Raw genomic sequence first — 56,338 nt, forward strand, 5'->3', positions numbered from 1 at the left:
GTGAAGTGCGATTCGTTGAGAATCAGGAAATGCATTAGTATTAATGGCTTCAAGTAACTCTAAACGAGCTGATGATAGCTCTACATCAACAGATTGCAGTGCCATAAAATTTTCGCCCACCCTGGTAAATCGATGATAAAAAACAATAAATCATTATAGGCAGATTTAACATTTCTTAATAGCTAAAGGCATAAGTATGTCGAATGAATGATTGATTGATTGATGCAAAAGGTCATGTTAACGCGAGGCTACGGATGATTCGATTTTCCCATTGCCACCCTATAAATATTACACTGTGTCAGCATACTGTAGAGCGTTACGTTTAAACATCGGAAAGTCGATGAGGCTAAGCCTACTCATGCTTGCTGGGTGTTAAGCGCCAGTGCAAACCCGAACTTCATTGCTAACCAGATGGGCCATACGGCAGCCCAAATGGTATACAGCGTTTACGGGAAATGGATGAGTGACAATAATCATGATCAGTTGAGCATTTTGAACGCTAATTTAGAGGAAATGCCCCATATATGCCCCATATATGCCCCAATCGGCATCCTACTGCCCTAAAATTTCTTTATTTTCAAAGCCTCAACGTGCCCAGCTCGGTTTATTCAGGATGTGATCCTGCCAGTCCACCACTTCGCTTTCGCGTACGGCAATATGGCGCACCGTAATACGTTCACCGTGCATCGCCGCCTTGGAGCCGCTAACCAGCGGATGCCAAGGAAATAAAGGCTTACCTTCACCAATCAGGCGATATGCACACGTCGGTGGCAACCAGTCGAAAGTCGTGAGATTTTCACGCGTCAACTTGATGCAATCCTCTTCCAGCTCAAAGCGACGCTCGTAATTGCGGCACTGGCACGATTTAATGTTCAGCTGGTTACAGGCTACGTTGGTGAAATAAATCTCGTCGGTGTCTTCGTCGATCAGCTTATTCAGACAGCATTGCCCACAACCGTCGCACAGCGATTCCCACTCTTGTTCTGACATTTCCGCCAGCGTTTTTTGTTGCCAAAAAGGGGTTTGTGACATGTTCGCGTCCGGTATAGGTAAATGAATAGATAACCTGCGTACAGGTTTTGAGGGTGCACTATATAGATATCCCAGCCAGATAGGAAGGCTGAAAACACTATATAATCATAGCGATAACAAAGTATCGCTTAAAAAAAACGCTATTTAAAACAACGGTATTCAACATTGCACGACACCACTGTCGGGCAATTACTCTATGTTTTCGGTGGTTTAGAACACCGAACTTATCGCTCAATTATACGTACAAATCGCAGACCCATCACCTTTCGTTTTTTCTCATGGTCGAATAAGCCCGTTCTCAGTCTCAAGATAAGATTCATCTCATAAAGCACGTTACGCCGCCCTAAGCAGCATAATCCTGCTATGGTTAATGTTCGCCTTTATACGAAATAGGGAGCCAAATATGTTTGGAAAAGCAGAAGATAAAGTGAATGAAGCTGCCGGCGCCGTGCAGGAAGCCTTTGGTAAAGCCACAGACTCGCCAGAACATCAGGTTAAAGGCGCGGCCCGTAAATACGCCTCTCAGGCCAGCTACGCAGCACGCGATGCGGCCGATACGGTGCGGACCCAGGTTGAATCCAATCCACTGGCAGGTGTGGCCATCGCCGCTGCTGTTGGCATTGTTTTCGGTTTCTTGCTGGGCCGTAAATAAACCATTTACTCAGCTATAACCGAAAAAACAAAAGGCCCCTCGGGGCCTTTTTACGTTGTTTCAATGTGGTTTTAAATCACACGTGTCGTTAGTGATTTACCGTTGAGCGTGATTTTCAACATGTCACCCGAACTCATTGGGCCAACGCCTTGCGGTGTACCGGTGAGAATAATGTCGCCAGCACGCAACGTGAAAAAACGGCTCATGTAACTGATCAGCGGCAAGATCGGCGTGATCATGTCACGGGTATTGCCCTGCTGACGCACTTGATCATTAACCGTCAGGGACAGTTCTGCGTTTTGCGGATCACCAAACTCTGCCACAGGAATGAAACCGGATATCGGACAGGATCCATCAAACCCCTTGGCTTTTTCCCAAGGTTGCCCCGCTTTCTTAAAGCCAGCTTGCAACTCACGTAACGTCAGATCAAGCGCAACACCGTATCCGGCGATAGCACGAGCCACACGATCTTCATTCGCTTGTTTTAACGGCGTGCCAATCAGCACTGCCAGCTCCACTTCATGGTGCACCGAACCGAACTCTTTGGGGATCGCCACCGGCTGACGGATATCACAGAGCGCCGTTTCGGGCTTAATAAAAACTACCGGTTCCGCAGAGGTTGCACTGCCCATTTCCTTGATGTGGTCAGCGTAATTACTGCCGACACAAACCACTTTATTCACTGGAAAATCAAGTAATGAACCCTGCCAGTCTCTATGTTGATACATACCGCCTCTCCCTACAATCATGTAGGGGCTTAGCATGCTAAGCCCGTTATTCCACGCGCTGGTGGAGGCACCGTGGTCTTTATCTATTGCCCGATGCCGTCAGCCATCATACCCACACCGATCGCAAAATAGTAAGAGCGATTCCAGTGCATAATTGTGCGGAAGTTATCATAAACCAGGAATGCACGCCCTTGCATGTCATCCGGAGTGATTACCCAACCGCGTAAGGTAGAATGCGGCAGAGCCGAACCGTCAGGGCGACGCACACCACGCTTTTGCCATTCATTCACGCTATGCGCCTGACTATCTTTCAATCCCACATTATCGGTGTTGAAACCGGCAGGCAGTTTAACCTCTCGCCCCCAACCGACACCCGGCTTCCAGCCTTCACTCGACAGATAATGGGCCGTAGAAGCAAACACATCATCAACGTTGTTCCAAATATCAATACGGCCGTCCCCATCGCCATCCAACGCATAGTGAAGGAACGACGTCGGCATAAACTGACACTGGCCCATCGCACCAGCCCAAGAGCCTTTCAGCTGTTCACGGCTAACATGCCCCTGTTCGAGGATTTGCAACGCCGCCATTAACTGTTGACTGAAGAACGCCTCACGACGCCCTTCAAACGCCAACGTGGCAAGCGCGGATATCACATCTTCACGCCCTTGAATCTTGCCAAAGGCACTTTCCATTCCCCACAGCGCCACCACATAACGTCCTGGCACACCATAACGTGCAGTGATGTGCGACAGCTGCGTCTGGTACTGTCGGTATAAGGTTCGCCCTTGCGCAATCTTGGCTGGCGGCAATACTCGCTTAAGATAATCATCCAGCGTAATTTTCTTTTCTGGCTGACTGCGATCTGCCTTTATGACCCGATCAACAAAATGCACATTGGCAAAAGCACTTTCAACGACGGTCGGGCTGATGCCTTTCGCCAATGCCTGGCGTTTTAGCTGCTCAACATAAGCGGGAAACTGCGCAGGATCACGGCCGGTTTCGGCAAGCGTGCTCTGGGCCGGCGGGTTGGTTACCCCCGGTAAAGTGGCCTGCTGAGGAGTAACAACCTGCGCCCCGACCTGCTGGCCAACACATCCCAGCGTAAGCAGAGTCAACACCGTCGTTATCGCCGACAATCTCATTACACAGCTCCTTTGTCAGTTTAGGGTTACTGATCCAGCGTAGCCCCTGTGCGCCAACGACGGTTATTTTTTATCGTTAGACAAATGCTGGTTTAATAAATTTTCCAATGGCGGTGGAACCTGCAGATAAAACCCTTCTTCTTTCAGGGCTTCCTTCACTTTTTCAATATCCGCCGAGGCTAACTTTTCCCGACCTTCAAGCGAAAGCATCATAGCCAATTGTGGTGTACCGAAACTTTTCATCAGATCTTCGGGCACGCGAGAGAAATCGTCTTTTTTTTCGACATAAAGATAAGTTTGATCGCGTTTCGAGCTTCTATAGATCACACAAAGCATGTTTTTAACTCTATTTAATTGGGGCAGCGTCTTGCCTGGATATAACTCTGACTATAACATGCTTATAGTACTTCGGAATATCGCACCCCGATTGGTATTCCGGGGATTTAAAGTTGCTGAGACTGAGTCAGGATAGATGTCACAATCGCCAATTGAGCTAAAAGGCAGCAGTTTTACCCTATCGGTTGTTCATTTGTATAATTCGGAACCCGAGGTAATACGTCAGGCATTAGTGGAAAAAGTGGAGCAAGCGCCCGCTTTTTTGAAAAATGCCCCTGTTGTTATCAACGTTGCGACGCTTAACGGCGACGCAAACTGGAAAGAACTTCAACAGGCTGTCACGGCAGCAGGACTGCGCGTTGTAGGTATCAGCGGTTGCAGAGATGAGCGGCAAAAACGTGCAATAGCCCGTGCCGGGCTGCCGTTATTGAACGAAGGCAAAGGCCAAAAGATGGCTGCCCAGGAACCGGCTCCCGCGCCTGTCCCAGTGGTGGATCCCAACGCCCCCGCCAAGACGCGCATCATCAGTGCTCCTGTCCGTTCCGGCCAACAGATTTATGCCCGCAATAGCGATCTGATTGTGACCAGCAGCGTCAGCGCCGGCGCCGAATTAATTGCCGATGGCAATATTCACGTCTATGGCATGATGCGAGGTCGTGCGCTGGCCGGGGCATCCGGTGATACACAGTGCCAGATTTTTTGCACGCACCTGGGTGCTGAGCTAGTCTCTATCGCAGGGCAGTACTGGTTGAGCGACCAAATCCCGTCCGATTATGTCGGGCAGGCCGTACGACTCAGCCTGTTGGATAACGCTTTAACCATACAACCTTTAAATTAAGCCCTTTTGACAAGGAATCCATTTCATGGCACGCATTATTGTTGTTACATCGGGTAAAGGGGGCGTTGGCAAGACCACTTCAAGCGCGGCCATCGCTACCGGCTTAGCCCAAAAAGGGAAGAAAACCGTGGTAATCGATTTCGATATCGGTTTGCGGAATCTTGACCTGATCATGGGCTGTGAACGCCGGGTTGTTTACGATTTCGTTAACGTCATTCAGGGTGATGCCACACTGAATCAAGCGTTAATCAAAGACAAACGCACGGAAAACCTCTTTATCCTGCCAGCATCGCAAACACGTGATAAAGACGCGTTGACCCGCGATGGCGTTGAGAAGATCCTCAACGATTTGGGCGAGATGGATTTTGATTTTGTGGTCTGTGACTCTCCAGCAGGGATCGAAACTGGTGCACTGATGGCCTTGTACTTTGCTGACGAAGCCATCATTACAACCAACCCGGAAGTCTCCTCGGTACGTGACTCTGACCGTATCCTCGGTATCCTGTCTTCCAAATCCCGTCGTGCAGAACGTGGCGAGTCAGCCATTAAAGAACACTTGCTGTTGACCCGTTATAACCCAGGCCGCGTTAGCCGTGGCGACATGCTGAGCATGGAAGACGTGCTGGAAATCCTGCGCATTCCACTGGTCGGCGTTATCCCGGAAGATCAGTCCGTACTGCGGGCATCTAACCAGGGTGAGCCGGTAATTCTTGATGCTGAATCAGATGCCGGTAAAGCCTATGACGATACCGTTAGCCGCTTGTTAGGGGAAGAACGCCCCTTCCGCTTCATTGAAGAAGAGAAGAAGGGTTTCCTGAAACGCCTTTTTGGGGGATAAACCATGGCATTACTAGACTTCTTTCTGTCCCGCAAAAAGCAGACAGCCAATATAGCCAAGGAACGGCTGCAGATTATCGTCGCAGAACGTCGTCGCGGGGACAGTGAGCCCCCGTATCTGCCTGATTTAAAACGCGATATTCTGGCGGTAATTTGCAAATACATCCAAATCGACCCTGAGATGCTGCACGTGCAGTTTGAGCAGAAAGGGGATGATATTTCGGTACTTGAACTCAACGTGACATTACCGGAATCGGAAGAAGTAACTAAATGAGTGTGACGCATTAATTACCCCCTGTATATTTTCTTGCAGGGGGTAACTGTATGCATACCCAGTTATTGAGATAAAAAAGACCCAATTATCATTTTTACCCTTTGGGATTAATCTCAATTAATCTTGCGTCACTGTTGTTTAGAGTAAATGCTGGTAGTAAGAGTCAGTACTTCAATTATTCCTAATAAATAATCAGAGCAGTGTTTCCTTACCCTGCCCTGACTTTTTAAATCCGATTAATAATCCTTCAGAATGTCCTGAAGCGGCGTCGATAATAAATCACCTCGCCAACCGCTGACTAATTCTGGCAAGTTGTCGCCACCTTTCAATTTCCAATGCCAATTCAGCAACTGATTAATCTGCCGACGTGATGCCAGCAATTCGCTGCTCAGCCCACTTTGCTCACTAACAATGACGATCGCCGCTTTGATTTCCTTGAACACCTTCTTATAACCAGGTTGATCGACCAGGTTCGACAATGGTTCAGGCAGGACGGATTCATCCAGCTCGGCGGCTTCAGCAACCAATGCCAATAATGTTTTACCGTGATAGCGAATTTCCGGGCCGCTTAAGCCCAGTGAGTCCAGTTCCCCTAAAGAAGTGGGCATATGACGCGCCACTTGCCAGAGATTCTCTTCACGTACCACGAAATTCACTGCCAGATCGCGTTCACGGGCCTGACGCAGGCGCCATTCCGCCAGTTTCTGCAAACACCCCAACTGACGCGGACGTAATTGCCAGGCATTGGTGATTTCACGGTAGGCCAATTCCGGCGCCAACGTCTCGCTACGGCGTTGACACAACAACAGGCATTCATTGCTTGCAGCTGCCGTCCAACCAGCCTCCTCCGTCTCCTGCACGAGCTGTTTAGCCATTGGCAACAGATAGAACACATCAGCCGCAGCGTAGACACATTGTTTTTCTGTCAGTGGGCGAGCGAGCCAGTCGGTACGGGCTTCGCTTTTATCCAGATCCACCTGCATATATTCCGACACTAACGTCGCAAAACCGCACGATAATGGTCGACCAGTAAAGGCTGCCAGGATCTGGGTATCCACCATCGGCGTCGGCAGCGTTTTGAACGCATTGAGGAACACTTCTAAATCCTCACTGCCGGCATGCAGGAACTTCACTATCTGGGTGTCACTGAGCAACTCGATAAACGGCTGCCATTGCTTGATTGGCAAAGGGTCAATCAGGGAAAGTTGTTCACCGTCGTATAACTGAATCAGACCTAACTGAGGATAGTAGGTGCGCGTTCTGACAAATTCGGTGTCCAGCGCAATCTGGGCATGCTTTTTCGCCTGCTCGCAGACCTGCTGCAATCCGGCATCGGTAGTGATCAACTGATAGTTCAAAACGTCATTCTCTTGGTCGCTTTCATGATTCAAACACAACAACGCCGGCATTCACCGGCGTTGTTGATCTGTAAGGCGTGGATGATGACCTAGGCGGCATTGGCCGCCACAGGTTTTTTCTGCTCATCACGCAGTTCTCGCCGCAAAATTTTACCGACGTTAGACTTCGGCAACTCGTCGCGGAACTCAACAATTTTAGGCACTTTATACCCGGTAAGCTGCCGACGGCAATGGGTCAACAGCTCTTCTTTGGTCAGAGATGCGTCTTTCTTCACCACGCAGATCTTAACCGTTTCACCGGATACGTCATTCGGCACGCCAATCGCCGCGCATTCCAACACTTTTGGATGCTGACTGACCACTTCTTCGATCTCGTTCGGGTAAACGTTAAACCCAGACACCAGAATCATGTCTTTCTTACGATCGACGACGCGCACAAAGCCCATGTCATCCACTGTAACGATATCACCGGTCGCGAGCCAGCCATCTTTTAATACTTCATCCGTCGCATCCGGCCGTTGCCAGTAGCCTAACATAACTTGCGGCCCTTTGACCCACAGTTCACCCGGCTCACCTACCGCAACATCATTGCCATTATCATCCACCAACCGAATATCAGTAGAAGGCACCGGCAAGCCGATGCTGCCGCTATAGTGTTTTAAGTCGTGTGGGTTACAGGTAACCAACGGTGCGCATTCTGTCAGACCATAGCCTTCCAGCAAGTGCTTACCAGTAGTTTCTTCCCATTTGTCCGCCACGGCTTTTTGCACCGACATGCCTCCGCCTACTGAAAAGCGCAGCGTCGAGAAATCCAATTGATGGAAATCGCTATTATTGAGCAGCGCATTGAACAAGGTATTGACCCCGCTTAGCGCGGTAAACGGATAGCGCCCCAGCTCCTTCACTAACCCTGGAATATCGCGCGGGTTAGTGATCAGAAGATTGCGGCCGCCTAGCTCGATAAACAGCAGGCAATTCACGGTTAATGCAAAGATGTGGTAAAGCGGTAATGCGGTGACAATCAGCTCCTGACCGTCACGGAACAGTGGCTCGTAGGCGGCTTTAGCCTGTGCTACGTTCGCCTGCATATTACGGTGTGTCAACATCGCGCCTTTCGCCACGCCGGTCGTACCACCGGTATACTGCAAAAACGCCAAATCAGAGTTGATGATATCAGGCTTAACATACTGCTGGCGGCGCCCGCGTTGCAGTGCGCTGCGGAAAGAAATCGCAGCAGGCAGATGATATTTGGGGACCAGTCGCTTAATGTATTTCACCACGAAGTTAACCAAGGTGCCTTTCGCCGTAGAGAGCTGGTCGCCCATGCGCGTCAGGATCACATGTTTTACTTGGGTGTTGAACACCACTTTTTCCAGCGTATGAGCAAAGTTGGAAACGATGACGATGGCACTGGCCCCGCTGTCATTCAGCTGGTGCTCCAGCTCGCGCGGCGTATACAGCGGGTTAACGTTTACCACCACCATACCGGCACGCAAAATACCAAACAGCGCGATCGGATACTGCAAAAGATTAGGCATCATCAAAGCGACACGATCGCCTTTCTGCAGGCCCAGCTCGTTTTGCAAGTACGCTGCGAAGGCTCGACTGCGCTCTTCCAGCTTACGATAGGTCATCACTTCGCCCATGTTGATGAAAGCCGGTTGATCCGCATAACGCTTAACCGCATTCTCAAACATTTCGACCAAAGATGAATAACGATCGGCATCGATCTCTGCCGGAACATCTGCCGGGTAACGTTTTAACCAGACCTTATCCAAGGTATTACTCCTGAAATCATTACTCATTATCATCATCGCAGCCCCTAACTCGCAGCTAAACCATAACAATATTTTAACTCAGCAGACCAGTTTGAGTTTTAAACATTATTCAGGTTGCGATGTACGTCACTAATTGGCGGTAATTCCCTGCGCCAAAAGAAAAAGGCGGCCGGAGCCGCCCTCTAAAAACTGTTAACATCAAGCGAACACTATTCGGTAACGATAGTTTGTACCTGCGCCGGGCCAGGATTATACCAGCCGTAACCCACGCCCCAACCAGGGCCCCAGGTTCCGCTACGCCAACCCCACGGCCCCATCGGCGCCGGTGGCATCATGACCTGTTGGGTGAGATGCCAACGTTTGTAACCGGTGGCATTCATGGTGACAAATTTGTACGGCGTCATACCAATCTTACCGTCTCTTAGACCCGTGATCGGGCCAACAACGGTAACCAGCTGGCCTCTGAAGTCAACCGGCTCCAGGAAACCGTTAACCGATGCCAGCAGCCGCCCCTGCGACGGTTCGCCCAGAATCGGTCGTGCGCCTGAATCGAGCGGCACCGTAGCGATTTCTAATACGGTCCGTCCCTGTTCGTTCGCAACATTCACCACGGTACCGCCAAAACGAGCTTCAGCACCTACAAACAGGTTCGGCGCATTCTGTACCGAAGATAGCTGCTGCACCGGCGTTTCCGTGCTGCCCTTGATCGCATCAGGTACAGTGACACAACCCGACAAAGCGAGCGCACCGCAGGCAATGGCCAGCAGCGACATTTTTTTACTTACAGTGTGAGTTAACATCGTCGCAATCTCCTGAAATAGCTGTAACTTTGACATCAATACACAAAGCAAGTTGCAGACCATTCATTTCCTGGCATCAACCAATGCGCAATCGGCTTCGGTTATTCACGACCAGGCAGTTTTTTCCAGGTGACTTCATTGCGCAGGTAAGTCGGCTCGGCATTTTCTACCTGTACCGCCAGCCCTTTTTGCCAAGCTTGCAGTGCTAACGGCAGCATATCTTCCGCTTGCGGTAACAGTATTTGCCCATCCCGCAGGGTTAAGGAAGAACCCGTAACCAGGTCAGGATAGGTTTGCCAGCCAGTGCCAACATGTGCCCATTCACCTTGCAGACCTTGCGCTCGTTCCAGCGCCTGCGATGGAGAAAGCACAGCTTCACCTTCGCTTTCCAGCCAGTTACCGTCTTGCTGACGTTCGAACTGCCCCCAATAAACCTCACCCATGCGTGCATCTATCGCTGCCAGAACGCGGTTTGCGCCAGTGACGCGCCAAGCCCCTTCTGCCATAGTTTGCAAAGTAGAAATACCGAGCAATGGCAACCCAGCCCCTAATGCCAGTCCCTGCGCAATACCAATGCCAATACGCACGCCGGTAAAGCTGCCTGGCCCACGGCCAAAGGCCAAAGCATCAAGCTGATTAAGGGTTACACCGGATTCCGCCAGCACTTGCTGCACCATCGGTAAAATGCGTTGCGTATGCTCACGTGGGCACAGCTCAAACAGGGCGTGGATTTCGCCTTGATTCCAGAGCGCAACGGAACAGGCTTCCGTCGCTGTATCGATCGCTAAAATTCGCGTGGACATGCCAACCTCAGGCGGGAAAAAAACAGGGTTTTTCATACAGGGCGCGCATTGTAGCACAGCCCTGTGGTCACGCCTATCCGCTAGCGCTCTGCCTGCAGGAAGGCAATCGCCTGGGCAATATCACGGGTACGTGGCGTCGGCGGTAAACTGTTGAGGAATACTTCGCCATACGGTCGCATCACCAAGCGGTTATCACAGATCACCAATACGCCGCGATCGTCGGTATCGCGGATCAAGCGGCCAACGCCCTGTTTGAGGGTGATAACCGCATCCGGCAGTTGCACGTCGTTAAACGGATCGCCACCACGTAACCGACAGTCTTCAATCCGAGCTTTCAACAAGGGATCGTCAGGCGAGGTAAACGGCAATTTGTCGATGATCACACACGACAAAGCGTCGCCACGCACGTCCACCCCTTCCCAGAAGCTACTGGTCGCCACCAGCAGCGCATTACCAGCCTCCACAAACTGCGCCAGCAGTTGTCCTTTACTGGTCTCCCCCTGCAGCAGAACCGGCAACGTCATGGTCGCGCGGAACTCTTCCGCCAGTTCACGCATCATCTGGTGCGAGGTACAAAGGAAGAAACAGCGGCCGTTATTGGCCTCAATCAACGGACGCAGCATGCGTGCCAGTTGCCTTGCGCCTCCAGGCTGATTCGGGGATGGCAGGAAGCGCGGTACACACAATAAGGCTTGTTTTGCATAGTCGAACGGACTGGCCAGCAACAACGTTTTGGCTTTGTTCAGACCCAAACGATCGGTGAAATGCCCCATTTGTTCATTCACCGACAACGTTGCCGAGGTAAAAATCCAACTGCCTGGTTTTTCATCCAACAGCTCACGGAAGCGATCAGCCACCGTCAGCGGCGTTAACGCCAGCACGAAATGGCGTGAGTTGCACTCATACCAGTAGCTGAAACCCGGCTCATTGACCTCTTTCAAGCGTTTGAGACGTGCACGGTACAGCGTGGCACGCTCGAAGGCAGCGTCCAGCAGAGCCGAACGACCAAGAGACAGTTTGACCACGTCGTAGCACAGCTCCAACGCGTCATCGAGCAACAGTAAGGCACGTTGCACGTTTGGCTGGCTCAATACCTCACGCAGGTTGCCGCGAAAGCCTGGTTCACCCAGCATCAAACGGAAGTCCTGCGTACTTTGGCTGAGCCGGTCGGCACTTTTTTGTAGCTGTGCGGCATCGCGAACTTCGGTACGGTAAGCAATGGAAATGTCTTTGGCCAGATCCAGCAGCTGGCGGCTAGTGAGCTGTTTGCCGAAGTACTGACTGGCGATATCCGGGATCTGATGCGCTTCATCGAAAATCATCACGTCAGCTTCTGGGATCAACTCAGCAAAGCCACCCTCTTTCACCACCATATCAGCCAGGAACAGATGGTGGTTCACAACCACCACATCAGCATCCATCGCACGGCGACGCGCCTTAACCACAAAGCAATCTTTATACAGCGGACAGTCACTGCCCAGACAGTTATCGTTGGTGCTGGTCACCAAAGGCCAGACGAAGCTGTCTTCAGCGACATCACTACAGCTACTGATATCGCCCTCTTTGGTCATTGACGACCATTTACGCAGATGGACCAAATCGATCAACGCCTGTCCAGCCAGCTCTCCGCCCGCCATCGACTGTTGCTCGAGACGTTCCAGACACAGATAGTTTGACCGCCCCTTCAGCAACGCCATCTTGCCTTTGTACTTCAGCGCCTTAGCGACGGTAGGCAAATCGCGTGCATAAAGCTGATCCTGCAGCGCTTTTGAACCGGTGGAGATAATCACTTTACGATCGGCCCGCAGTGCCGGTACCAGGTAGGCATAGGTTTTACCGGTGCCGGTGCCAGCTTCGACCACCAGCTCCTGCTTGAAGTTAATGGCTTCGGTGACCGCTTCCGCCATCTGCCGCTGTGCTTCACGCGGTTTGAAACCTTTGATTGCCTGCGCCAGGGCGCCGTCTGTTGCGAAATCGTCTGTCACGCTATCTCTCTGCCGATGTAATTCAGCATTGATTATGCCAATCCTGCTGCACGGCTACCACCGACTTTTACCCGATGGCTTTCACGTCATCGTTAGCGGCAGGCTCGCTTGTCCCCAAACGTTGACTTAAGTCACTCACTGGGAAGACTACAACGCGGGTTTAACGTTGCGCATTTCTGTCGATGGCTGTGATACCCTTAAGGTGATGATGATATGGAGATAACTGAATGAATATCGAACGAATTGATCCGGACCAGCGCTGGTCGGAAGCGGTAGTTCATAACGACACCGTCTATTACACCAGCGTGCCGGAAAATCTGGATGCTGACGCTACAGCACAAACCGCCAACGCCCTGGCAGCGATCGACGTGATCCTGGCCCGTATTGGCTCAGACAAGAGCCGGGTGCTGGATGCCACCATTTTTCTGGCGGACGGTGCCGACTTTGCTGCAATGAATGCCGCCTGGGATGCCTGGGTAGTGGCAGGCAGTGCCCCCGTGCGCTGTACTGTGCAAGCCAAGCTGATGAACCCGAAGTACAAGGTTGAAATCAAAATCATTGCCGCACTGTAAAAACAAAAAACCGCAGACGATAACGCCTGCGGTTTTTTTACTTGTTGTCAGTTGATTAAGCCAGCTTGATGATTACCATCCCCGCCAACAGTAACACCAGACCGATCCAACCTTTGGCATTCAGTCGTTGACCGAACAAGATCCAACCGGCAGCAATAGTCGCGGCAATACCAAAACCGCCCCACAGGGCGTAGGCAACCGACAGGTCAATTCCCTTTACCGCCTGTGCTAACGCACTGAATGCCCCCAGTACTGACAGCAAAGACAGGAGACCCATCCAGACTTTACGGAAGCCGTCAGACATCTTCAGGAAGATGTTAGCGACAATTTCCAACACGATCGCCAAGCCTAAAAAACCGATGTGGTACAACTCAAGCTGTTGCATGGTTGTCACCTCGCGGACTGACCTGTTTTCGTGGCTTGCGGGTACCAGACTTCACCAACAGGATACCGGCAATTAACGTCACCAAACCCAACACTTTCAGTGCCGAGATAGGTTCATCAAACCACAACACGCTGAACAGCGTAATGAACAGGATACCGATACCTTCCCACAATGCATAAGCGACACCCAAGGCAACACGCTTTATCGCTAATGACAGCATCACATACGATGCGGTGATCATGACATACATCACTATATGACCGGTCATGCCGCCGCTGATGCTGGCGTATTTCATTGACAAGGTACCGATAATTTCGGCCACGATGGCCAAACCTAAAAAGATCCAATAAATCATAATTTCTCTCCCAAACGGCGAATAACGCACGCTAAGGCGTATTTATCCCGATTTATCTCGTCTGACAGGCGCAACAAGGCGCTGACGACGCAGAGATCCCTGGGGATAAACTGACCCAAACGTATTAAAAATGTTTGCCCGGTTAAGCGGAATGACGAAGGACTGAGCCTGTCACCAGCACCGGTTAAGGGAGAAAGACGCTATAGCTCGCTGCACCAGTGATGCTCACTGGCAAGGATGGCAGATAGGAAAAGCTGGCAAGTAGAGGTTCTGAGGGTAATTCCATTAGTTGTCATCATAAGTATTCTCTATTCTCAGCCGCACATTATCTTGTTACACGGAGTGCGATTTGCCCAATATCCTCATCAAGTAAAATTTTCAACTGTGATAGTTGTACCACAGCAAAAATTATAAAGCAAACCCCTGTTTTCGCAAAAAATATATAAAAAAAGTTTAAAAATAATAAAGTTAAGTAATTTAAAAATAAAAAAAGGTTCAACATCATGTTGAACCTTCGATTGGAACGAGTCGGCCAAATAATCGTCAAACCCAGGCTCGGCGCGGGTTACGCTGTAGCACCACTGACAGCGGTACGCGCCAGTTCGGTGATGCGTGCGTAGTCACCATTTTCTAACGCATCGGCTGGTACTAACCAAGAGCCGCCGATACAAAGTACACTTTTCAGCGCCAGATAATCACGGTAGTTATTCGGGGTTATACCGCCAGTCGGGCAGAAACGCACCTGTGGGAATGGTCCGCCGATCGCCTGTAACGCCTTCACGCCACCATTAGCTTCCGCCGGGAAGAACTTGAACTCGCGCAGGCCATGATCCATACCCAGCATCAGCTCTGAAACGGTGCTAATGCCTGGAATTAACGGAATGGAACCTGCGGTTGCTGCCTTCAGCAGTGCCTCTGTCAGGCCTGGGCTGATGGCGAATTGCGCCCCCGCTTCGGTCACTGCCTGTAATTGCTGTGGGTTAATCACCGTACCGGCTCCAATAATCGCTTCCGGCACCTCCGACGCGATAGCACGAATCGCGTCCATGGCGCAGGCAGTCCTTAATGTGACCTCCAGTACGCGCACGCCACCAGCTACCAACGCCTTGGCCAACGGCACCGCATGTTCCAGTTTATTGATCACAATCACCGGAACTACCGGGCCTGCGGTCAGGATCTGTTCTGCGCTGGTTTTCCAGTTTTTCATTGTTACTTCTCCATTACTTACGGGTTATCAATGGCACGCCCCTGCCACAGGGCCCCGCGAATCAACGCAGGCGTCCGGCCGTACCCCAAGTGATGTTGCGCCCCGGTATTGCGGGCAAAAAAATGCCGGCAGATAAACTGCCGGCAGAGTTATTACTCGAACTCGTTCCAGGAACGGCCGTCGCGAGTGATCATCGCGACTGACGCCACCGGCCCCCAGGTACCGGATTGATACGGTTTCGGCGCTTCGTTATCGGCTTTCCACGCGTCCATGATGGAGTCGACCCACTTCCATGCCTCTTCCACTTCGTCGCGACGCACAAAGAGCGCTTGAATACCGCGCATGGTTTCCAGCAGCAGGCGCTCGTAAGCATCCGCAACGTGCTCCTGGTTGAAGGTTTCGGAGAAGCTCAGATCCAGCTTGGTGGTTTGCAGACGGTGCTTGTGATCGAGACCAGGCACCTTGTTCAATACCTGAATCTCGATGCCTTCATCCGGCTGTAAACGAATGGTCAATTTGTTCTGCGGCAACTGCTGGTAAGAATCGCTGAACAGATTCAATGGCGGGTTCTTGAAGTAGACGACCACTTCGGAACATTTGGTCGGCAGACGTTTACCTGTACGCAGGTAGAACGGCACACCCGCCCATTGCCAGTTATCAATATCCACACGAATGGAGACGAACGTTTCCGTATTACTGCTTTTGTTCGCCCCTTCCTCTTCCAGATAGCCCGGCACTTTTTTGCCCTGCACGAAACCGGCTGTGTACTGACCACGTACGGTGGTTTCACGAACATTGGTCTGATCAATACGACGCAGTGAACGCAGCACTTTAACCTTCTCGTCACGAATACGGTCGGTGGTCAGATCCGCAGGGGGTGACATGGCGATCATGGTCAGAATTTGCAGCAGGTGGTTCTGGATCATGTCACGCATTTGGCCGGCTTGGTCAAAGTAACCCCAACGCCCTTCAATGCCCACTTCTTCCGCCACGGTGATCTGCACGGAGTCGATAGTACGGTTGTCCCAGTTGGACGCGAACAGTGAGTTTGCAAAACGCAATGCCAACAGGTTCAGCACGGTCTCTTTACCGAGGTAGTGGTCAATTCGGTAAACCTGAGACTCATTGAAATATTCCGCGACCTGATCGTTGATCACGCGTGAAGACGCGAGATCGGTACCAAGTGGCTTTTCCATGACGACACGTGCTGGCTCGTGGTTCAGCTTGGCTTCGCCCAAGCCTTTGCAGATCGCTCCGAAAGTGCTTGGCGGCATCGCAAAGTAGTTAATGGTGGTGCGATGCTTCTGGTCCAGCATTTTGCCCAGTTTGGCAAAGTTCTTGCTGTCGTTCACATCCAGGTTGCAGAAATCCAGACGCGCGCTCAGCGTGGCCCAGAGTTCGTCATCCAATTTTTCTTTCATAAAGGTGCCAAGCGCTTCCTTGACCACTTTGATATAGGCTTCTTTATCCCACTCGGCACGGCCGACGCCGATAATACGGGTATCCGGGTGGATATGACCGGCTTTCTCTAACTGGTACAGGGAAGGCAACAGCTTACGACGCGCCAAATCGCCTTTCGCGCCGAAAATAACCAGGTCACACGCCTGGGCTGTAGAGGTTACCGCCATGTTCATCTCCTCGTTGCAGGATATTTGTAATTTTCTTACATTACTAATGTACTCTCTTTAACTACGGCCAGTAAACCCGGATCAAAAGTAGAAAAAAAGCCCTGGAAATTGCAGTGTTAAGCGTTATCTGGCGTAAATGCCGCTGACCGAACGAAAAACTGTAATTTTCTGTCTTTTTTGACACTCTTTTACCATTATGAAAGTTAGACACAGGTCATGTTCTGATGAAAAAAGACTGCATACCCTCTGTCTACACTGCCAACGGTCTCCAGCACGTAGTATATTTTCACTAAACCGGCATTGATTTCTCCTTTGATTGAAATCGACATACCCTATGAGTGACTCTCGTTATATGAATACGCTGGAAAAAATCCAGAGCCATCTGGAGCTACTGAGCAAATCTGAACGGAAAGTTGCAGAGGTGATCCTGGCCTCTCCGCAGACCGCCATTCACTCCAGCATCGCGACGCTGGCCAGGATGGCGGACGTCAGCGAGCCTACCGTCAACCGTTTTTGCCGCCGTCTTGATACCAAGGGCTTCCCTGATTTTAAGCTGCATTTGGCACAAAGTCTGGCCAATGGCACACCTTACGTAAACCGTAACGTGGAGGAAGATGACAGCGTCGCTTCCTATACCGGTAAAATTTTCGAATCCGTCATGGCGAGTCTGGATACAGTAAAGGCAAATTTAGATATTGCAGCAATCAATCGTGCTGTTGATCTGCTTACCCAGGCAAAAAAGATCTCTTTCTTCGGTTTAGGTGCCTCGGCAGCCGTCGCCCATGACGCCATGAATAAGTTTTTCCGCTTCAATATCCCGGTAGTCTACTTCGATGATATCGTCATGCAACGTATGGGGTGCATGAACTCCAGCGAAGGTGATGTGGTGGTATTAATCTCCCACACCGGCCGCACCAAAAATCTGGTGGAAATGGCGCAGCTTGCGCGAGAAAACGACGCCACGGTGATCGCCATTACCTCACGCGACACCCCTTTGGCACACGAAGCAACGTTGGCGTTACTGCTTGATGTCCCCGAAGACACTGACGTTTATATGCCCATGGTGTCTCGAATTGCGCAATTAACGCTCATCGACGTTCTCGCTACCGGATTTACCTTGCGTAGAGGGGCCAAATTCAGAGATAACTTGAAGCGGGTCAAGGAAGCGTTGAAAGAATCGCGCTTTGATAAGGGTGTAGTTATTCCCAACAATTTCGACTCGTAACCGATGTGAAAAAAACTGTCGGTCAGGATAATCTGAACGGCAGCATTAGAGGCAGTACCCTGTTAAAACGCTCATGCGGGTAACCCGAGTGAAACATCAGTGTAGTAAAATTACATTTCACTCCTGGTTTCGTTATCCGACGTTATCGCAACACCAATAATTTGCTTCACCAGTCAACGGAGTAATACATGTCCAGACGGCTCAGAAGAACCAAAATTGTTACCACACTGGGTCCGGCTACTGACCGCGACAATAATCTGGAAAAGATCATTGCCGCTGGCGCTAACGTAGTTCGGCTAAACTTTTCCCATGGCAGTGCTGAAGATCACCAAGCTCGCGCTGACAAAGTGCGCGAAATTGCTGCCAAGTTGGGACGTCACGTCGCTATTCTGGGTGACCTGCAAGGGCCGAAAATTCGTGTTTCCACCTTTAAGGAAGGCAAAATCTTCCTTAACATCGGTGACAAATTCCTGCTCGATGCCAACATGTCCAAAGGCGAAGGCGATAAAGAAAAAGTCGGTATCGACTATAAAGGCCTGCCTGCCGATGTTGTGCCGGGCGATGTGCTGCTGCTGGACGATGGCCGCGTACAGTTGAAAGTGCTCGAAGTTCAGGGCATGAAAGTCTTCACCGAAGTGACCGTTGGCGGCCCACTGTCCAACAACAAAGGTATCAACAAACTCGGTGGTGGCCTGTCCGCTGAAGCCCTGACCGAGAAAGACAAAGCCGATATCGTCACTGCAGCAAAAATCGGCGTTGACTACCTGGCTGTTTCCTTCCCTCGTACCGGCGAAGACCTGAACTACGCACGCCGCTTGGCACGCGATGCTGGCTGCAATGCCAAGATCGTATCCAAGGTTGAGCGCGCCGAAGCCGTGTGCAGCGACGAAGCTATGGATGACATCATCCTGGCTTCTGATGTAGTCATGGTGGCACGTGGCGATCTGGGCGTCGAAATCGGCGATCCTGAGCTGGTCGGCATCCAGAAAAAACTGATCCGCCGTGCCCGTACACTGAACCGTGCCGTGATCACCGCAACCCAGATGATGGAATCGATGATCACCAACCCGATGCCTACCCGCGCCGAAGTCATGGACGTGGCGAACGCCGTGCTGGATGGTACCGACGCCGTTATGCTGTCTGCTGAAACCGCAGCCGGTCAATACCCGGCGGAAACCGTGGCTGCGATGGCCCGTGTTTGCCTGGGCGCGGAGAAGATCCCTAGCATCAATGTCTCCAAACACCGCCTGGACGTGCAATTTGACAACATTGAAGAGGCTATCGCCATGTCTTCAATGTACGCGGCAAACCATCTGAAAGGGGTTACCGCACTGATCGCCATGACCGAGTCCGGGCGCACTGCTCTGATGATGTCACGCATCAGTTCCGGCCTGCCTATCTTCGCCATGTCACGTCATGAGCACACACTGAACCTGACTGCATTGTACCGCGGTGTTACACCAGTGTACTTCGATAGCCACGAAGACGGCGTCATCGCTGCCAACGACGCGGTTAATCGCCTGCGTGATAAAGGCTTCCTGGTCTCTGGCGATTTAGTGATCGTTACCCAGGGCGACGTAATGGAAACCGTTGGTACGACCAATACCAGCCGTATTTTGCGCGTCGAATAATCACTACTGATGCCGGCCGTTAACTCGGCCGGCATTTTTCCCCGCACTGCCCTTTCCCCTGTTAAACTCCCCTCCAGTCGCCGCTCGGCAAACGGAGAGCCATTGATGCTTCATCAACACCCACAGCAAAACCACACCACACACGCTCTGGATCTGGACAGCCAGGGGCTGGAAAGTTTGGATGATGCCTGCCTGCAAGGCAATTCACTGCTGAAAATCAGTTTATATAACAACCGGCTTCGTGAACTCCCGGCGCAAATGTTCAAACACACAAATTTGCAGGTGTTGAATATTTCCTGTAATCAACTTGGTGAACTGCCGAACGGCATTGGCCAACTGCAACGTCTTGCCATGCTGGATTGCGGCCACAACAAAGCCACTCACGTACCTGCAGCAATTGGTGAGTTGCATGATCTGACCTACTTATATCTGAGTGATAATGCCTTTTGCGATCTGCCCATCGAATTGGGTCGGTTACGCAAATTGCGCTATCTGAATGTGACAGATAACCAGCTAACTCAATTGCCAGCGGCTATCGTTCAACTCGACGCATTGCAAGAGCTCCGGTTGTACAACAACCAAATTGCTGCATTGCCTGGGGCTATCAGTCAGTTAACTTCACTGCGGGAACTACATCTGATGAATAATCGCCTGACGACGCTGCCAGATGAGATATCTCACTTGTCCGAGCTGGCAGTTCTGGATGTTGAAAATAATGCCATCAGTCTGCTACCCGATGCATTCTGCCATCTGCCCCACCTGACCGACCTCAACCTACGCGCCAATCAGTTACAGCAGTTGCCCGCCGATTTTGGCTTGCTAACCGCGCTGACCACGCTTGATCTGCGGGCCAACCGCCTGAGTACTCTGCCGGCTAGCATGGCGGCATTGACCCGTTTACGGCGGTTGGATCTCCGCTGGAACAACTTTGCCCATATGCCTGCCGTGTTGGAGCCACTGATTGCTCAAGGCTGCATGGTGCATATTTAGACCCAGCAACAAAAAGGGCCAGACACCTGAAGATGGCTGGCCCTTGGCTGTCAGCAAAAACTTCACTTAACGATATAAATCGTCACGTGAATAGGGTTCAATTTCCCCTTCTTTGCGCGTTTTCAATAGTTTGAGGATCCAGGTGTACTGTTCTGGGTTCGGCCCCACCAGATTCTCAACCTCTTCATTCATTCGTCGTGCAATATAGTGATCATCAGCCGTGGCCAAATCATCCATCGGCGGGCGAATATGAATATCCAGCATGCTGGTTTTGCCATCATAGACCGGGAACAGTGGCACAATGGCTGCACGACAAACCTTCATCAAACGCCCAACCGCGGGCAGCGTCGCCTTATAGGTCGCGAAGAAGTCGACGAACTCACTGTGTTCTGCACCGTGATCTTGGTCAGGCAGATAATACCCCCAGTAACCCTGACGCACTGAGCTGATAAACGGCTTGATACCGTCATTCCGTGCATGCATTCTGCCGCCAAACTTACGACGCACCGTATTCCACAGATAATCGACTAATGGATTGCTTTGATTGTGGAACATCGCCGCCATCGGCTGACCACGAGCCGCCATCAGCATTGCCGGTACATCTACTGCCCAGCCATGCGGTACCAGGAAAATCACGTTACGACCTTCTTCACGGATTTTATCCAGCACTTCTTCCCCATGCCAGCGAACGCGCTTCAGCACTTTTTCCGGTTTAGTGCAGGCCAGTTCCGCCATCAGGATCATCGATTGGGGGGCCGTGGCGAACATCTCATCAATGATGTGCTCACGATCGCTTTCCGACACCTCTGGTAAACAGTACAACAAATTGATACGGGCACGACGCCGGGCACCTTTAGCGACTTTGCCTGCCAGTTTGCCAACCGCACCAAGCACCGGATCGCGCAGGCGCGCAGGCACCAGTGAAATACCGGCCATCAGCCCTGTACCTAACCAGACGCCCCAGTAGCGCGGGTGGTAAAAAGCTTTCTGAAATTGCGGGATGAACTCAGGATTTGATTTTTTTTCGTTTTGCATGCACAAGCTCTTAACTTAGCGGTTCGGCTAATCATAATTGCAATGATTGATTTTGCAATTAACAACGGCGAAGCGCCAATATAAAACAACATCGGCCCGTAATCAGGCCGATGGAATCACTGGCGCGTTAACGCGCCCTGACAAATGGATTAATCTAACTGCAGTTGAGGAACTACTTCTTTCACCTGTGCCAGATAATCGCTGCGATCTTTACCGGTCAAACCTTCAGATCTTGGTAGTTTCGCCGTCAACGGGTTTACCGCCTGTTGGTTTGTCCACATTTCAAAATGCAGATGTGGCCCCGTAGAACGACCGGTATTGCCGGATAAAGCGATGCGGTCACCACGTTTTACTTTCTGCCCTGGCTTAACCAACAGCTTTTTCAGGTGCATATAGCGCGTGGTGTACTGACGACCATGGCGGATCGCCACATAGTTACCCGCTGCTCCGCTACGTTTGGCGATCAACACTTCACCGTCACCTACGGCCAACACAGGGGTACCGACTGGCATCGCAAAGTCGACACCTTTATGCGGTGCAATACGCCCTGTCACAGGGTTAACCCGGCGTGGATTGAAGTTGGAGGAAATACGGAACTGTTTCATGGTTGGAAAACGCATAAAGCCACGCGCCAGACCGGAACCCTGACGATCGTAGAATTTACCGTCTTCGGCACGAATAGCGTAATAGTCTTTACCGCCGCTACGCATGCGAACCCCCAGCAACTGGCTCTGCGCACTCTTGCCATCAAAATGTTCACGGGACATTAATACAGAGAACTGATCGCCCTTGCGCAACTTATGGAAGTCCAACTGCCATTGCAGCGCTTTGATTACTGCATTGATCTCTGCACGACTCAGACCGGCATTACTGGCGCTGCTGACAAAGCTGCCGTTTAAGCGACCACTAATGACATTGTTACGCCATTCGCCCTGCTGAGATTCCTGAGTTTCTTTGAAGTTGTTACCTGTACGATCATAGGTGCGGGTCTCACGGCGGGACACTTCCCAGGTCAAACGCTGCAAATCGCCGGCTTCGTTCACTGTCCAAGACAACTGTTGGCCGATTTTCAGATTACGCAGATCGCGGTTTTGCGATGCCAATAGCGTGACGTCCGACATATCGATGCCATATTGGGTCAGAATACTGCCCAGTGTATCACCCGTCGAAACCACATATTCATGCACTCCATCCTCGCCGGCGACCTTCTGGTCCAGCTCATCCTGTGGGATGTCATCATCGGGGGTGGGTTGGTCGAGATCGATCGGTTCACTGGCTTCGGGTAACAAGGAACGTAATTGGCTGGATTCTAATTCAATGCTCTTAACGATGGGGTTATGTTCTGGGTGATAAACAAAAGGCCGCCAAACAGCGACGGCCAATGTAACGACTGTCAACGACCCCAGCATGACGCGGTGGGGCCGTGGCAGGTTGTTATACGCCAGAGCGATAGTTCGGACTATCTGCTGCACTCGATATTATCCTCATAATCTTTACTTCAGGCAGCTCACGTACTGGTTTGACAACTGAGTCAGGAAATTCCCGTAGCTGTCTTTCCCCAGTGCGATGCCGGTGCCTAGCGGATCCAGCGTTCCTGAACGCACTTTGGTCCCTTTGGCAACAGCATTGATTACGGCCGGCCTGAATTGTGGCTCAGCAAAAACGCATACTGCTTTCTGCTCAACCAACTGTGTTCGAATTTGGTGTAAGCGCTGTGCTCCAGGTTGGATTTCGGGATTAACGGTAAAATGGCCCAGTGGGCTCAAGCCGAAGTGTTTCTCAAAATAGCCATAAGCATCATGAAAAACAAAATATCCCCTACCTTGCACAGGCTTAAGCATGTTACCAACATTTTTGTCAGTTTGCGTCAGCAGATTCTCGAACTGGCGCAGGTTTGCGTCTAATTTGTCCTTATTTTGTGGCATAAGTTCCAATAACCTGTCGTGAATCGCGATCGCGGTCACTTTTGCCACTTCCGGGGACAGCCAAACATGCATGTTATATTCACCGTGGTGATGTCCATCACCTTCATCATGACCAGCATGATTATGCGCGTCGGTTGCATGATCATGATCGTGGTCGTCGTCTTCTCCCTTCATCAACAATGGTTTCACGCCACTCAGTTCGCTAATGGCTAACTGATGTTTAGCCGCTACTGGCGCTAACGATTTTGTCAGGAAAGCTTCCATATCTGGACCTACCCACACCACCAGATCGGCGCCACGTAGACGTTGAATATCGGATGGTCGCAACGCGAAATCATGCGGTGATGCGCCATCTGGCAACAGCACTTCTGTTGGCGTTACCCCATCAGCAATTGCAGAGGCGATAAAGCCCAATGGGCGAATGGAAGTCACTACCGCCGCAGAGGCGCTGCTCAGCGGTCCAGCCATTATCAATGCACTGGCCAGCAGCGTGCGTTGTAACCATTTATTTTTCTGTGCCATTATCCGTAATCCCGTCGTTTTCATCAGCGAAGCGTGATATTATAACATTCGGTTAGTTCTGCAAAATGTAATCATGAGATGTCCACACTGACAACGCTAAAAAATATCTCCGTCTCCTTTGGCAACCGCAAAGTGCTGTCGAATATTTCGCTCAGCCTGCAGCCAGGTCGTATTCTGACGCTGCTCGGCCCAAACGGTGCGGGCAAATCCACGCTGGTACGCGTGGTGTTGGGGCTGATTGCACCAACTGAAGGCACACTGGAACGCGAGCCAGGCTTACGTATCGGGTACGTGCCGCAAAAACTGCACCTCGACGCCACCCTTCCTCTTACCGTCAGCCGCTTTATGCGCCTGAAACCCGGCGTTAAAAAAGCCGATATTCTGCCTGCGCTTAAGCGTGTGCAGGCAGCGCACCTGCTTGAGCAACCAATGCAAAAGCTCTCTGGCGGTGAAAACCAGCGCGTGCTGCTGGCTCGAGCTTTACTGAACAAACCGCAGTTGCTGGTGCTGGATGAACCCACACAAGGGGTTGACGTCAATGGCCAACTTGCGTTGTACGATCTGATCGATCAACTGCGCAAAGAGTTAGGCTGCGCGGTACTCATGGTATCTCATGACCTGCATCTGGTGATGGCGAAGACCGACGAAGTGCTGTGCCTCAACCAACATATTTGCTGTTCCGGTGCGCCGGAAGTGGTGTCGATGCACCCTGAATTTATCGCCATGTTTGGCAACCGTGGCGCAGAACAACTGGCGGTCTATCGCCACCACCATAATCACCGTCACGACCTGCAAGGACGAATCGTGTTGAAGAAAACCGGGGGCCGTGAGGCATGATCGAACTGTTATTACCCGGCTGGCTCGCCGGGGTGCTGTTGGCTGGTGCCGCCGGGCCACTCGGCTCATTCGTGGTCTGGCGCCGGATGTCTTATTTTGGTGATACTTTGGCGCATGCCTCACTATTGGGTGTGGCGTTCGGCTTGCTGCTTGACGTGAATCCCTTCTACGCGGTAATTGCCGTCACGCTGGTGTTGGCTCTGGTGCTGGTGTGGTTGGAGCGTCGGCCACAACTATCCGTTGATACCCTGCTCGGTATTATGGCGCACAGCGCACTCTCGCTGGGATTGGTGGTGGTCGCTCTGATGTCCAACGTCAGGGTCGATCTGATGGCCTATCTGTTTGGCGATCTGTTGTCGGTCACGCTCAACGACATTTGGATGATTGGTATTGGTGTTACTCTCGTGCTGCTGATCCTGTGGTGGCAATGGCGTAATCTGCTGTCGATGACCATCAGCCCTGAACTGGCACACGTTGATGGCGTCAATCTGGTACGGGCACGTACCGTGTTGATGCTGGTCACAGCGCTCACCATTGGGTTGGCAATGAAATTCGTCGGCGCGCTGATTATCACGTCACTGCTGATTATCCCCGCAGCTACCGCACGGCGTTTCGCTCGTACACCGGAACAAATGGCCGGATACGCAGTACTGGTTGGTGTGCTTGCGGTGACCGGTGGGTTAGCCTTCTCGGCATTTTACGACACGCCGGCCGGCCCATCAGTCGTCCTGAGTGCCGCCGTGTTATTTGTGTTGAGCTTATCTAAAAAGCAGCAAGCCTGATCCCAGATAGCTACCGTCGTAAAAAGGGCCGCAATTAGCGGCCCTTTTTAATGCTGGCGATATGATACTTACTCTTCGCGCACCATACCGAAGTGCTTATACGCATGATTGGTGGCCATACGCCCGCGCGGTGTACGTTGGATAAACCCTTGCTGGATCAGGAAGGGTTCGATAACGTCCTCGATCGTTTCCCGTTCCTCGCCAATCGCTGCCGCTAGGTTATCCAGGCCAACCGGCCCACCGGTGAACTTGTCGATAATGGCCAGTAACAGTTTACGGTCCATATAGTCGAACCCTTCGGCATCAACGTTCAGCATATCCAGCGCCTGCATCGCCACGTCACCGTTAATCACACCATTAGCGCGGACTTCGGCAAAGTCACGTACCCGCCGCAGTAAACGGTTAGCGATACGCGGAGTACCACGCGCCCGGCGGGCCACTTCATGAGCCCCTTCGTCCGACAGATCCAGCCCCAGGCAATTAGCGCTACGTGAGACAATGTGCTGCAAATCGGCGACCTGATAAAACTCCAGGCGTTGCACAATGCCGAAACGATCGCGTAACGGCGAGGTCAGTGAACCGGCACGGGTGGTTGCTCCCACCAATGTAAAAGGCGGCAAATCGAGTTTAATCGAACGTGCAGCTGGGCCTTCGCCGATCATAATATCCAGTTGATAATCTTCCATCGCCGGATACAACACTTCTTCCACCACCGGAGAAAGTCGGTGGATTTCATCAATAAATAGAACGTCGTGTGGTTCGAGGTTGGTCAGCATCGCCGCCAAATCCCCTGCCTTCTCCAGCACCGGGCCGGAAGTGGTACGTAAATTCACACCCATTTCATTGGCAACGATATTGGCCAGCGTGGTTTTACCCAGCCCTGGAGGACCGAAGATCAGCAAATGGTCCAGCGCATCGCCACGCTGCTTGGCCGCCTGAATAAAGATTTCCATCTGTTCGCGGACATGCGGCTGACCAACATATTCCGTCAGCAGCTTCGGCCGTATTGCGCGATCAAGAATTTCCTCTTCATTGATCGGCTCGGCAGAAATCAGGCGATCGGCTTCAATCATTCTCTACCTCTTATCGACGCTTACAGCGCGGCACGCAATGCGTCGCGGATCAGGGTTTCGCAATCAGCGCCCGGCTTGGCGATTTTACTTACCATGCGGCTGGCTTCTTGCGGCTTATAGCCCAATGCCACCAGCGCAGAGGCGGCTTCTGCTTCGGCATCCACCTCGGCCGTTTGCGCAGAGGTAGCAGGAAGCGTGATTTCGCTGCTGTTGTTAAACAGATCGCCGTTAAGCCCCTTGAAGCGGTCTTTCATTTCTACGACCAGGCGCTCTGCGGTTTTCTTTCCTACACCCGGTAATTTTACCAGGGACGTAATCTCTTCACGTTCTACAGCACTGACAAACTGTTGTGCAGACATGCCGGACAAAATGGCCAATGCCAATTTTGGTCCTACACCGTTCACTTTGATCAGCTCGCGGAACAGCGCACGTTCTTGCTTATCGTTGAAGCCGTACAGCAGTTGTGCATCTTCGCGCACCACAAATTGGGTAAACACGATAGCCTCTTGCCCCAGTTCCGGCAGCTCATAAAAACAGGTCATCGGCATATGCACTTCATAGCCCACACCGTTTGCCTCCAGTAATACCAGTGGCGGCTGCTTTTCCAGAATATATCCTCTGAGACGACCTATCATTTACCCTCCTGCAGAATTCGTGAACATGGCCTTCTGCCATGCCGTGCTGGTAAAGCTTATAACATAAAAAAGGCTGGATGAATATCCAGCCTCAGTTATCACTGACTAAGCACTACTTTAAACGCCCACGCGCCAGGTTCAATCGCCCTTCACTCATCCGCAGCACGTTTTGACTGAGATGGCAGTGGGTAATGGCAATCGCCAGGGCATCGGCGGCATCAGCCTGAGGGTTAGCCGACAGTTTAAGCAACGAACGCACCATATGCTGCACTTGTGCCTTTTCTGCTGCACCCGTGCCGACCACTGTCTGTTTTACCTGACGTGCCGCATACTCAAACACTTCCAGATCCTGGTTCACGGCAGCGACAATCGCCACCCCGCGGGCCTGCCCAAGCTTGAGCGCCGAATCCGGGTTTTTCGCCATAAACACCTGCTCTATGGCGAAAAAATCCGGTTTAAACTGAGTGATAATTTCGCTGACACCTGCGTAAATCAGCTTTAACCGCGTCGGCATGTCATCCACTACGGTGCGGATACAGCCGCTGGCCACATAGCTTAACTGACGGCCTTGCTGACGAATAAGGCCGTAACCGGTGACGCGTGATCCGGGATCGATACCGAGTATGATCGTCATCCCTACACCCACCTTGCGTTAAGCATTAACGTCGCCAGGCGCTGCCACACAGCAGCGCCATACTTCACGCTGATTACAGCGTTGCTGCAACTTCGTCGGAGATTTCACCGTTGTGGTAAACCTCCTGCACGTCGTCACAGTCTTCCAGCATGTCGATCAGACGCAGCAACTTAGGTGCAGTTTCTTCATCCATATCGGCCTTGGTCGATGGGATCATGGAAACTTCCGCTGAGTCAGCGGTAAAACCGGCAGCAGTCAGTGCATCTTTCACTTCGCCGAGATTTTCCCACGCAGTGAACACGTCGATCACACCATCGTCGTAGCTAACGATATCTTCAGCGCCAGCTTCCAGTGCTGCTTCCATTACCACGTCTTCATCCAGACCCGGTGCGTAAGTGATTACGCCCTTTTTGGTGAACAGATAAGCCACTGAACCATCGGTACCAAGGTTTCCGCCGCATTTTGTGAAGGCATGACGCACTTCTGCCACGGTACGGTTACGGTTGTCACTCAGGCATTCGATCATGACGGCAGTGCCGCCCGGGCCGTAACCTTCATAAATGATGGTTTCCATGTTGGAATCATCATCACCGCCCACACCGCGTGCGATGGCACGGTTCAGGGTGTCACGCGTCATATTGTTGGACAGCGCTTTATCGATCGCCGCGCGCAGACGCGGGTTAGCCCCCGGATCGCCACCGCCCAGTTTCGCGGCAGTCACCAGCTCGCGAATAATTTTGGTGAAAATTTTACCGCGCTTGGAATCCTGCGCTGCTTTACGGTGCTTTGTGTTGGCCCACTTACTATGACCTGCCATAAAAATCTCCGAAAAAAATTACTGGACTGAATTAATCACAAACTCTTCAATCGCCTGCTGATTGCTCCAGGACTTGGTCAATTTCACGGCTTCCGCCGCGTCAAGCCACTGGTAGGCGTGATGCTCGGTAATCACCGGATCTCGCTCTTCAGGCAAAGCCAGACAGAACCAATGCTCTTTATTGCGCGTGGTCCCCGGGGCATAGCGATGTCGCAAATGGACAAAGAGTTCAAACTCCACACAGCGCTGGCAATCGAACAACGGCAGATTCTCTGCTTCGATATCGATGCCGACTTCTTCCTTGACCTCACGCCGTGCGGCATGCGGCGGCGATTCTGCGTCCTCCAGGCTGCCGGTAACCGACTGCCAGAATTCGGTATCATCGCGCCGCTGTAACATCAGCACCCGGCCACTGGAGATGGCATAAATCACTACCAGAATAGACTCGGGTCGCTTGTAGTTCATCACTCGCTCTCTTGTTCCGCAGAGGCTTTCTTCACCACACAGATAGCCAATTCCTGCAGCGACGCCGGGTTGGCGAAGCTTGGTGCTTCGGTCATCAAACAGGCCGCAGCCGTGGTTTTCGGGAAGGCGATAACGTCACGAATGTTGTCAGTACCGGTCAGCAGCATCACCAGACGGTCCAAACCGAAGGCCAGCCCGGCGTGCGGTGGTGTACCGTACTTCAATGCGTCCAACAAGAAACCGAATTTCTCACGTTGTTCGTGTTCGGTAATGCCCAGAATGCTAAAGACCGTCTGCTGCATTTCACTGCGGTGAATACGTACAGAACCACCACCCACTTCATAGCCGTTAATCACCATATCGTAGGCGTTGGCGATGGCGTTGGTTGGCGTTGCTGCCAGCTCCTCCGGGCTCATGTCACGTGGAGCAGTGAACGGATGGTGCATCGCTGCCAAACCACCCTCACCGTCTTCTTCGAACATAGGGAAGTCAACCACCCACAGCGGTGCCCAACTGTCCAATTTGGTCAGGTCCAGATCGCGGCCCAGTTTCAGACGCAGCGCGCCCATCGCATCAGTCACAATCTTGAAGCTGTCAGCCCCGAAGAACAGAATGTCTCCTGACTGCGCGTTAGTGCGCGCCAGGATCGCTTCCAGCACTTCTGCGCTGAGGAATTTGGCGATCGGGCTCTGTACGCCTTCCATACCGGCAGCACGGTCATTGACCTTCAGCCAGGCCAGGCCTTTAGCGCCATAGATGTTAACGAAAGCACCGTACTCGTCGATCAATTTACGGGTCAACTGTGCGCCACCAGGTACACAGATGGCAGCGACGCGACCTTTAGCATCGTTGGCCGGACCGGAGAATACTTTGAACTCTACGTCTTTTACCAGATCGGCAACGTCCACCAGCTCCAACGGGTTACGCAGGTCTGGCTTGTCAGAGCCGTAACGACGCATCGCTTCTTCGAAGGTCATGATCGGGAAATCGCCCAAATCAACGCCCTTCACGTCCAGCCACAGTTCACGTGCCAATTTTTCCATCACTTCACGCACCTGTTCGGCAGTCATGAAGGAGGTTTCCACGTCGATCTGAGTAAATTCAGGCTGGCGGTCAGCACGCAAGTCTTCGTCACGGAAGCATTTAACGATTTGATAGTAGCGATCGAAACCGGACATCATCAGCAACTGTTTGAACAGCTGTGGTGACTGCGGCAACGCATAGAATTTGCCTTTATGCACACGACTCGGCACCAGGTAGTCACGCGCACCTTCCGGCGTGGCTTTGGTCAGCATCGGTGTTTCGATGTCGAGGAAGCCGTGACTGTCCATAAAACGGCGCACAAAACTGGTGATTTTGGCACGGGTTTTCAAGCGGTCGGCCATTTCCGGACGACGCAGATCCAGGTAACGATACTTCAGGCGCGCTTCTTCGCTGTTAACCTGGTTGGAGTCCAGTGGCAATGGCTCGGAGCGGTTGATGATCTCCAGGGCATGAGCGAAGACTTCTACTTCACCGGTAGCCATATCTTTATTGATCTGGCTGTCCGGGCGTGCACGCACTGTGCCGACGATCTGGATGCAGAATTCATTACGCAGGTCATACGCCTTATCGAACGCGACCTTCTGGTCCGGATCGAAGAACACCTGCACGATGCCTTCGCGGTCGCGCATATCAATAAAGATCAGGCCGCCCAGATCGCGACGACGGTTGACCCAACCACACAGAGTGACTTCCTGGCCCACGTGGGACAGATTCAACTGCCCGCAATATTCAGTACGCATACGCTATCCTTTTGGCTTAAGCCGATGCCGCGCGGGCTTTTGGCACCTGCCACACGGCTGTTTTCTGATGATTTCTGATGAACTCTACTTCTTGCCCGGTTTGAAGTCTGTTGCATACCAACCGGTGCCCTTTAACTGGAAACCCGTGGAAGAAATCAGCTTAGTTAACGCAGGCTGCCCACACGCCGGACAATCTGTCAGCGGCGCATCGGAAAATTTTTGCAGTTTCTCTAACCGAAGGCTGCAAGCACCACATGCATATTCATAAATCGGCATAGGTCTTTGGCGTAAAGTGTGTTGAAAAAAGGCGATCATTATAAAGGAAATTCATGCGCCAGATAAGTGCGAACACAGCTTTGTTGCAGCACTAAATGACGTGTTTTTGCCCGAAGTAACACATTGATTAACAAATTTCCCATTAACCGGTGATGCTTTTTTCACGTAGCCTGAATCAACACTTGTTTAGCGCACGGTTTCGTTTGTGCGCATTTCATCCACCTCGTAACGAGATATGACCATGTTGAAACTTGATGCCCAAACGACTGCCCTGGTGTTGATTGATTTGCAAAACGGCATTCTACCTTATGCTGGCGGGCCACACAGCGCCGAGAGTGTTGTTGCCCATGGTGCACAGTTAGCTGCACGCTTCCGCTCCCTGGATGCGCCGGTGATCCTGGTTCGTGTCGGCTGGTCAGATTCTTTTGCCGAAGCATTGAAACAACCCGTGGATCAACCTTCTCCTGCACCGGCTGGCGGATTACCGGCTAACTGGTGGGAGTTCCCTGAAGCCCTGGCGGTAAGCGACAGTGATATTCTGGTGACCAAACGTCAATGGGGCGCATTTTATGGCACCGATCTCGACCTGCAACTGCGTCGCCGCGGCATTAAATCCATCGTGCTTGGGGGGATTGCCACCAACATTGGCGTAGAATCTACCGCCCGTGCCGCCTGGGAACACGGCTACGAGTTGGTGATCGCCGAAGACTTGTGCAGCACAGCAAACGCCGAAATGCACCAATTTGCCTTCAACAACATCTTCCCACGCTTAGCACGCATTCGCAGCACCCGTGAAATTCTTGCCGCATTCGGCGAGTAACGTTAATTTGTAGACTGACGGGAATAATTAAGGAAGATGCCAGCGTGATGTATATCGGACTCCCACAGTGGCAACACCCAGCCTGGAATCGTATCGGGCTGCGCGATCTGGCGGATTACAGCCGCTATTTTAACTGCGTAGAAGGCAATACCACCTTCTACGCATTACCTAAACTGGAAATCGTCCAGCGCTGGCGCGACATGACCACCGACGATTTTCGCTTTTGTTTCAAATTTCCCGCGACCATCAGTCATCAGGCGGCATTACGCAACTGCGACGCCGATCTACACGCCTTTTATCAGTGTCTAAGCCCGGTTCATCATCGTATTGGTCAGCTTTGGCTACAATTACCCGCAGCTTTTGGCCCGGCGGAATTACCGGCGATGTGGCAATTCTTTGACGCGTTACCGAAAGAATTTACTTACGGTGTGGAAGTGCGTCATCCGGCATTCTTCGACAAGGGTGAAGAAGAGCGGTTGCTAAATCAGGGCCTGCATCAGCGCGGCATCAATCGGGTGATCCTCGACAGCCGCCCCGTGCATCACGCCGCGCCCAACAGCGCAGCAGTGCGCGATGCCCAACAGAAAAAGCCCAAGCTACCGGTGCATGCATTGGTGACGGCCAATAATCCGTTGGTGCGGTTTATCGGTGGCGACGTATTACAGGACAATCTGCGTTGGTTCGATGCCTGGCAGCAGAAACTGCCCGTTTGGCAACAGGACCACCAGCCCTTCTTATTTATTCATACGCCAGATAATGGCGATTCCCCGCAGCAGGCGCAAAAAATCTGGCAGCAGCTCCATCAGGCTATTCCGAATTTACCGCCGCCGCCAGACTGGCCGGAGCAGGATGCACTGTTTTAACCGATTAATCTGACCAATTACATCAGATTTTTCCTCGCGACAGTGATTGCAATGGCAGCTATGATGCTCGCTGCCAGTTTTGGTTAGGGAATGGAGTTAAAAATGGTAAGCGCGCTTTATGTTGTGCTCGGCGCATTGTTGTTGATCAAACTCTCTTATGACGTGGTTAGGCTAAGGATGCAATACCGTGTTGCTTACGGGGACGGTGGCTTTTATGAGCTACAGACGGCCATCCGCGTGCACGGCAATGCCGTAGAATACATTCCTATTGCCGCCGTACTGCTCGTGCTCATGGAAATGAACGGCGCTGAAATATGGATGATCCATATTTGTGGCCTGATGTTGATGGCTGGCCGTCTGGTGCACTACTACGGCTTACGTAATCGTGAAGTTCGCTGGCGTCGTTCAGGCATGGCGGCAACCTATATTTCGTTGGTGTTAATGGTATTAGCCAACATTTTCTATTTGCCGTGGGATCTTATTTTCAGCCTGCATTGATCCCCCGTTGCTCCTCAGGCGGCTACGCCGCCTGCTTCCGCTGCGCTTTCTTGCCGTTATCTGTTAGAATATGCCCCTTCGAATTCTGAACTGATTTGCCGCTATGCCAAACCGCGATACTCTTTTTTCTGCCCCGATCGCCAAATTGGGCGACTGGACCTTCGACGAACGTGTTGCTGAAGTGTTCCCTGACATGATTCAGCGTTCCGTTCCCGGCTATTCCAATATCATTTCAATGATTGGCATGTTGGCAGAACGTTTCGTTCAGCCCGACAGCCAGGTCTATGATCTTGGATGCTCTCTGGGCGCAGCAACGCTGTCGATGCGACGGAATATCAAAGTGGCGGGTTGCAATATCATCGCCGTCGACAACTCTCCGGCCATGGTTGAACGTTGCCGCCGCCATATTGATGCCTTCCGTGCCGACACGCCGGTAGACGTCATCGAAGCTGATATTCTCGACATCAAAATCGAAAACGCCTCGATGGTCGTACTGAACTTTACTCTGCAATTCCTTGAGCCCGCCGACCGTTTGCGTCTGCTGGAAAAGGTCTACCGTGGGCTACGCCCAGGTGGTGCCTTGGTGTTATCAGAGAAGTTCAGCTTTGAAGATGCTGATGTCGATGAATTGCTGTTCAACATGCATCACGATTTCAAACGTGCCAACGGCTACAGCGAACTGGAAATCAGCCAAAAGCGCAGCATGCTGGAAAACGTCATGTTGACCGACTCGGTGGAAGCCCACAAGGCGCGCCTGAAACAGGCAGGTTTTGAACATGCGGAAGTTTGGTTCCAGTGCTTTAACTTTGGTTCACTGATCGCCTTAAAATCGGGAGCCATGGCATGATTGAGTTTGGTGACTTTTACCAGCGTATCGCGAAAAGCAACCTCAGCCATTGGCTGGATACCCTACCAGCACAGCTGAGTGCCTGGCAGCGTGAGTCGTTGCACGGCAAATTCAAACAGTGGTTTAACTCCGTTGACCATCTGCCTGCACTAACACCAACCCACCTCGATTTGTTGAATGGTGTGCGTGCCGACATGGACTCGCCACTGTCACCAGGCCAGTTGGAAGGCATCGAGAAGATGCTGCGCACCATGATGCCATGGCGCAAAGGGCCGTTCTCGTTGTATGGCATCGATATCGATACCGAATGGCATTCTGACTGGAAATGGGATCGCGTGCTGCCACACATCTCACCGCTGGCTGGCCGTACCATTCTCGACGTTGGCTGCGGCAGCGGTTATCACCTATGGCGTATGGTGGGTGCCGGTGCCCAATTGGCGGTAGGTATCGATCCGATGCAACTGTTCCTGTGTCAGTTCGAAGCCGTGCGTAAACTGCTGGGCGGCGATCAGCGCGCTCATCTGTTGCCACTCGGCATTGAGCAACTGCCTGAATTGGCCGCCTTCGATACGGTATTTTCGATGGGCGTGCTGTATCACCGCCGCTCTCCGTTGGATCACCTCTATCAGTTGAAAAACCAATTGGTCAACGAAGGTGAACTGGTGTTGGAAACTCTGGTGATAGAAGGCGATCGCAATCAAGTGCTGGTACCGGGTGACCGTTATGCGCAAATGCGTAATGTCTATTTTATTCCGTCAGCCGAAGCGCTGAAGTGCTGGTTAGAAAAATGCGGTTTCGTCGACGTGAAGATCGCTGATATGTGTGTCACCAGTACCGATGAACAACGTCGCACCGATTGGATGACCAGCGAATCACTGGCCGAGTTCCTTGATCCGAACGATCCGAGCAAGACTATCGAAGGCTACCCAGCTCCACTGCGCGCCGTGCTGGTAGCGAAAAAGCCGTAACCCCCTCCTGCTTTAAGGGCTCAGCAGATGTTGAGCCCTTACCCCACGGTATAAAAACACCTGCTAAACAAAGTCCTCCTGACGCTTTCGTTTCGTCCTGTTGTGTCATGTTCCAGCGGCATAGGATCGCTATATTGAAAATGCCTCCACCTCCTAGAATGGCGATGAACCCAACAAAGGATAACGCCATGACGACATTACAATATATCGAGAGTATCAACGCACTCAGAGCCTATGCACCGGCAGAGAATGATCAGGTCGTATTTCTGATTTCCCATCAGGCAGGTAGTCATCAAGGAAGCGGTAAGTTTTACTATGACACAACGGATAGCACCAGCGCTGACAACAATGGCACGGTGATTGTCACCGCCACAGGCGCGCGTTGGAAAAGGTTTGCTAAACAGATCACCTTCGATGATTTTGGTGCGGACCCAACGGGTGCAACCTCTTCAGATGATGCTGTAGAAGCCGCCATCAAAGCGGTTTCTTTACTGAAGAACAAGATCGTCTTTACCAGCAATAATGCACAATATCTGCTTAACAGAGCCACCCCTATTGCCGTACCTGCGGGGGTCACCCTCAAAGGGAATCGCACTGCCATGGCGCAGGGGCCTTCTAGCAATACGACCAATGGCCCTGCCCGCGCGGGACTTTCGGACGACAGCGCATTCATTATCCGTAAACCGGTGGGGATTACATGCTTCACCTGTGCTCGGGACGTGGTCTTTGATGGCTGGTCTTTCTTGTATCCGGATCAAATCTATACCGCGGAAAGTAGTACGCAATTTAGACAATACGGTGCAACGATCACTTCCGCAGGCACCCTGTCGGTATCACATTGTCGCTATGTGGGTGCTTATGACTTCGTTAATGCTAGTGGCGAAGCCAATTACTTTAACAGTATTTACGGCTGGGCTATCCGTTGTGATTATAAGGTCTCCGGGAGCCGCGAAATAAACAGATTCACTAATGTCCACGTCAATCCTAACGTCGTACGCCCGACAGAGAAAGCGGTCACAGCCTCACTGACAGTGGAAGGCTCATGCGCTTTTAACTTAGACCATCATGACAATACCTTTTTGACCAACGTTTTCTCCTATGGCAAAAAGGTCTTCCTGAGATCCACAACTTTGGGAACCAGTTACTTAGGTGGTATCAGTCTGACTAACTTTATGGCCGACCGTAACGGCACCTGTTTTGAGATCGACTCTGACTCAGCTGCGAATATTCAGATCGCCAACGGCTCCTACATTAATGATTACGGCGATCTCGACGGGGGCTTCCTGGTGTTAAAGAAATCGGTATCCCGCAAAAATATTACGCCGGTTCAAATCTCCAATGTGACGTTTTCAACCGCCAACAACCCTAAAGGAACACTTTCACCGCAGGCTATTTATTTTGCAACGGATAGTGGCTATCAGTTGGCTTTCAGTAACAGTGCTATGCCTCTATGGACAAACGGTGCACTTAATAACGCCAGCGGATATAACTTGCTCAGAGGCGAAATCACTATTGCTCAACGTGCATATCAGCTGACATCTGCACCGCAGAACTACCTCAATAATGCCAGTCTGATCGATGTCGATACCAATAGTCAGCCAGTCAATTGGTCGATCGACGGCAATTTGACGGCAAACAGCAATCAGATCACATCGACGGGTGTTAACCCAGGATACAAAGGCATTCTACAGCGAGTACATCGGAGTATCGGTTCCAGAACCTTTTGGGCCGTCGCCTCATCCATTGGTGACCCCAATGCCAGTGTGCCCCCCGGCACGCCAGTGCCAAGTATTTCAACAGGAATATGGGCGCGTGGTTTTAACGATGGCTATACCGATCTTATCGAAAGTGGCACGGTGCCTTGGGTACAGATAGGCAATCTGTTTTACGCACAGTTTCATATGAATAATACCCGGACAATTCACGACATCCTGGTCAACCCCGGTTCAAACGGTAACACAGTGAAAATTATTGCTTGTGGCATCAGCCCCGGACAAATTTTCAATTTTAGTTCCCAAGCATTACGCTAAGTAACATTAAAAAGGCCCCGACAAAAATTGGGGCCTGCTATTTATTTATGCTTATGCGCGTACCGTGGTTTCTTTCAGTCAGTGCAACGATAACGGGATACTTATGCGCTCTGCGCCAACGGATCAACCAGCGCCAACGCGTTTTTCATCGCCTCTACCATTTCGCCATCGACGCAATAGTGGCTAAATTCGTCAACCTCACTGTCTGAACACATGGTCACGCCAGCTTTGCGATAGCGCATGGTCGAAGGCACTTCATGACCGGATGAGCTATGCAGCTCCTGAATGCCAATATCAACAAACTTGTGCAAGTTGCTGAGTCGCACCCCCGCTCCGGCCATAATCACTGGCCCCTGGCTGGCCTGCACCAGATCACGCAGCAATGGCAAACCCAACTCTGCATTTTGCTGCTGACCGGATGTCAGTATCCGTGCAACGCCCAATTGCGTTAACTGATCAAGCGCGACCATCGGATTCTGGCACATGTCAAAAGCACGATGGAAAGTCACCGCCATATTTCCGCTCAAGCGCATCACTTCGCGCATACGCTGCAGATCGATATGCCCTTCTTCATCCAGCATCCCAACCACCACACCGGCAAAACCCATATCGCGGATTTGCGCAATATCGTGCTTGATCACGTCAAAATCTACGGCGCTATAACAAAAATCTCCACCACGCGGGCGGACGATCGGATGCACCGGTACGCTGACGCTGTCTCGCGCCAACCGCAATGAACCATAGCTGGGTGTCAAGCCGCCCTCACTCTGACTGGCGCAGAGTTCTATGCGATCGGCACCTGCCCGCTCAGCCGTCAGCGCGCAATCGACGCTATAGCAACAAACTTCCAGTTTAATCATTGTCACCCCCAGATGACGGCTAACATGTGACGGCAATTGTTAATTCTTCAATTTCTCACGTAGGCTCATACAGAGCCCCTAAATAATTAGAGCTGCATTACGCAACAAAAATGCAGCTTCAAAAACCAGTTCAGGGTAGTAACTATGGCATTCAATTTTGATCAATGGGTAGACCGTAGTCACAGTGACAGCGTTAAGTGGGATAAATATCGTGACCGCGACATTATTCCGCTCTGGGTTGCTGATACCGATTTCCCATCACCACCCGCTATCATCGCGGCATTACAGCAGCGAGTTGCTCATGCTGTGTTCGGTTATGGTCATCCGTCCCCTGAACTCATTGAAGTTTTTACCCAGCGTATGCTAGAGCGCTATGGCTGGCGTATCAATCCTGAGTGGCTGATTTTCCTGCCTGGACTGGTTTGTGGCCTAAATTTATGCGTGCGAGCCTTTACGGATGAAGGCGAAGGGACACTGGCACCATCCCCGATCTATCCCCCGTTTCGCAAAGCGGCTAAATTCGCCGGGCGTTCACAGCTGCCAATACCGCTGACACTGGAGGATAAGCGATGGGTGTTGGATTTAACCGCCATCACAGGACAGCTCAATGGCAGAGAGAAATTACTGCTGTTATGCAACCCACAAAATCCGGGTGGCACTGTCTATCGCAGACAAGAGCTGTTGCAGCAACATGCGTTCGCTCAACGTCATGACCTGATCGTCTGTTCTGATGAAATCCATTGTGATCTGCTGCTTGAACCCGGATGTCAGCACATCCCCTTTGCCACGTTAAATGAGGACGCAGCCCAGCGTAGTATTACGCTAATGTCACCGTCGAAAACCTTTAACATTGCCGGACTGGGGGCCTCAATGGCGCTTGTTCCCAACACCGCTTTGCGGCAAAAACTGATCCGAACACGCAGTGGCATCGTACCTGAAGTGGATATACTGGCGCTGGTTGCCGCGCAAGCAGCCTACCAGCACGGACAAGATTGGTTGGATGAACTGTTAGTTTATCTGCGTGCCAACCGTGATTTGGTGACCGAGCGTATTAATGCCATACCCGGTCTGCAGCTACAACCGATTGAGGCGACTTACCTGGCCTGGATCGACTGCAGTCAACTGGCCGTCGACAACCCGCACGCCTTTTTTGAACAGGCTGGCGTCGGATTAAGCCCGGGCCTGGATTTTGGTAACCGGCATTTTGTCCGTTTGAATTTTGGCTGTCGGCGCGAGCTACTCAGCCAAGCATTGGATCGTATGCTGATAGCCACCCGCTCGCTAATCCCTGATTAACGTTGTTCGCTAGCGACAACGTCCCTAATCGAGTAAGGATGAAATTTGATCGTCACGGTACCGTCGGTAATCGCCAACGTCGGGTTCGGCAAGCGTTCCCCTTCAGTCTGTGGTGAACTCTGTTTCAGTTTTATCCCTTGAGCCAACAGCGCTTCATCAGGCAACTGGGCCAGCGCCCGTGCGTAAAGCGTGGCTGGATCGCCAGCAAGTACCAGTTCCACATGTTCCCAGCCTTCTTGCGGATAACGTCTATCACCAGGATAAGGCAACTCTATGCAGTCAATCTGCCATGGACCCACTTTAAGTGGTTGTTGGAGGTCGAACAGATAAATTGGGCGCCCCTTGATTATTGCCTCTGACAGCAGTGAACCACACTGTTGTAGCCCTTCGCGCCAACGATCAGCCGTTGTGTTTTGATGGCAACGCACTGATATGTGATCCGCACTGAACTGTGTTAAATCCAGGTGCAACTTCTCGGCAAACCGATTCAGTGCCTGTTCAAAGCGCGGCAGATCCAGCGCTAAATCGTTAAGTTCGGCAATGGCCGCAAAAGTCGTCATAGAATCCTCGAAACAACGGAAAGCGATTTTCAGGTGCTGTAATTTACACGCCGGAGCCATAGCTATCCATACGGAAACCTCCGGCAAGCAAACTTTTTTGGTACAGGATGTCCTCTTTACCTAAACCGGGAATGTCGCTGGTCATAAAAAGCACAAAATAACAATTTATTCAGATTTTATTACAGCGTGGTTTCGTCTTTGCCAGTTTTTAATTCCAAAAACTGATTGTGGCATAAGTTTATAACGTTTAACCATGGCAACACCCTTAGGAATACTACTAACTTATTAAGTTTTAAAACCGTAATAACAATGGCCAAATATGATTAAAAAGAAAGCAGAAAGCGGCATAATGCAAATGTCATTTCAATTAAAAAATAAATCAACACACTGTTTTTTAATGAATTTAATTTATAACAACATGAGAATCGTCCTAAACAAGATTCACGCAATTGCGTGAAAATATCATTTAAGCTACTTTAGTGAAAATTGATTTTGAGATAATTAGCCATGATGCTTTTAATAATATCCCTGCTATTGATCGTTATTGCCGCATATGCGATATACCGTCATTTCAAATCACGACGCAATAACACATTGGATGGCGGTCGACGGAAAAAAAGGCACTGATTTTGCCTATTGTATCTCTTCACCCTCCTCTCTTTTTGACCCATTTACTTCTCTCATTTCGCGCTCCGCGACTTTCAGCTTATCCCCTCGCCAACTGCTGACGTACTCCCTCAAATCGGTTACAATTACAGGCTGTTTTGTGGTGGGCCGCCGTCTTGACGTGCAGCCAGGAAGCCACCTTTGAATCCCGTAGGGGCATGGCATACGGCCCCTCGTTCGTCATTAAGGTAACCCGGTGAATATTCAGGTTCTTCTTTCAGATAAAGTCAGCCAGGCGCTGATTGCCGCAGGCGCGCCAGCCGATTGCGAAGCGCAGGTCCGTCAGTCAGCAAAAGCACAGTTCGGTGATTATCAGGCCAATGGCGTGATGTCCGTCGCAAAAAAACTCGGCATGCCACCTCGCCAGTTGGCAGAAAAAGTGGTGCAACTGCTTGATCTCGGTGACGTCGCCAGCAAAGTAGAAATCGCCGGCCCAGGCTTTATCAACATTTTCCTGAACAGCGCATGGGTCGCACAGCAAGCCGACCGTGTCCTGAGTGCACCCAAACTGGATATTGCGCCTGTCGAACAGCAAACCATTGTTATCGACTACTCTGCTCCCAACGTGGCGAAAGAAATGCACGTCGGCCATCTGCGCTCCACCATTATCGGTGACGCTGCTGCGCGTACTCAGGAGTTCTTGGGCCATAAAGTGATCCGCGCCAACCACGTCGGCGACTGGGGCACCCAGTTTGGCATGTTGATTGCCTATCTGGAAAAAATGCAGAACGAGAACGCCAGCGATATGGATCTGTCCGACCTGGAACAGTTCTATCGTGAAGCGAAAAAGCACTATGACGAAGACGCCGACTTCGCAGAACGCGCTCGTGCCTACGTCGTTAAATTACAAGGTGGCGATCAATACTGTCTGAAAATGTGGCGTAAATTGGTCGACATCACCATGGCACAAAATCAGCTAACCTATAACCGGCTGAACGTAACCCTGACCGAAGACGATGTCATGGGTGAAAGCCTGTATAACGCGATGCTGCCAGGCATCGTCGCCGATCTCAAGGCCAAAGGTCTGGCGGTAGAAAGCGAAGGCGCAACCGTGGTATTCCTTGATGAATACAAGAATAAAGACGGGGAGCCTATGGGTGTCATCATCCAGAAGAAAGATGGCGGCTACCTGTACACCACAACCGATATTGCCTGTGCTAAATACCGTTATGAAACACTGGGTGCCGATCGCGTGCTGTATTACATCGACTCACGTCAGCACCAGCATTTGATGCAAGCCTGGACCATCGTGCGTAAGGCCGGTTATATCCCGGACTCTCTCTCGCTGGAACACCACATGTTCGGCATGATGTTGGGTAAAGACGGCAAGCCGTTTAAAACCCGCTCAGGTGGCACGGTAAAACTGTCTGATCTGCTGGATGAAGCCGTCGATCGCGCAGCGAAGCTGATTGCCGAGAAAAACCCGGACATGCCGGCAGAAGAAATGAAAAGTCTGGCCAATGCCGTTGGCATCGGTGCAGTGAAGTATGCCGACCTGTCAAAAAGCCGTACCACCGATTATATCTTCGACTGGGACAACATGCTGGCGTTCGAAGGTAATACCGCGCCTTATATGCAGTATGCCTATACCCGTGTCTCTTCCGTATTTAAACGTGCTGGTGTCGACGAAAGCAATCTGACCCTGCCATTGGTAATGACGGAAGAACGCGAGATTACGCTGGCGACGCGTCTGCTGCAATTTGAAGAAGTCATCACTACCGTAGCACGCGACGGCACACCGCACGTGATGTGTAGCTACCTGTATGACTTGGCGGGTCTGTTCTCCAGCTTCTATGAACACTGTCAGATCCTTAACGCAGACAGCGAAGAAGCCCGTCAAAGCCGCCTGAAACTGGCGCTGCTGACCGCGAAGACGCTGAAAGCCGGTCTGGATACACTGGGTATCGAAACCGTCGAACGTATGTAAGCCATTCGAGCTGAATACGAAAAAGGGTCGCCGCGGCGACCCTTTTTTACGCTTTGAAAACGGGGAATATTTGCTTATGCCACTCGACGGGCAAAGTCTCGTGGACGGAAACCCAACCCCCCCAATACACCAAAGTAAGCCACTACACCGGCGACAACCACCAGCGACAGACGCAACAAACGTTCAAGCATATTGCCTTGATCCCAGGCAGGCATCAGCCACATCATGCAGACTAACACCGCTGACATCACGATCACCGCAATCACCAGTTTGGTCAGGAACATCGCCCAACCCGGCTGCGGGTGGAAAATCTTCTGCTTACGCAACTGCCAGTACAACAGTGAAGCGTTAAGGCAGGCCCCGAGACCAATCGACAGCGAAAGGCCGGCATGTTTCAGCGGACCGATAAACATCAGGTTCATCACCTGGGTCAAAATCAGCGTGATAATGGCGATTTTAACCGGCGTCTTAATGTCCTGGCGCGAATAGAATCCTGGCGCCAACACCTTGACCACGATTAACCCCATCAAGCCGACCGAATAGGCGACCAGTGCGCGCTGCGTCATCGCGGCATCGAAGGCACTGAACTTACCGTACTGGAACAGCGATACCGTCAAGGGTTTGGCCAAAATCCCCAGAGCAATGGCGCTCGGCAACGCCAATAAGAAGCACAGACGCAGCCCCCAGTCCATCAAGCGGGAATACTCGTCGTGGTTGCCGCTAGAGAAACTTTTTGCCAAAGATGGCAGCAGAATGGTGCCCAGTGCCACGCCCAAAACGCCAGAAGGAAACTCCATCAGACGGTCAGCATAATACATCCAGGATACCGAACCTGAGACCAGGAACGAGGCGAAAATGGTGTTGATTATCAACGAGATTTGGCTGACAGAGACGCCAAAAATTGCGGGTCCCATCTGCCGCATCACACGCCATACACCGGCATCGCCAAGCTTAAGACGTGGCAGCACCAGCATGCCGATCTTCTTCAGGTGTGGGAGTTGGTAACCCAGTTGCAACACACCGCCAACCACCACTGCCCAGGCCAGCGCCATCACCGGCGGATTGAAGTAAGGCGCGGCAAACAGCGCAAAACCGATCATGCTGACGTTCAGCAGCGTCGGCGCAAACGCCGGGATCGAAAAGCGGTTCCAGGTATTGAGGATCGAACCGACCAATGAGGCCAGCGAAATCAGCAGAATATAAGGAAAGGTGACGCGCAGCAGTGACGACGTCAGGGCAAACTTGTCCGGTGAATCGACAAAGCCCGGTGCGGTAATGTAAATCACCCAAGGGGCTGCCAACATGCCAAGCACGGTGACCAGTGCCAGTACCAACGTTAACAGGCCGGAAACGTAGGCGATAAAAGTACGTGTCGCCTCTTCCCCCTGCTGACTTTTATATTCAGCCAAGATAGGCACAAAAGCTTGGGAAAATGCCCCTTCTGCAAAAATACGCCGCAATAAGTTGGGAAGCTTGAATGCCACGAAGAAGGCATCTGTTGCCATACCGGCACCAAACACCCGCGCCACGATAGCGTCACGGGCAAAGCCCAGCACCCGTGAGAACATCGTCATAGAGCTGACGGCTGCCAGTGATTTTAGTAGGTTCATGTGGTTTTTCTGATATGCCCTGTAAATGTCGACGCCTGCATCAGCAGGCGTCAGTAAAACTATCGGCTCAGTTTACCCATCCGCAGCAGAATAGCTACCGCCATATGTTACATAGAGTTATCTTATAAACCGGCATCAAGCAGCAGTTTTTCAATCACCCGCTGGGCAACAATGGCCTGCTCTCCGGCAGTTTCTGGTGCAGTTTGATTACTAACAGAAGCGATAAAATGGCGAACTGCGCCGTCAAAACCGCGTTGCGCCAGTGTGGTCTGCCAACCAGGAGCCGGTTGTTCCAGAACACCGTGAGTATCTTCTCGTAACCACTGACGCATATCGTTCAATTGATATACCGCGCCATCTGACACTGCCTGAACGCTTTCGCGTTGACTGCCGGCCCGGCGATGCATACTGGTGGTTACCTGTGTTTCGCCACACTCAAAATGATGCTCGGCATATAACAGCTCGCCACTTTCCGTGCCACGCAGGCAACCACTGAGTAGTTGCCCTGTACCGCCTCCCAGCCACAGTGCGGTATCCACCACGTGCAGATAGTCATCCAGCAAGGTAAAACGCATATCATTGGGCCCAACGCTGTCCGCACGGTGTTTGTCCATGCGGAGCGACGCAGGTTGACACATGTCCTGCTTCAACTGCTGATACAACGGAGCGAAACGGCGGTTAAACCCTACCATCAGGGCTTTGCCTTGTTTTTCTGCCAAGGCAATCAGTTGTTCGCCCTGCTCCACGGTTTCGGCCAAGGGTTTATCGACATAAACGTGAACGCCGTAATGCAATAATTCGCTGATCACCTGAAAATGGCTGGCGGTACTGCTGTGCACGAACACGGCATCGCATTGCTGTGCCAGGCTGTCTAACCCCGAGAAGCAAGCCATACGATAGCTGTCACATATTGGCTGTGCTTTCTGTTGGTTGGGGGAAAAACCGCCAACCAGCGTCCAGTCCGCCGCCTGGCTCAGGATCGGTAAATAGGCTTTTTGTGCAATGCCACCCAACCCCACGACACCAATGCGCAATTTACTCATCTGCACCCCGAGCCAATAACGCCTGCAATTGTTGTTTAAGCTGCGCCACTTCATTTTCCAACGCGGTCACACGTCTGTGCAACGCTGTCTCATCAGACGGCAACGCCTCCGCAGGTGCCTCATCTATTTGGCCGCAGAATAAATGCATAAACCGGCTTTCACGTTTACCCGGCTCCCGGGCCAGACGCACCACAAAGGGGCCATCCTCACGGGTGCTCAGATTGGCCAACACCTGTTCCACCTCAGTGACGTCATTAAATTCATGCATGCGATTGGTACGGGTGCGGAGCTCACCGGGCGTTTGTGCACCACGCAGCAATAAGGTCGCGATCACGGCCAATTCTGCTGCAGACAGTTTTAACTGGCCGAACTCTGAGTTGCAGAAACGGTGTTCATATTTTACAACCCGATTACCGAATCCACTTAATGTACGTAAAAAATGCTTTTTCAGCAGCAGATCAAGGTGTTGTTGTACCTCACTTTCCGCCAGATCCATCACAGGTTCACGGTTGGTTTTCTGGTTACAGGCCAACGTAATACCGTTAAGGGAAAGTGGATACTGATCTGGAGTCGTGACCTGTTTTTCTAACAGACAACCGATCACTCTGGCTTCTTTAGCGCTTAATTCATATTTCATTGTTTGGCCTCAGCGTGGTGGTAGCCATTCTTTATTGGTTAATGCGGTCAATACGTGATCCCGCCACTGCCCGTCGATCAGCAGATAATCCTTGGCATAACCTTCACGTTCAAACCCTAGCCGGGTCAGCAACGCACCGCTGCGCTGATTATGCGGCATATAGTTAGCCATGATGCGGTGCATCCGTTGCTGACGCAGCATATAACGGATAGCAGACTGCAACGCTTCATACATCAGCCCTTGCCCCTGCCATTTCTCAGCTAATGAATAGCCGAGGAAACAAGCATGAAACGAACCGCGCAACACGTTGCTAAAGTTCGCCACGCCCTGCACTTCATGTTCGTCTGGATCGAGCAGGATAAAATAGTAGGCGCTGCCCTGCTTTTGCATTTCGGTGATCATCCCCAGCCGCGCTTGCCAACCGGAAGGATAACAGTGGCTTTCATCCCGTACGGGTTCCCAGGGTTTGAGGAATGCACGATTTTCGGCATAGTATTCCGCTAACCGGTAGGCATCGCGTTCATGAACTAAACGGACGACCATCCGATCGGTGGTGAGGCGTACTTTTGGTGATGCAGAGCGGTAGCCAAACATCATTTCCCCCGCAGTCAGAACGGTTCGATAAGAAGTATTTATTGGGCGCATGTCCGGATAATTATCCTGCGGCAGATTTATCCTGAGTCATTATTTCTCAACGACCAGCGCAGAACCGCATTTACCCTCATTTAATATAACCGCAGCCAGCCCAGGAGGTAAAACACAGACAGCTCAGTAAATAAGCGATTGGCTATTTTACGGCTATTTTTGTGCGGTTTTGCCGTGCAGGTAACGTATTGACGATAAAAAAATATTATCTACCCCGCCCCTATCGGCAATCCTGGATTGGGTACAAACTAGAGCGGTCGCACTCCTCTCCCTCTTAATTGCTCGTGGTGAAGCATGTCTCTGGTATCGCAAGCTCGGAGCTTGGGTAAATATTTTCTATTACTCGATAACCTGTTAGTGGTTTTAGGCTTCTTTGTGGTCTTTCCACTTATTTCGATCCGCTTTGTCGATCAGCTTGGCTGGGCGGCAGTCGTGGTCGGCGCCGCGCTAGGTTTACGGCAGTTAATCCAACAAGGCTTGGGGATTTTTGGTGGTGCGATAGCCGACCGATTTGGCGCCAAACCGATGATTGTCACCGGTATGCTGATGCGCGCTGCGGGCTTCGCCACTATGGCAATGGCCGATCAGCCCTGGTTACTCTGGTTTTCGTGCGCCCTTTCCGCCCTCGGCGGCACGCTGTTTGACCCACCACGCACGGCATTGGTGATTAAACTCACCCGTCCACATGAGCGCGGCCGTTTTTACTCCCTATTGATGATGCAAGACAGCGCTGGCGCAGTGATTGGTGCCCTGATCGGCAGCTGGCTGCTGCAATACGATTTCCACTTTGTCTGCTGGGTCGGCGCGGGCATTTTCGTTCTGGCAGCAGGCTGGAACGCCTGGCTATTGCCTGCGTACCGTATATCCACCGTGCGCACGCCAATGAAGGAAGGCATGATGCGCGTCTTACGCGATCGCCGTTTCCTGACCTACGTATTGACACTCACCGGTTATTACATGCTGTCGGTACAGGTCATGCTGATGCTGCCCATTGTCGTTAATGAAATTGCCGGTTCACCGACCGCTGTAAAATGGATGTATGCCATTGAAGCTGCACTGTCGCTGTCACTGCTTTACCCATTGGCACGTTGGAGCGAGAAACGTTTTCGCCTGGAACAACGGCTGATGGCAGGTCTGCTGCTGATGACACTCAGCCTGCTGCCAGTGGGGCTGGCAACCAGCCTACAGGGCGTCTTTACGCTGATTTGCTGTTTCTATCTCGGCTCTATCATCGCCGAACCGGCACGTGAAACCCTGAGTGCTTCGCTGGCAGATCCGCGGGCACGCGGTAGCTATATGGGGTTCAGCCGCCTGGGCCTGGCACTGGGTGGCGCGTTGGGTTACACCGGCGGTGGTTGGATGTATGACACCGGTCATGCGATGAACATGCCAGAACTGCCGTGGATTCTGCTCGGTATTGTCGGTTTTATTACCCTGTTCGCGCTTTATTGGCAGTTCAACCCACGTGGTGCTACCACCGCCGTTGTGCGCGGAGGCTGAGTTTTTTCTCTAAGTTGCCAGAAAATCAGCCGAATTTCCCATAGCTGCTATCCTGATAGTAAAAACACAAACGGGAGACGTTGGCGATGACTAATGAAGATAAATTACCGCAGCTGCTGGAACACATGGTACTGAACCTGCGCATGCTTTATGCACGCTCGACATTGGTAGAAAAAGCGCTGGCTCATATTATTGCTGAAAATGCCGACCTGAAGAGTAACATTATCAAACAACTGCAGATCGTCAATGCCACCACCGAACGTGATAAAATCGATCTGGAAGAAGCGCGCATGCATCTGATTGAAGTGATCAATTCCGTCCCGATAAAGAAATAATCCTCGCGTTGATCCGCGCATGATGCGCGGATCAAACAATAATAACGCACCTTCCAGCAAGAACTCTTCGCGACAGCCTCAGTATGCTGTGATAACTATTGCTATTAAAACCTGACAACCGGAGCAAGCATGAAACTGTTTATCTACGATCATTGCCCATTCTGCGTTAAAGCCCGCATGATTTTCGGCCTGAAAAACCTGCCCGTCCGCCTGGTCACCTTACTCAACGATGATGAAGCGACGCCTGTCAGTATGATCGGCAAGAAAATGGCGCCTATTTTGCAAAAAGAGGACGGCAGCTATCTGCCTGAAAGCATGGATATCGTGCATTACGTCGATAATCTTGACGGCAAACCACTGTTGACGGGTAAAACCAACCCAGCGATCGCCGACTGGTTGCAGCAAGTCGGCAGCTATAGCATCAACTTATTGCTGCCCCGTTTTGCCAATGCTGACTTCGAAGAATTCGCTACTGATAGTGCACGTCAGTACTTTACCGATAAAAAGCAGGCATCAATCGGTAATTTTGCTGAGCACCTCGGTGACAGCGCCGATCTTATTACCCAATTGGAAACTGACCTCCAGGCACTTTCCACGCTGATTGTCTCCCCTGAAGCAGTCAACGGTACGTTGTCTGAAGACGATATCCACCTGTTCCCACTGCTGCGTTCGTTGTCCATCGTCGCCGGGCTGACACTCCCGGAAAATGTAGAAGCCTATCGCAACCGTATGGCACAGCGCAGCGATATACCGTTGCTGTTCGATATGGAACAGTAATCCCTCGCAATAAGGATATAGCGCGCAAATGTTAAAAATGGTGCTCGTCACCGCCCGCGATCGGGCGAGGCTGAAAGAAATTTCCGCAGTGCTCATCCGCTACGGATTACAAGATGTCATTCGCCTGCTGGGCCTCAGCACCCTGTTAAGCGGCAATGACGTCGGCGGTGAACCGCAAGACAACCAAACATTGCCGCAGCGTTTGCGCGCCGCGCTGGAAGCGCTCGGGCCAACCTTTGTCAAATTTGGTCAAATTCTGGCAACTCGCTCAGACTTACTGGATCCAAGTTGGACTGACGAGCTTGATCGTCTGCATAGCCAAGCGGCCACTCTGCCGTGGGACGAACTGGCACCGCAAATTACCGCTGATTTGGGTGGAGATCCACACAACCTGTTTGCGGAGTTTGACGACGTGCCACTGGCTGCTGCATCGATGGCGCAGATTTACCGTGCCCGACTGCACAGCGGTGAAGCCGTGGTGGTCAAGGTGTTGCGTCCTGGCTTGGCGAAGACCATTCATGCCGATTTGCGCTTGTTAGCCTATTTGGCGGAAACCGTAGAACAGCAAAGCCCGGCATTGGCCCGCTATCGACCACGTCAGATGGTGCGAGCGCTGGCAACTGCACTTAACCATGAACTGGATCTGACTCACGAAGGCAATAACTGTGAACGGGTCGCCCAACAGTTTGCTCAGCAACCCGATGTGGTCATCCCGAAAATTTATTGGCCATTGTCATCAAAACGTCTGTTGGTGCAGCAGTTTTTGCCCGGCATTGCACCAGAAAATCCGCAACAACTGGCAGCAGCAGGTTTCGATGGCCCGCTACTCGCACAACGCGGTGCTCAAGCCTTTATGAAAATGGTGTTGGAACACCGTCTCTACCACGCCGACCCACATCCGGGCAATGTCATGGCCTTAGCGGATAACCGTGTCGGCTTTATTGACTTCGGTATGGTCGGCCAGCTTTCCGAACGGCGACGCAATCAACTATTGCTGTTGCTGCAAGCCATTGCCGAGAGGGAATCCAGTGGGATCGTCAATACGTTAATCGCCTGGTCAGACAGTGATCCTTTGGATCTTCTGGATCTGGAGTTGGCGGCCCAAAACTTTCTCGATAAGCAGGCCTCTGCCACCTTAACCTTGGGTAAGGCACTGGCTGATTTGCTGGTAATGGCACGCGAACATCAGCTCGCGCTGCCACCAGATCTGGTGTTGTTGTTCAAGGCCTTAATCACCGCAGATGGCGTTCTGCACCGATTAGATCCCAACTTCGATATCATCGCTACCCTAAAGCCAATGCTGCAACAGGTCATGTTGCAGCGTTACACGCCAGAGGCGGTGCGGCGACGCATGCTAGCGCTGGGCGGTGAGGCACTCGACGCAGGTGAAGAGCTACCGCAAACACTACGCCTGTTAATGCGCCGGCTGAAACGCGGTCAGATCAGTGCCGACATCAACCTCAAGAACATTGATCAGCTAAGCAAGGCGTTGGAACGGGCCGCCGTCACGCTGGCTATATCCATCGTCACCGCCGCCTTCACGCTCGGCCTGGCACCTTACCTGATGCAATCATCGGTGCGCTTGTGGGGTATCCCAGTGTTTCCTGCACTGGGTGCGCTGGCCTGTCTTGGCGGCGTATTGTTGTTGGTGCTTCGTCTGCGACGCTGAACAGTTTCAGTGTTATCCGATAGGTCATGGCGGATTTCCCGCGCACTATCAATATTATCCCACGTTCCGGAATGGGCGCTGTATACTGCGCCCATAGCAATCGGGGCACCTTAGTCGCCCCCTACATGTGAGTACTTATGAAGAAGATTTTATTGGGCGTCGCTGCCCTGGCATTCGTCGGCGCATTGGTCGGTTGCAATCAGCTGACCCAATACACGCTCAGCGAGCAAGAAGTGAACGATTATCTGCAAAAACATAACGATTACCAAAAGCAGATCGGTGTACCGGGGTTGCTGGACGCCAATATCGTCCTGACGCAGTTGCAGAGCCAAATTGGTCGCAGTGAACCCGGCAAGGTTACCCTGTCTGGCGATGCGAAAGTGAATATCACTTCGATCCTCGGCCCGCAAACGGCAGATTTGAAGCTAACGTTGAAAGCGCAGCCGGTCTATGATCGTGAGCAAGGCGCGGTATTCCTGAAGGACATGGAATTGACCGACTATAGTGTGCAACCAGAGAAAATGCAGACAGTGATGAAAGCACTGACGCCTTATCTGAATCAGTCACTGAAATCCTACTTCGACCAAAAACCGGCCTACGTTCTGAACCCAGACAACAGTAAAACAGAGGCAATGGCCAAGAAACTAGCCAAAGGATTGGAAGTCAAACCGGGAGAATTGGTCATCCCATTTACAGACTGAGCCCAGTCTAAAACAAATAGCCCGCTGATAAGGCGGGCTTGATATTTTCAGACGGGCAAACGAAAACGGCCCCGCCAGAAAATCAGCTATTACTGTGGTTCACTGTAGGTGATTTTGCCCACGTTGCAGTCGAGAGTGACATTGTAGGTTTTATCCTGCTTAGTGCCGCGTACTGTTAACGGCACCTGCCAGACTGCATCTTTGCCAGTAATAGCTTCCGGGCTTACCCAGGCGATCGGGGTAGCGGTACCAAGCAGCTTTTTATCCGACTCCCAGCGCGTAATGCGGTTTTGTAGATAATCGCGTTTCACCTGAGCGGCCACGTCTGCCGGTTGCAGACCCATACATTGCGCCACTTTGGCGCTACGTTGCTCTTGCGCCTGTACCGTCGTCGTTAAACCAGCCATGGCCAACAGTGCTACGGCTAAACTCAGACCTGTTGTTTTCATATTCCCTCCAGTTGTGATTTACGCTATCCGCAGGCATTTGCCCTTGGCTCACAACTGGTCTGGCGAAAGATCAGCGTTTCGCGAAGGTGATGACAAACAGCTCATCCAGCCCCGGATAGATTTCCTTGATCACCTGCTTCAGCTCGCTGAGCGACATGTTTTCCTGCCGAGCATGCAGCTCGGTTAACGCATCCAACCGTACCGGCGTGACTGACAGTACTTCAATCATGCAAAAGAATACGTTGTCTTCATTACGGCTAACACGTAAGACCTCACCGGGTTGAAAGTGAGATTCACTGGCATCCCGAATGGTGATGGTCTTGAGGCCTGCCAAGATGTCTTGTTCAAAGCGACTGAAGAAAGTTATTTCACGGCTCATTCTAGATCCTTTTTCATCACATTGCCGCAACATAAGTCATTATGCTGCCTGCTTTTCTGACGCAGATCCCTCTTTTGTGGTAGGGACAGGTTTTTCCGCTTTAACTTTGGCCGGTTTCTTCGGTGTTTCTACCGGCGCCGCACCGCGCAGAATTTGCCCAAGCACGTCTTTATTTTCCGCCAGGAAGAAACTCAGCCCTTCACGTTGCTCGTCATCCAGGGTCAACGGTGCCTGCTGCAACCATTCACCGAGGCTGTCAGCCAGATCCAGCATTTTGTCGTAAGCATCGGCTTCTTTCTTGGTTGCGAAAGTCATCTTTTCCTCACCGTTTCTCACCACCACATAGTGAACTTCAACTGCCATGTGTGCATTCCTCAAAGGTTAGAATACTGTAATTTTATACAGTATAAGGTGATTTTACGCAGGGATGCAAGTGCACCCCTGACGTGATTTATTTCAACAACCGCACCTTGCAGTTCTTACCCTTGATTTTACCCTGTGTAAGCTGTTGCAGTGCCTTACGGGCACTAGCTTTGCGGATCGCCACATAGGCATGCACGGGGAACATATCTATCTTGCCCACTTCAGCAGCCGTTAACCCGGCGTCACCGGTCAAGGCACCAAGAATGTCACCAGGACGAATTTTGGCCTTACGCCCACCGTCAATACACAAGGTCACCATCTCGGCCTCAAGCGTAGTATTACTCGCACCACTCAGTTCAGACACCGGTGCCCAGTTAACTCTTATCTGCAAATACTCTTCGATCGCATGCGCACGCGCCATTTCCTGCGGTGTGCACAGGCTAATTGCCAGGCCACTCAGGCCAGCGCGCCCGGTACGACCAATACGGTGTACGTGCACTTCTGGATCAAATGCCAGCTCATAATTGACAACCAGCTCCAGTTCTTTAATGTCCAGACCGCGCGCTGCAACGTCGGTCGCCACCAGCACGCGGCAGCTACGGTTGGCAAAACGCACCAGCACCTGGTCACGATCGCGCTGTTCCAGATCACCATGCAGTGCCAATACGCTTATACCGCGTGCTTCCAGCGCTTCATATACGCTCTGGCAATCGCGCTTGGTGTTACAGAACACCACGCAGGAAGACGGTTGGTAATGACGAATGGCCGACACCAACACCGCTGGACGTTGATCGCGAGTGGTTTCGTAGAAGCGTTGTTCGATGGTGGTTTGTTCTTCGCCATCGTCCACTTCCACATTTAACGGATCGCGCTGTACACGTGCGCTGATACGTTCAATACCATTTGGGTAAGTCGCCGAGAACAACAGCGTCTGGCGCTGTGGCGGCGTATAGCTGATCACATCATCGATGTCATCGGCAAAGCCCATGTCCAGCATGCGATCGGCTTCGTCCAATACCAGCACTTTCAGCTCGTCCAGCACCAGCGTTTTCTTACGCAGGTGTTCCTGAATACGCCCAGGTGTTCCCACCACGATATGCGGTGCATGCACCAAGGAGTCGAGCTGGGGTCCCATAGGCTGGCCACCACACAGAGTCAAAATTTTGATGTTCTGAGTGAAGCGTGCAAGACGGCGCAGTTCTTTGCTCACCTGGTCAGCCAGTTCACGTGTCGGGCACAGGATTAGCGCCTGCGCAGCCACCTGAGCTACGTTAATTTTGTCCAGCAGGCCGATGCCGAACGCCGCCGTTTTACCGCTGCCGGTTTTTGCTTTGGCACGTACGTCCTGCCCTTTCAGGATGGCGGGCAATGCAGCAGCCTGCACCGGTGTCATTTCGGCATACCCCAGTTCATTGAGGTTGGCCAACTGTTCGGCTGGCAGCGGCAGGGAAGAAAAAGAAACTGTGCTCACGGCGATAACTCTTATATGGCAAATGGAATGGCGGCGCGCCTATGGGCAGCACCGAATTAACCGCAGATGATAACAGAGATAGGGGGGATTACGGATTTCACACATAAAAAAAGCCGCTACTTGCGGATTTTGGCGGCAGTGACAGCAATACGCTTGCCTTCGGCTGCATACGCAAACGTTTTCGTATATACTGTTCGCCCATTATCAGACCGCTTTACACTCCACAGATCCAGGTACGAGACTATGTTAACTATTGGAACCGCCCTGCGCCCATCCGCCACTCGCGTTATGCTGCTCGGCTCCGGCGAGCTGGGTAAAGAAGTTGCCATCGAATGTCAGCGTTTGGGACTGGAAGTGATCGCCGTTGATCGCTACGCTGATGCCCCAGCCATGCACGTGGCACATCGCAGCCACGTTATTAACATGCTGGACGGCAACGCGCTGAAAGCCGTGATTGAACAGGAACGTCCTGATTATATCGTGCCTGAGATCGAGGCTATTGCCACCAGCATGCTGGTTGAGCTTGAACAGCAAGGGCACCATGTAGTGCCATGCGCCGAGGCAACTCGCCTGACAATGAACCGCGAAGGCATCCGCCGCCTGGCCGCAGAAACGCTCGATCTGCCAACCTCTCCTTATCGGTTTGCTGATGACAAAGAGGCATTTCTGCAAGCTGTCGATGACATCGGCTACCCCTGCATCATCAAGCCGGTCATGAGTTCCTCCGGCAAAGGCCAAAGTCTGATCCGCACCCCAGAACAACTAAACGCGGCCTGGGAGTACGCCCAACAAGGTGGCCGTGCCGGCGGCGGCAAAGTGATTGTCGAAGGGCTGGTTAAGTTCGACTTTGAAATCACCCTGTTGACCATCAGTGCCATTGATGGCGTGCATTTCTGTGCACCGATCGGCCATCGTCAGGAAGATGGGGATTACCGTGAGTCATGGCAACCTCAGCAAATGAGTGATCTGGCACTGAGCCGCGCGCAGGCGATTGCGGAAAACGTGGTGAAGGCGTTGGGCGGTTTTGGCCTGTTTGGTGTGGAACTGTTTGTTTGTGGGGATGAGGTGATTTTCAGCGAAGTTTCTCCACGCCCGCATGATACCGGCATGGTGACCCTGATTTCGCAAGATCTGTCCGAGTTCGCCCTGCACGTTCGCGCTTTCCTTGGGCTGCCTATTGGTGCGATCCGCCAGTTTGGGCCGTCGGCCTCTGCGGTGATCCTGCCTCAACTGACCAGCAGTGATCTGCGCTTCAGCGGTCTGGACCGCGCCCTGCTCGGCCACAATCAACTACGCTTATTCGGCAAACCAGATATAGATGGGCAACGTCGGATGGGTGTCGCGCTGGCTACGGCAGAAAGCATAGCGCTGGCAGTTGAATCAGCCAAACAGGCTGCGGCTGCGGTCTTGGTTGAAGGATAATACTTTTTTTGGGGCCGGCTTGCCGGCCCCTGCAACATCAATAGTTTTCGTCTTCTTCCGAGTCATCATCAGCCTGGTCGTCCGGCCGTTCCTGATACTCTTCATCGTCTTCGTCATCAAACAGCACGCTGACCTGGTCACCCTGATGTTTTTCGCGGATTTCCTGTGCAACGCGCGCAATGGCTTCACCACTGCTCATGCCTTGTTCCATCAAAAAATGGATACGATCCGCAGCTTCCTGCTGCTCTAGATGGCTCAGTGACGGCATACCTGCAAGCATGTGTTTCTCTCCGGCAAAATGGAGGGCGAGTATACCCCCTAAACCGACGGATCCCAACGCTTGTTATTCCGCAGCCGGTTGTGAAACATGTTCACCATGCCGCCACTGTTTCAGGCGATGAAGCCAGAGTATGACGTGCCAGCCTTGTTTTAGGCCACGCGCGTTGGTGAACATGGCGCGATCAATACCGCGTTGGTAGAACTCATCGGTGATTTGGCACTGTGCAGCCAACTCAGGTTCACGGCGGATACTGTGGCAAATCCCCAATGCTTCGCGCGCGATTTGCCAATGGAAAGCGGGTCTGATGTCAATTTTTCGTGCGTAACGCTGGTTAAGAGCCATCAGCATCTCCACTATTTTCATATAATGACGCTGATA

The 56,338-nt window shown here is 51.8% G+C and carries 60 protein-coding genes and 1 pseudogene (2 of these 61 running past the window's edge); 25 read left to right on the top strand and 36 right to left on the bottom strand.

The annotated features are described in order from the left end of the window. Positions 1–105 carry the start of a GNAT family N-acetyltransferase gene (locus SGBXF1_RS13875; protein WP_186427016.1) on the bottom strand. The gene continues 411 nt to the left of window position 1, outside the view, so 105 of the gene's 516 nt are visible here — the first part of the coding sequence; its start codon is at positions 103–105; the stop codon falls past the left edge of the window. Between the two features lie 219 nt (positions 106–324). On the opposite strand from SGBXF1_RS13875, the pseudogene SGBXF1_RS23875 reads away from it, so the two are divergent. Continuing rightward, positions 325–530: pseudogene (locus SGBXF1_RS23875) on the top strand (site-specific integrase); the annotation flags it as partial. Positions 531–585: 55 nt separating this feature from the next. Here SGBXF1_RS23875 and SGBXF1_RS13880 read toward each other — a convergent pair. Further along, complete coding sequence (locus tag SGBXF1_RS13880) at positions 586–1,032, bottom strand: YcgN family cysteine cluster protein (RefSeq protein WP_037419758.1); 447 nt, start codon at positions 1,030–1,032, stop codon at positions 586–588. Between the two features lie 403 nt (positions 1,033–1,435). Between SGBXF1_RS13880 and SGBXF1_RS13885 the strand changes: the two genes are divergently transcribed. Further along, positions 1,436–1,684, top strand: coding sequence for a CsbD family protein (locus tag SGBXF1_RS13885; RefSeq protein ID WP_037419760.1), 249 nt, complete (start codon positions 1,436–1,438; stop codon positions 1,682–1,684). A 71-nt stretch (positions 1,685–1,755) separates the two neighbouring features. Here SGBXF1_RS13885 and SGBXF1_RS13890 read toward each other — a convergent pair whose 3' ends face one another. The 3 genes from SGBXF1_RS13890 to SGBXF1_RS13900 all read right to left on the bottom strand — a co-directional run bounded on the left by SGBXF1_RS13890 (position 1,756) and on the right by SGBXF1_RS13900 (position 3,893). After that, positions 1,756–2,412, bottom strand: a complete 657-nt coding sequence (locus SGBXF1_RS13890; protein WP_012145477.1) for a fumarylacetoacetate hydrolase family protein — start codon at positions 2,410–2,412, stop codon at positions 1,756–1,758. A gap of 83 nt (positions 2,413–2,495) precedes the next feature. Continuing rightward, on the bottom strand, positions 2,496–3,557 hold the full coding sequence (locus SGBXF1_RS13895) for a lytic murein transglycosylase (RefSeq protein WP_186427017.1): 1,062 nt from the start codon (positions 3,555–3,557) through the stop codon (positions 2,496–2,498). A 63-nt stretch (positions 3,558–3,620) separates the two neighbouring features. Next, the gene (locus tag SGBXF1_RS13900) at positions 3,621–3,893 is read right to left on the bottom strand and encodes a YcgL domain-containing protein (protein WP_061806443.1); all 273 of its coding nucleotides are present in this window, start codon (positions 3,891–3,893) and stop codon (positions 3,621–3,623) included. Between the two features lie 136 nt (positions 3,894–4,029). On the opposite strand from SGBXF1_RS13900, the gene minC reads away from it, so the two are divergent. From minC to minE, 3 genes are read left to right on the top strand one after another with little or no spacing between them, the layout of a single operon-like run. Continuing rightward, a complete protein-coding gene (gene minC / locus SGBXF1_RS13905; protein ID WP_037419762.1) occupies positions 4,030–4,731 on the top strand; it encodes a septum site-determining protein MinC in 702 nt (233 codons plus the stop codon). Positions 4,732–4,756: 25 nt separating this feature from the next. Then, entirely contained in the window at positions 4,757–5,569 is an 813-nt protein-coding gene (minD, locus tag SGBXF1_RS13910) for a septum site-determining protein MinD (protein ID WP_037419763.1), read from the top strand. Between the two features lie 3 nt (positions 5,570–5,572). Further along, the gene (minE, locus tag SGBXF1_RS13915; protein WP_012145482.1) at positions 5,573–5,842 is read left to right on the top strand and encodes a cell division topological specificity factor MinE; all 270 of its coding nucleotides are present in this window, start codon (positions 5,573–5,575) and stop codon (positions 5,840–5,842) included. Positions 5,843–6,078: 236 nt separating this feature from the next. On the opposite strand, the gene rnd is transcribed toward minE, so the two are convergent. The 5 genes from rnd to SGBXF1_RS13940 all read right to left on the bottom strand — a co-directional run bounded on the left by rnd (position 6,079) and on the right by SGBXF1_RS13940 (position 12,566). Beyond that, a complete protein-coding gene (gene rnd, locus SGBXF1_RS13920) occupies positions 6,079–7,200 on the bottom strand; it encodes a ribonuclease D (protein WP_037419979.1) in 1,122 nt (373 codons plus the stop codon). An 89-nt stretch (positions 7,201–7,289) separates the two neighbouring features. Continuing rightward, positions 7,290–8,978 carry a long-chain-fatty-acid--CoA ligase FadD gene (gene fadD / locus SGBXF1_RS13925; RefSeq protein ID WP_037419765.1) on the bottom strand — a complete coding sequence of 563 codons (1,689 nt, stop codon included), beginning with the start codon at positions 8,976–8,978 and terminating at the stop codon, positions 7,290–7,292. A gap of 209 nt (positions 8,979–9,187) precedes the next feature. Continuing rightward, complete coding sequence (locus SGBXF1_RS13930; protein WP_186427018.1) at positions 9,188–9,778, bottom strand: Slp family lipoprotein; 591 nt, start codon at positions 9,776–9,778, stop codon at positions 9,188–9,190. 101 nt (positions 9,779–9,879) lie between these two features. Further along, positions 9,880–10,581, bottom strand: a complete 702-nt coding sequence (tsaB, locus tag SGBXF1_RS13935; protein ID WP_186427019.1) for a tRNA (adenosine(37)-N6)-threonylcarbamoyltransferase complex dimerization subunit type 1 TsaB — start codon at positions 10,579–10,581, stop codon at positions 9,880–9,882. Positions 10,582–10,661: 80 nt separating this feature from the next. Next, positions 10,662–12,566, bottom strand: a complete 1,905-nt coding sequence (locus SGBXF1_RS13940) for a DNA repair helicase YoaA (RefSeq protein WP_037419770.1) — start codon at positions 12,564–12,566, stop codon at positions 10,662–10,664. A 227-nt stretch (positions 12,567–12,793) separates the two neighbouring features. Here SGBXF1_RS13940 and SGBXF1_RS13945 point away from each other — a divergent pair, with 227 nt between their 5' ends. Continuing rightward, positions 12,794–13,138: a RidA family protein gene (locus SGBXF1_RS13945; protein WP_186427020.1), complete on the top strand. Its 345-nt coding sequence runs from the start codon at positions 12,794–12,796 to the stop codon at positions 13,136–13,138. Between the two features lie 55 nt (positions 13,139–13,193). Here SGBXF1_RS13945 and mdtI read toward each other — a convergent pair whose 3' ends face one another. The 4 genes from mdtI to zwf form a co-directional block, all read right to left on the bottom strand. After that, entirely contained in the window at positions 13,194–13,523 is a 330-nt protein-coding gene (gene mdtI, locus SGBXF1_RS13950) for a multidrug/spermidine efflux SMR transporter subunit MdtI (protein WP_037419775.1), read from the bottom strand. Beyond that, a complete protein-coding gene (gene mdtJ, locus SGBXF1_RS13955) occupies positions 13,510–13,878 on the bottom strand; it encodes a multidrug/spermidine efflux SMR transporter subunit MdtJ (RefSeq protein WP_061806445.1) in 369 nt (122 codons plus the stop codon). The genes mdtI and mdtJ overlap by 14 nt, the downstream gene beginning before the upstream one ends. 565 nt (positions 13,879–14,443) lie before the next feature. Next, the gene (locus SGBXF1_RS13960; RefSeq protein WP_061806446.1) at positions 14,444–15,085 is read right to left on the bottom strand and encodes a bifunctional 4-hydroxy-2-oxoglutarate aldolase/2-dehydro-3-deoxy-phosphogluconate aldolase; all 642 of its coding nucleotides are present in this window, start codon (positions 15,083–15,085) and stop codon (positions 14,444–14,446) included. A gap of 152 nt (positions 15,086–15,237) precedes the next feature. After that, complete coding sequence (gene zwf, locus SGBXF1_RS13965) at positions 15,238–16,713, bottom strand: glucose-6-phosphate dehydrogenase (RefSeq protein WP_037419787.1); 1,476 nt, start codon at positions 16,711–16,713, stop codon at positions 15,238–15,240. A 352-nt stretch (positions 16,714–17,065) separates the two neighbouring features. On the opposite strand from zwf, the gene SGBXF1_RS13970 reads away from it, so the two are divergent. The 3 genes from SGBXF1_RS13970 (at position 17,066) to SGBXF1_RS13980 (ending at position 20,559) form a co-directional block, all read left to right on the top strand. Beyond that, positions 17,066–17,938, top strand: a complete 873-nt coding sequence (locus SGBXF1_RS13970; protein ID WP_037419984.1) for a MurR/RpiR family transcriptional regulator — start codon at positions 17,066–17,068, stop codon at positions 17,936–17,938. A 188-nt stretch (positions 17,939–18,126) separates the two neighbouring features. Further along, positions 18,127–19,569, top strand: a complete 1,443-nt coding sequence (pyk, locus tag SGBXF1_RS13975; protein WP_037419789.1) for a pyruvate kinase — start codon at positions 18,127–18,129, stop codon at positions 19,567–19,569. Between the two features lie 105 nt (positions 19,570–19,674). After that, positions 19,675–20,559 carry a leucine-rich repeat domain-containing protein gene (locus SGBXF1_RS13980; protein ID WP_186427021.1) on the top strand — a complete coding sequence of 295 codons (885 nt, stop codon included), beginning with the start codon at positions 19,675–19,677 and terminating at the stop codon, positions 20,557–20,559. A gap of 66 nt (positions 20,560–20,625) precedes the next feature. On the opposite strand, the gene lpxM is transcribed toward SGBXF1_RS13980, so the two are convergent. From lpxM to znuA, 3 genes are all read right to left on the bottom strand, one after another. Further along, the gene (gene lpxM, locus SGBXF1_RS13985) at positions 20,626–21,594 is read right to left on the bottom strand and encodes a lauroyl-Kdo(2)-lipid IV(A) myristoyltransferase (protein ID WP_061806448.1); all 969 of its coding nucleotides are present in this window, start codon (positions 21,592–21,594) and stop codon (positions 20,626–20,628) included. A gap of 149 nt (positions 21,595–21,743) precedes the next feature. Beyond that, on the bottom strand, positions 21,744–23,066 hold the full coding sequence (gene mepM / locus SGBXF1_RS13990; protein WP_037419795.1) for a murein DD-endopeptidase MepM: 1,323 nt from the start codon (positions 23,064–23,066) through the stop codon (positions 21,744–21,746). A gap of 21 nt (positions 23,067–23,087) precedes the next feature. Beyond that, positions 23,088–24,041: a zinc ABC transporter substrate-binding protein ZnuA gene (gene znuA / locus SGBXF1_RS13995; RefSeq protein ID WP_037419799.1), complete on the bottom strand. Its 954-nt coding sequence runs from the start codon at positions 24,039–24,041 to the stop codon at positions 23,088–23,090. Positions 24,042–24,119: 78 nt separating this feature from the next. On the opposite strand from znuA, the gene znuC reads away from it, so the two are divergent. Next, positions 24,120–24,878, top strand: a complete 759-nt coding sequence (gene znuC, locus SGBXF1_RS14000; protein ID WP_037419807.1) for a zinc ABC transporter ATP-binding protein ZnuC — start codon at positions 24,120–24,122, stop codon at positions 24,876–24,878. After that, positions 24,875–25,660, top strand: a complete 786-nt coding sequence (gene znuB / locus SGBXF1_RS14005) for a zinc ABC transporter permease subunit ZnuB (RefSeq protein ID WP_037419809.1) — start codon at positions 24,875–24,877, stop codon at positions 25,658–25,660. Before znuC ends, znuB begins: the two co-directional genes overlap by 4 nt. A gap of 68 nt (positions 25,661–25,728) precedes the next feature. On the opposite strand, the gene ruvB is transcribed toward znuB, so the two are convergent. From ruvB to SGBXF1_RS14040, 7 genes are all read right to left on the bottom strand, one after another. Next, complete coding sequence (gene ruvB, locus SGBXF1_RS14010; protein ID WP_037419811.1) at positions 25,729–26,733, bottom strand: Holliday junction branch migration DNA helicase RuvB; 1,005 nt, start codon at positions 26,731–26,733, stop codon at positions 25,729–25,731. Between the two features lie 20 nt (positions 26,734–26,753). Beyond that, positions 26,754–27,368, bottom strand: a complete 615-nt coding sequence (gene ruvA / locus SGBXF1_RS14015) for a Holliday junction branch migration protein RuvA (protein ID WP_037419814.1) — start codon at positions 27,366–27,368, stop codon at positions 26,754–26,756. Between the two features lie 112 nt (positions 27,369–27,480). Further along, positions 27,481–28,002: a crossover junction endodeoxyribonuclease RuvC gene (gene ruvC / locus SGBXF1_RS14020; protein ID WP_037419817.1), complete on the bottom strand. Its 522-nt coding sequence runs from the start codon at positions 28,000–28,002 to the stop codon at positions 27,481–27,483. A gap of 73 nt (positions 28,003–28,075) precedes the next feature. Further along, a complete protein-coding gene (locus SGBXF1_RS14025; protein WP_012145503.1) occupies positions 28,076–28,819 on the bottom strand; it encodes a YebC/PmpR family DNA-binding transcriptional regulator in 744 nt (247 codons plus the stop codon). Positions 28,820–28,837: 18 nt separating this feature from the next. Further along, on the bottom strand, positions 28,838–29,284 hold the full coding sequence (nudB, locus tag SGBXF1_RS14030) for a dihydroneopterin triphosphate diphosphatase (protein WP_037419820.1): 447 nt from the start codon (positions 29,282–29,284) through the stop codon (positions 28,838–28,840). Then, on the bottom strand, positions 29,284–31,068 hold the full coding sequence (gene aspS / locus SGBXF1_RS14035) for an aspartate--tRNA ligase (protein WP_037419823.1): 1,785 nt from the start codon (positions 31,066–31,068) through the stop codon (positions 29,284–29,286). Before aspS ends, nudB begins: the two co-directional genes overlap by 1 nt. 84 nt (positions 31,069–31,152) lie before the next feature. Next, positions 31,153–31,383 carry an FmdB family zinc ribbon protein gene (locus SGBXF1_RS14040; RefSeq protein ID WP_322740269.1) on the bottom strand — a complete coding sequence of 77 codons (231 nt, stop codon included), beginning with the start codon at positions 31,381–31,383 and terminating at the stop codon, positions 31,153–31,155. 202 nt (positions 31,384–31,585) lie between these two features. Between SGBXF1_RS14040 and SGBXF1_RS14045 the strand changes: the two genes are divergently transcribed. The 6 genes from SGBXF1_RS14045 to SGBXF1_RS14070 all read left to right on the top strand — a co-directional run bounded on the left by SGBXF1_RS14045 (position 31,586) and on the right by SGBXF1_RS14070 (position 37,370). Next, a complete protein-coding gene (locus SGBXF1_RS14045) occupies positions 31,586–32,164 on the top strand; it encodes a hydrolase (RefSeq protein WP_130381021.1) in 579 nt (192 codons plus the stop codon). Between the two features lie 47 nt (positions 32,165–32,211). After that, positions 32,212–33,027, top strand: coding sequence for a DUF72 domain-containing protein (locus SGBXF1_RS14050; protein WP_186427022.1), 816 nt, complete (start codon positions 32,212–32,214; stop codon positions 33,025–33,027). A 102-nt stretch (positions 33,028–33,129) separates the two neighbouring features. Beyond that, on the top strand, positions 33,130–33,525 hold the full coding sequence (locus SGBXF1_RS14055; protein WP_061806450.1) for an MAPEG family protein: 396 nt from the start codon (positions 33,130–33,132) through the stop codon (positions 33,523–33,525). 103 nt (positions 33,526–33,628) lie between these two features. Further along, a complete protein-coding gene (cmoA, locus tag SGBXF1_RS14060; protein WP_186427023.1) occupies positions 33,629–34,372 on the top strand; it encodes a carboxy-S-adenosyl-L-methionine synthase CmoA in 744 nt (247 codons plus the stop codon). Beyond that, a complete protein-coding gene (cmoB, locus tag SGBXF1_RS14065; protein ID WP_037419839.1) occupies positions 34,369–35,340 on the top strand; it encodes a tRNA 5-methoxyuridine(34)/uridine 5-oxyacetic acid(34) synthase CmoB in 972 nt (323 codons plus the stop codon). The genes cmoA and cmoB overlap by 4 nt, the downstream gene beginning before the upstream one ends. 188 nt (positions 35,341–35,528) lie before the next feature. After that, positions 35,529–37,370 carry a hypothetical protein gene (locus tag SGBXF1_RS14070; RefSeq protein WP_061806451.1) on the top strand — a complete coding sequence of 614 codons (1,842 nt, stop codon included), beginning with the start codon at positions 35,529–35,531 and terminating at the stop codon, positions 37,368–37,370. A gap of 101 nt (positions 37,371–37,471) precedes the next feature. On the opposite strand, the gene cutC is transcribed toward SGBXF1_RS14070, so the two are convergent. Next, positions 37,472–38,230 carry a copper homeostasis protein CutC gene (gene cutC, locus SGBXF1_RS14075; protein WP_037419844.1) on the bottom strand — a complete coding sequence of 253 codons (759 nt, stop codon included), beginning with the start codon at positions 38,228–38,230 and terminating at the stop codon, positions 37,472–37,474. 144 nt (positions 38,231–38,374) lie between these two features. On the opposite strand from cutC, the gene SGBXF1_RS14080 reads away from it, so the two are divergent. Then, positions 38,375–39,526: a MalY/PatB family protein gene (locus SGBXF1_RS14080; protein WP_186427024.1), complete on the top strand. Its 1,152-nt coding sequence runs from the start codon at positions 38,375–38,377 to the stop codon at positions 39,524–39,526. Here SGBXF1_RS14080 and SGBXF1_RS14085 read toward each other — a convergent pair. Next, positions 39,523–40,086, bottom strand: a complete 564-nt coding sequence (locus SGBXF1_RS14085) for a VOC family protein (RefSeq protein ID WP_037419994.1) — start codon at positions 40,084–40,086, stop codon at positions 39,523–39,525. The two genes, SGBXF1_RS14080 and SGBXF1_RS14085, sit on opposite strands and share 4 nt — an antisense overlap. A gap of 862 nt (positions 40,087–40,948) precedes the next feature. Here SGBXF1_RS14085 and argS point away from each other — a divergent pair. Beyond that, a complete protein-coding gene (gene argS, locus SGBXF1_RS14090) occupies positions 40,949–42,679 on the top strand; it encodes an arginine--tRNA ligase (RefSeq protein WP_037419850.1) in 1,731 nt (576 codons plus the stop codon). A 74-nt stretch (positions 42,680–42,753) separates the two neighbouring features. Here argS and murJ read toward each other — a convergent pair whose 3' ends face one another. From murJ to rimJ, 4 genes are all read right to left on the bottom strand, one after another. Continuing rightward, a complete protein-coding gene (gene murJ, locus SGBXF1_RS14095; RefSeq protein WP_186427025.1) occupies positions 42,754–44,289 on the bottom strand; it encodes a murein biosynthesis integral membrane protein MurJ in 1,536 nt (511 codons plus the stop codon). Between the two features lie 122 nt (positions 44,290–44,411). Further along, on the bottom strand, positions 44,412–45,332 hold the full coding sequence (locus SGBXF1_RS14100; protein ID WP_061806453.1) for a Gfo/Idh/MocA family protein: 921 nt from the start codon (positions 45,330–45,332) through the stop codon (positions 44,412–44,414). Beyond that, positions 45,325–45,969 carry a YceH family protein gene (locus tag SGBXF1_RS14105; RefSeq protein ID WP_186427026.1) on the bottom strand — a complete coding sequence of 215 codons (645 nt, stop codon included), beginning with the start codon at positions 45,967–45,969 and terminating at the stop codon, positions 45,325–45,327. Before SGBXF1_RS14105 ends, SGBXF1_RS14100 begins: the two co-directional genes overlap by 8 nt. Before the next feature lie 9 nt (positions 45,970–45,978). Beyond that, entirely contained in the window at positions 45,979–46,563 is a 585-nt protein-coding gene (gene rimJ / locus SGBXF1_RS14110; protein ID WP_037419996.1) for a ribosomal protein S5-alanine N-acetyltransferase, read from the bottom strand. Between the two features lie 345 nt (positions 46,564–46,908). Between rimJ and mdtH the strand changes: the two genes are divergently transcribed. From mdtH to SGBXF1_RS14135, 5 genes are all read left to right on the top strand, one after another. Continuing rightward, positions 46,909–48,114: a multidrug efflux MFS transporter MdtH gene (gene mdtH / locus SGBXF1_RS14115; RefSeq protein WP_061806455.1), complete on the top strand. Its 1,206-nt coding sequence runs from the start codon at positions 46,909–46,911 to the stop codon at positions 48,112–48,114. Between the two features lie 86 nt (positions 48,115–48,200). Beyond that, positions 48,201–48,449 carry a hypothetical protein gene (locus SGBXF1_RS14120; RefSeq protein ID WP_061806456.1) on the top strand — a complete coding sequence of 83 codons (249 nt, stop codon included), beginning with the start codon at positions 48,201–48,203 and terminating at the stop codon, positions 48,447–48,449. Positions 48,450–48,578: 129 nt separating this feature from the next. After that, positions 48,579–49,226, top strand: coding sequence for a glutaredoxin 2 (gene grxB, locus SGBXF1_RS14125; RefSeq protein WP_061806457.1), 648 nt, complete (start codon positions 48,579–48,581; stop codon positions 49,224–49,226). A gap of 28 nt (positions 49,227–49,254) precedes the next feature. Next, on the top strand, positions 49,255–50,895 hold the full coding sequence (locus tag SGBXF1_RS14130) for an ABC1 kinase family protein (RefSeq protein WP_186427027.1): 1,641 nt from the start codon (positions 49,255–49,257) through the stop codon (positions 50,893–50,895). Positions 50,896–51,032: 137 nt separating this feature from the next. Continuing rightward, a complete protein-coding gene (locus SGBXF1_RS14135; protein ID WP_061806459.1) occupies positions 51,033–51,596 on the top strand; it encodes a lipoprotein in 564 nt (187 codons plus the stop codon). An 89-nt stretch (positions 51,597–51,685) separates the two neighbouring features. On the opposite strand, the gene yebF is transcribed toward SGBXF1_RS14135, so the two are convergent. The 4 genes from yebF to dbpA all read right to left on the bottom strand — a co-directional run bounded on the left by yebF (position 51,686) and on the right by dbpA (position 54,258). Next, positions 51,686–52,045, bottom strand: a complete 360-nt coding sequence (gene yebF, locus SGBXF1_RS14140) for a protein YebF (protein WP_037419868.1) — start codon at positions 52,043–52,045, stop codon at positions 51,686–51,688. Between the two features lie 70 nt (positions 52,046–52,115). Then, positions 52,116–52,424 carry a N(4)-acetylcytidine aminohydrolase gene (gene yqfB / locus SGBXF1_RS14145; RefSeq protein WP_037419871.1) on the bottom strand — a complete coding sequence of 103 codons (309 nt, stop codon included), beginning with the start codon at positions 52,422–52,424 and terminating at the stop codon, positions 52,116–52,118. A gap of 39 nt (positions 52,425–52,463) precedes the next feature. Then, complete coding sequence (locus SGBXF1_RS14150; protein ID WP_061806461.1) at positions 52,464–52,787, bottom strand: YebG family protein; 324 nt, start codon at positions 52,785–52,787, stop codon at positions 52,464–52,466. Between the two features lie 88 nt (positions 52,788–52,875). Further along, the gene (gene dbpA / locus SGBXF1_RS14155; RefSeq protein ID WP_037419874.1) at positions 52,876–54,258 is read right to left on the bottom strand and encodes an ATP-dependent RNA helicase DbpA; all 1,383 of its coding nucleotides are present in this window, start codon (positions 54,256–54,258) and stop codon (positions 52,876–52,878) included. A gap of 243 nt (positions 54,259–54,501) precedes the next feature. On the opposite strand from dbpA, the gene purT reads away from it, so the two are divergent. Further along, positions 54,502–55,680 (top strand): formate-dependent phosphoribosylglycinamide formyltransferase, encoded by a 1,179-nt coding sequence (gene purT / locus SGBXF1_RS14160; protein ID WP_186427028.1) that lies wholly within the window; start codon positions 54,502–54,504, stop codon positions 55,678–55,680. A gap of 37 nt (positions 55,681–55,717) precedes the next feature. Here purT and SGBXF1_RS14165 read toward each other — a convergent pair whose 3' ends face one another. Together SGBXF1_RS14165 and SGBXF1_RS14170 are read right to left on the bottom strand one after the other, a co-directional pair. Next, entirely contained in the window at positions 55,718–55,960 is a 243-nt protein-coding gene (locus tag SGBXF1_RS14165) for a YoaH family protein (protein WP_061806464.1), read from the bottom strand. Between the two features lie 63 nt (positions 55,961–56,023). After that, on the bottom strand, positions 56,024–56,338 hold the final stretch of the coding sequence (locus SGBXF1_RS14170; RefSeq protein ID WP_186427029.1) for a glycosyltransferase. 693 nt of this gene lie beyond the right edge of the window; 315 of the gene's 1,008 nt are visible here — the last part of the coding sequence; its start codon lies beyond the right edge, outside the window; it ends in the stop codon at positions 56,024–56,026.

This window comes from Serratia grimesii (assembly GCF_900186025.1).
GTDB classification, from domain to species: Bacteria; Pseudomonadota; Gammaproteobacteria; order Enterobacterales; family Enterobacteriaceae; genus Serratia; species Serratia grimesii.

Excerpts from the sequence above, each read along its gene's own strand:
- cutC (WP_037419844.1), bottom strand. The coding sequence starts at position 38,230 with ATGATTAAACTGGAAGTTTGTTGCTATAGCGTCGATTGCGCGCTGACG.
- SGBXF1_RS13900 (WP_061806443.1), bottom strand. The coding sequence starts at position 3,893 with ATGCTTTGTGTGATCTATAGAAGCTCGAAACGCGATCAAACTTATCTT.
- rimJ (WP_037419996.1), bottom strand. The coding sequence starts at position 46,563 with ATGTTTGGCTACCGCTCTGCATCACCAAAAGTACGCCTCACCACCGAT.
- mdtJ (WP_061806445.1), bottom strand. The coding sequence starts at position 13,878 with ATGATTTATTGGATCTTTTTAGGTTTGGCCATCGTGGCCGAAATTATC.
- ruvA (WP_037419814.1), bottom strand. The coding sequence starts at position 27,368 with ATGATAGGTCGTCTCAGAGGATATATTCTGGAAAAGCAGCCGCCACTG.
- SGBXF1_RS13970 (WP_037419984.1), top strand. The coding sequence starts at position 17,066 with ATGAATACGCTGGAAAAAATCCAGAGCCATCTGGAGCTACTGAGCAAA.
- SGBXF1_RS14025 (WP_012145503.1), bottom strand. The coding sequence starts at position 28,819 with ATGGCAGGTCATAGTAAGTGGGCCAACACAAAGCACCGTAAAGCAGCG.
- SGBXF1_RS14105 (WP_186427026.1), bottom strand. The coding sequence starts at position 45,969 with ATGAAATATGAATTAAGCGCTAAAGAAGCCAGAGTGATCGGTTGTCTG.
- aspS (WP_037419823.1), bottom strand. The coding sequence starts at position 31,068 with ATGCGTACTGAATATTGCGGGCAGTTGAATCTGTCCCACGTGGGCCAG.
- SGBXF1_RS13890 (WP_012145477.1), bottom strand. The coding sequence starts at position 2,412 with ATGTATCAACATAGAGACTGGCAGGGTTCATTACTTGATTTTCCAGTG.
- yqfB (WP_037419871.1), bottom strand. The coding sequence starts at position 52,424 with ATGAGCCGTGAAATAACTTTCTTCAGTCGCTTTGAACAAGACATCTTG.
- cmoA (WP_186427023.1), top strand. The coding sequence starts at position 33,629 with ATGCCAAACCGCGATACTCTTTTTTCTGCCCCGATCGCCAAATTGGGC.
- SGBXF1_RS13930 (WP_186427018.1), bottom strand. The coding sequence starts at position 9,778 with ATGTTAACTCACACTGTAAGTAAAAAAATGTCGCTGCTGGCCATTGCC.
- ruvC (WP_037419817.1), bottom strand. The coding sequence starts at position 28,002 with ATGACGATCATACTCGGTATCGATCCCGGATCACGCGTCACCGGTTAC.
- SGBXF1_RS14045 (WP_130381021.1), top strand. The coding sequence starts at position 31,586 with ATGTTGAAACTTGATGCCCAAACGACTGCCCTGGTGTTGATTGATTTG.
- SGBXF1_RS13895 (WP_186427017.1), bottom strand. The coding sequence starts at position 3,557 with ATGAGATTGTCGGCGATAACGACGGTGTTGACTCTGCTTACGCTGGGA.
- znuA (WP_037419799.1), bottom strand. The coding sequence starts at position 24,041 with ATGGCACAGAAAAATAAATGGTTACAACGCACGCTGCTGGCCAGTGCA.
- SGBXF1_RS13980 (WP_186427021.1), top strand. The coding sequence starts at position 19,675 with ATGCTTCATCAACACCCACAGCAAAACCACACCACACACGCTCTGGAT.
- zwf (WP_037419787.1), bottom strand. The coding sequence starts at position 16,713 with ATGGCGGTAACCTCTACAGCCCAGGCGTGTGACCTGGTTATTTTCGGC.
- SGBXF1_RS14040 (WP_322740269.1), bottom strand. The coding sequence starts at position 31,383 with ATGATCGCCTTTTTTCAACACACTTTACGCCAAAGACCTATGCCGATT.
- ruvB (WP_037419811.1), bottom strand. The coding sequence starts at position 26,733 with ATGATTGAAGCCGATCGCCTGATTTCTGCCGAGCCGATCAATGAAGAG.
- SGBXF1_RS13880 (WP_037419758.1), bottom strand. The coding sequence starts at position 1,032 with ATGTCACAAACCCCTTTTTGGCAACAAAAAACGCTGGCGGAAATGTCA.
- murJ (WP_186427025.1), bottom strand. The coding sequence starts at position 44,289 with ATGAACCTACTAAAATCACTGGCAGCCGTCAGCTCTATGACGATGTTC.
- minD (WP_037419763.1), top strand. The coding sequence starts at position 4,757 with ATGGCACGCATTATTGTTGTTACATCGGGTAAAGGGGGCGTTGGCAAG.
- SGBXF1_RS14165 (WP_061806464.1), bottom strand. The coding sequence starts at position 55,960 with ATGCTTGCAGGTATGCCGTCACTGAGCCATCTAGAGCAGCAGGAAGCT.
- SGBXF1_RS14055 (WP_061806450.1), top strand. The coding sequence starts at position 33,130 with ATGGTAAGCGCGCTTTATGTTGTGCTCGGCGCATTGTTGTTGATCAAA.
- SGBXF1_RS13885 (WP_037419760.1), top strand. The coding sequence starts at position 1,436 with ATGTTTGGAAAAGCAGAAGATAAAGTGAATGAAGCTGCCGGCGCCGTG.
- mdtH (WP_061806455.1), top strand. The coding sequence starts at position 46,909 with ATGTCTCTGGTATCGCAAGCTCGGAGCTTGGGTAAATATTTTCTATTA.
- minC (WP_037419762.1), top strand. The coding sequence starts at position 4,030 with ATGTCACAATCGCCAATTGAGCTAAAAGGCAGCAGTTTTACCCTATCG.
- SGBXF1_RS14100 (WP_061806453.1), bottom strand. The coding sequence starts at position 45,332 with ATGAGTAAATTGCGCATTGGTGTCGTGGGGTTGGGTGGCATTGCACAA.
- SGBXF1_RS14050 (WP_186427022.1), top strand. The coding sequence starts at position 32,212 with ATGTATATCGGACTCCCACAGTGGCAACACCCAGCCTGGAATCGTATC.
- SGBXF1_RS14085 (WP_037419994.1), bottom strand. The coding sequence starts at position 40,086 with ATGACGACTTTTGCGGCCATTGCCGAACTTAACGATTTAGCGCTGGAT.
- znuB (WP_037419809.1), top strand. The coding sequence starts at position 24,875 with ATGATCGAACTGTTATTACCCGGCTGGCTCGCCGGGGTGCTGTTGGCT.
- cmoB (WP_037419839.1), top strand. The coding sequence starts at position 34,369 with ATGATTGAGTTTGGTGACTTTTACCAGCGTATCGCGAAAAGCAACCTC.
- SGBXF1_RS13945 (WP_186427020.1), top strand. The coding sequence starts at position 12,794 with ATGAATATCGAACGAATTGATCCGGACCAGCGCTGGTCGGAAGCGGTA.
- tsaB (WP_186427019.1), bottom strand. The coding sequence starts at position 10,581 with ATGTCCACGCGAATTTTAGCGATCGATACAGCGACGGAAGCCTGTTCC.
- yebF (WP_037419868.1), bottom strand. The coding sequence starts at position 52,045 with ATGAAAACAACAGGTCTGAGTTTAGCCGTAGCACTGTTGGCCATGGCT.
- lpxM (WP_061806448.1), bottom strand. The coding sequence starts at position 21,594 with ATGCAAAACGAAAAAAAATCAAATCCTGAGTTCATCCCGCAATTTCAG.
- SGBXF1_RS14070 (WP_061806451.1), top strand. The coding sequence starts at position 35,529 with ATGACGACATTACAATATATCGAGAGTATCAACGCACTCAGAGCCTAT.
- znuC (WP_037419807.1), top strand. The coding sequence starts at position 24,120 with ATGTCCACACTGACAACGCTAAAAAATATCTCCGTCTCCTTTGGCAAC.
- nudB (WP_037419820.1), bottom strand. The coding sequence starts at position 29,284 with ATGAACTACAAGCGACCCGAGTCTATTCTGGTAGTGATTTATGCCATC.
- SGBXF1_RS14135 (WP_061806459.1), top strand. The coding sequence starts at position 51,033 with ATGAAGAAGATTTTATTGGGCGTCGCTGCCCTGGCATTCGTCGGCGCA.
- SGBXF1_RS14130 (WP_186427027.1), top strand. The coding sequence starts at position 49,255 with ATGTTAAAAATGGTGCTCGTCACCGCCCGCGATCGGGCGAGGCTGAAA.
- minE (WP_012145482.1), top strand. The coding sequence starts at position 5,573 with ATGGCATTACTAGACTTCTTTCTGTCCCGCAAAAAGCAGACAGCCAAT.
- SGBXF1_RS14150 (WP_061806461.1), bottom strand. The coding sequence starts at position 52,787 with ATGGCAGTTGAAGTTCACTATGTGGTGGTGAGAAACGGTGAGGAAAAG.
- SGBXF1_RS13960 (WP_061806446.1), bottom strand. The coding sequence starts at position 15,085 with ATGAAAAACTGGAAAACCAGCGCAGAACAGATCCTGACCGCAGGCCCG.
- purT (WP_186427028.1), top strand. The coding sequence starts at position 54,502 with ATGTTAACTATTGGAACCGCCCTGCGCCCATCCGCCACTCGCGTTATG.
- SGBXF1_RS14080 (WP_186427024.1), top strand. The coding sequence starts at position 38,375 with ATGGCATTCAATTTTGATCAATGGGTAGACCGTAGTCACAGTGACAGC.
- SGBXF1_RS14120 (WP_061806456.1), top strand. The coding sequence starts at position 48,201 with ATGACTAATGAAGATAAATTACCGCAGCTGCTGGAACACATGGTACTG.
- mdtI (WP_037419775.1), bottom strand. The coding sequence starts at position 13,523 with ATGCAACAGCTTGAGTTGTACCACATCGGTTTTTTAGGCTTGGCGATC.
- grxB (WP_061806457.1), top strand. The coding sequence starts at position 48,579 with ATGAAACTGTTTATCTACGATCATTGCCCATTCTGCGTTAAAGCCCGC.
- pyk (WP_037419789.1), top strand. The coding sequence starts at position 18,127 with ATGTCCAGACGGCTCAGAAGAACCAAAATTGTTACCACACTGGGTCCG.